Origin of the sequence: Acinetobacter legionensis (assembly GCF_048552295.1) — a bacterium.
GTDB lineage: Bacteria > Pseudomonadota > Gammaproteobacteria > Pseudomonadales > Moraxellaceae > Acinetobacter.
Genome location: NZ_JBIMCW010000010.1, coordinates 57,550 through 115,220, shown reverse-complemented (window position 1 = coordinate 115,220; position 57,671 = coordinate 57,550). Strand labels below are relative to the sequence as shown.

Here is a 57,671-nt window from a genome sequence, read left to right as displayed (position 1 = left end):
GCACTGAACAACTGACTGCGCTCACTCAAGCGGCTGAAGCCTTAAAAACTGAGCTTGAAACGAACGATATCAAATTAATTGAACATGCTGTTGAACAGTTAAAAACTTATAGCGATGCCTTTGCAGCAGAACGTATGAATCAACACATTGATCATGCACTCAAAGGCACCAAACTTGATGATTGGTCTAACTCAAACTAATTTAAGGTAACGACTATGCCACGTATTAAAGTACTACCTCATGCAACGATTTGTCCAAACGGTGCTGAGTTTGAAGTTAAACCAAATGCCAATCTATGTCAAAGCCTGCTTGATAATGGTATTAAAATCGAACATGCCTGTGACATGTCTAAAGCATGTACCACTTGCCATGTAATCGTACGCAAAGGCTTTGATGAGCTTGAAGAAATGGATGATATTGAAGCCGATTTACTCGATCGCGCTTGGGGCTTAGAACCCGATTCGCGTCTGTCTTGCCAAGTTAAAATTACTGATGAAGATATGGAAGTTGAAATTCCAAAGTATACGATTAACCATGCTTCTGAAAACCACTAAGTTGCTTTTCATATAGACATAAAAAACCACTCTTTATGAGTGGTTTTTTATGTCTAAGCAATTTTTAATGGCTTAGGCATTTCATTTAATATTTAATAATTTTACAAATAATTTGAGTTCACTTCATCTTCAATATTAAGCTTTGCAACGCCTTGAGAGTTGGTAAGTTTTTGCTGAACCTTAATCCGTTCTACCATTTTTTCTAATACTTCAACCAGCTCAGGATATTCAAAGTTTTGTACTTCTTCTAAATTCAGCACTAGGTGGAAGCCTTTATACTCATAATCAAACCATTGCTGATTTTCATTCTTGGTTGCAGAGTATTTTTCCATCACTTGCCAAGTACGCACCTTACCTTGAATCCCTTTCAGCTCAATCGGAGTTTTTGGTGCACAAAGATAATCATTTTTAATCAGCTTATAGGTTTCGTCTGAAACCAAAATTTCATCTATATCCGCAGCATATTGCAAACGCGCTGCTAAATTAGCATCTCGACCAACAATGGTATAGGCCATGCGATGTACAGCACCATAGTTTCCGACGTGACAATAACCTGTACTTACCCCCATTCGAATATGTAAAGCTGCATAGCCCATTTTCACCCAACGTTCACGAAGAAATTTCATCTGCTGACGCATTGCAATTGCCATATCAATACAGTTTTTCGCATCCTGCTCTACCCCTTGTGAATCAGGATCGCCAAAGAAAATCAGGATTGCATCCCCCATAAACTTATCAATGGTTGCACCATATTGCTTGGCAATTTCAGTCATATGACTTAAATAATCATTTAATACAAAGGCCAAATCATCTGGAATCAAAGTTTCTGATAGCTCAGTAAATCCTTGAATATCAGAAAAGAAAACTGTAATTTTTTTACGTTTATATTCAATTTTTGCTTCAGTATCGCCGCGCATAATCGCTTGCCAAAGCTGTAATGGCGCATAACGACTGAGTTGATTTGACAACTCAATATAGCGATTCATTTCATTAAAATAGGTGTTTTTCTTTGTTTCTACACTTTTGATACGACGATTTTGATAATAATTTCCAATATTTACAAACAAGATGATACTAATAAAAGAAAGAACGGATAGTTCAGGGCTAGTTTGCTGAAAATAATCATAAAAACCAAAGATAAAAATAATATTGGTATAAAACACAACAAAGGCAATTAAAATTGCCAGAGAGCCCATCATAAAAGAAATTTTATTATTAATCGCAGTATAAATCAGGGCAAATAACAATACAAAAGTCACCACCAGACTTAAATGAACAGCAGCCAATGCTGTAGAAACAACAATGATATCAATTAAAAAATAGACATTTTTTCGAATTTTAGAACCATATGAATATTCCAGCCAGCGTGATAACTTAGGACTGATAATAAAAATAAAGCCAATGAAAAAAGGCACGTAAAATTGATAACTTGCAATTGGGGAAGTGAAATAATAAACCATAACCAACAAAGCAATGATTAAGTACCCCATAAATCGCTGGAATATTTCAAATTGCTTTGGTTCTTTATCTAACATACGTTCAAATGGCAAAATATTTTACCTCGAATGTCATTTTATTAAACACTTCCTTGTGCTGTTTACACTTAATCCATACGCCAATCGAATGGCATATCACCTTGGCCACGTAACGCCAACATTAACGTTTGACGCATATGTGCTAACACTTCATTGCTATAAGGAACTGCTTGCAGACCAAATACAGGCTTAGGCCAAGCTACATCATTCTGATAACGAACTACATGATGAAAATGTAATTGTGGCACCATATTTCCAAGTGCTGCGACATTCATTTTATCTGCACGAAAAACACGAGACAACTGGCTAGATAACCAGCTAGATTCTCGTAAAAACTGCTCTTGGTCAGCTTGACTTAGTTCATATAACTCAGTGATACCAGGAACACGTGGAATAAGAATTAGCCACGGAAATTGCATATCATTCATTAAACGACATGTTGAAAGCGGAAAATCGCCTACAAAAAAAGTATCTTGAGCAAGTTGTGGATGCAAACTAAACATATCTTTATAAATGACGCAAAATTAAAAGGATGGCTAATACTAACACATCGGTTTTCGTGTGAATATTGGTTATCTTGTGTTTTGGTACAAATAAACACAGTTTGTTTTGAACCTGATCACAATTACACTTTAAAGAATCACAGAATTTTTTCAAGTGATTTACCAGAAAAAATTCATAAGCACTTTCAATCTCATACTGAGCATTATTTAAGCTCAAATTCCAGATAAATTAACGCTTTAATTCTGTCAGTAAATTGTTTAACAAATCCTGAATAAACTGAATTCTTTTGTCATTCTCTTCAAGCATCACCATCACTTTTAAGCGTTGCCCACCGTCCATACGAAACCAAGTTGGATGCTTTTGCATGAGTTGAATAATACTGATCGCTTGCACCGGAGTATCAGGTGAAAATTCGATCACTCCACCATTAGCTCCTATATCAATTTTAGTAATTTCCAACGCCTCAGCCTTAATCCGAATTTGATGGACACTAAACAGCTGTTTTACTGGCAATGGCGGTACACCAAACCGGTCAATCAACTCCATACGTATATTGTCAAGTTTATCTTGAGTATCGGTATTACTAATACGTTTATAGAACATAAGACGCTGATGTACATCTCCCAAATATTCATCTGGGATCAAAGCAGGCATATGTAGTGTAATTTCTGAAGTGAGTGAAAGTGGTGTATCAAAATTAGGGGTCTTACCCTGTTGAATTGCTTTGGTCGCTTTGGCCAACATTTCCATATATAAGCTATAACCAATTGCATTCATTGAACCACTTTGTTGTTCACCGAGTAGCTCACCAGCACCACGAATCTCCAAGTCTTCCGTAGCCAGCATAAAGCCAGCGCCAAGATTTGAAGCTCTCTGAATGGCATCTAAACGTTTTTCTGCATCACCTTTAAGGCCTTTAATCGATGGCACCATCAAATATGCATAGGCTTGATGATGTGAACGTCCAACACGACCACGCAATTGATGTAATTGAGCTAGGCCAAGTTTGTCTGCACGTTCAATAATAATCGTATTGGCATTAGGAACATCAATCCCCGTTTCAATAATCGTTGAACAGACCAGCACGTTAAATTCTTTGTGATAGAACTGTTGCATGATTTGCTCAAGTTCACGTTCACGCATTTGACCATGTGCAACAGCGACACGAGCCTCTGGTACAAGTTGACGAATATTTTCCGCAGCACGCTCTATGGTATCCACTTCATTGTGCAATATATAAACCTGCCCACCACGTAACAATTCCCTTAGAATTGCCTCTTTCATGGTTTCATTGGTTTGTTCATTGACAAAAGTTTTAACGGCTAAACGACGTGCTGGTGGTGTAGCAATAATCGAGAGATCACGCATCCCACCAAAAGCCATATTCAATGTACGAGGAATTGGTGTTGCAGTTAACGTTAACATATCAACATCTGCGCGCATGGCTTTAATACGCTCTTTATCACGTACCCCAAAACGATGTTCTTCATCAACAATCATTAAACCTAAGTTTTTAAACTGCACATTTTCCTGAAGAATTTTATGCGTACCGATAACAATATCGACTTTACCATCGATTAAGTCATCAATGATTTTGGTATGACTTTTATTAGTTCCAAAACGAGAAAGTACCTCTATACGAATTGGCCAATCGGCAAAGCGATCTTTAAATGATTCAAAATGTTGTTGCGCCAATAAGGTGGTAGGTACCAAGACAGCCACTTGCCTATTATTTTGAACAGCAACAAATGCCGCCCGCATCGCCACTTCCGTTTTACCAAAGCCAACATCACCACAAACCAGTCGATCCATTGGTTTGGCTTGTTGCATATCATATAAGGTCGCTTCGATGGCATTGGCCTGATCCAGTGTTTCCTCATAAGCAAAACCACTGGAAAATTGCATATATGCACTTTGATCCAACTCGAAACTAATCCCAGGTTTAGACTGACGACGTGCTTGGATATGCAACAATTCAGCTGCCACATCATGAATCTGTTCAAGTGCTTTACGTTTTGCTTTATTCCATGCATCTGTACCCAATTTATGTAAAGGCGCTAAATCAGGATCACCTCCACTAAAACGGCTAATCAGGTGTAAATTGGTCACAGGAACATACACTTTTGCATCATCTGCATAGTTTAATTGCAGAAACTCATAGTCTTGTTCATCAATATTTAAGGTAACTAAACCTGCATAACGCCCAACACCATGATCAATATGCACCACTGGCGCACCAATATTAAGTTCCGTCAGACTTCGAATAAGAAACTCTTCTGAAACCTCTTGTTGACGTTTTCTACGGCGCTGTACTACACGGTGTTCATATAGTTGGTTTTCAGAAATAACCGATAGATCATTGCTGATGACCAACCCACGATCCAAAGGTGCATTGGTGATCGCCACAGAGAAATTAGATTGTTGAAATACAGCAAAACTTTCGACAACTGGAATTTCACCTAAACTTGCACGTAAAGCATCTTTTAATGTTTCACGACGTCCAGCACTTTCAGCCACCAACAACACTGGATGATTGGCCTCATCCACGTACTGTTTAACGGCTTTAAATGGCTGCTCTTGTTTAGGGTCTACAGGCAATCTTGGCGGTAATTCAACCGACAAATTGATACAACCTGCTTTTAATTCAATGGCTTCTGTTGAGGCAATAATTCTTGAAAATTGATTTAAATATTCGAATAGTTGATTCGGTTGTATAAAAATTTCTTCAGGTGGTAATAACGGCTGATCAGCATTATGGCGTCGGTCTTCGTAACGACGAATTACATCTGTCCAAAAACTCAACAATCCTTCATCAATGTGCTTATCTGTAATGACAATAGAATTACTTGGGAAGTACGAAACCAAACAACTTTGTGTTTGCATGGCTTGCTTTGAGAAGAATAATGGGAAGTAGAAATCTAATCCCGGAGAAGCAATACCTTCTAACACATCTTGATAAATTGGATTTTTTTTAGGATTTGCTGTTGGAAAACTTTCGGCATAGCGATCACGAAATGTTGAACGCGCTTCTTTCAACGGAAATTCTTTTGCAGGAAGTACAGTAAAACGTTCTAACTTTGTCGTTGTTCTTTGCGTTTCAGGATCAAAAAATTTTAAACTGTCTATTTCATCATCAAATAAGTCAATACGAATGGGTGCATTCTGCCCAGAGGCATAAATATCCATAATACTACCACGTACCGCAAACTCACCATGGTCATAAACAGTATCAACCAAATGATAACCCGCTTGAACTAATTTTAATTTTTGTTGTTCTAAAGCAAATTTCTGACCAACACGGATATCAAAATGCTCACCCAATACCCATGATGTAGGGGCAACACGTTGTGCCAAAGTGGTTGCTGATACCAATAAAATACCTTTTTGTGGCATATTGGAAAGTATCGACAGTCTTTCAGAGACAATATCTTGGTGTGGAGATAAACGATCGTATGGCAATATCTCCCAATCTGGAAATATTGTTGGTTTTACCCCATAGAATTCTAATTCACTTTCCAACTGCCCTAAGTGCTGATTATTTTTCGCAACCAAAACAAAGAGCTGATCCGATTTCTCTGCAATCTCCTTAAACAATAAGGCAGCAGATGAACCGAGCATTGTGCCGATCCAGCGTTTTTCGCCTGCTTTCAGTTGTTTTAAATTGAGGTCAGAGATTTCTTGTTTAAACATAATCGCATAGGGTCTAAAAGACATGAGCAATAGTTTAACATGATGACTTTATTCAGTTGAGTGATTTTATTTATTCTATTTGTCTAAGTAATGACTCAACTACAGTATTTTTCCCATCAGAACATAATCCACGCTTACTATAAGACAAACTAGCAGGATCACGAACCTGTGGAAGCTCTTGCCAAATGAGTTGCGAATAACCATTTAATAACAATTAAGAATCTAAGCAACATCACATATGATTCTTTGATGAAATATTCTGATTCCATCAAATGTTATCCATGCCTTAAGTTGATTTATTTTTCTCGTTTAAATTGTTTATAATAATCATTGAGTTTTTGTATAATTTTTTTGAATTGTTTTAAATTTTCTTCTGTATTGCCAAGCCTTTGCACATAGTTGTTTGTTGCGATTTCTAAATCAATCTTTTCATTGATCAAAATTGTTTTATAAAACAAGGCCTTTAAATCATCAAAATTATTGAGTTTTCGGTTAGAAAAGTATTCCAGCCTTTCAGATAACTCACGATTTAAAACAATACCATCTACAATAAAACCGTGCTCAGCATCAATTTGAATATTATTTTCTTGTAGAAAAACTTGCTCAGGACCGTTTTTACTACCCTTAAATAAGGTTGCAATTTTATCAAACATCATTAAAACCCAATTAAATCAATGATTCACCATAACAAACATGACTCAAGTTCGCAGTAAAAGGCCACTTTAAAGCGACCATTTACCTAAACATAAACCATCAGCGTTATTCGTCACCCAAATCATCTAAGAAATCGACAGTAGGCACAAAGAATAAAGTTCCTGTCACTGCTGTACTAAAATCTAATAAACGATCTAAATTACCCTCTTCATCACCTTGAAACATGTGCTCTAACATTTGTCGAGTCACACTAAATTTGCGTGCATAACCAATAAAGAAAGTACCATACTCATTTTTAGATGGATTTGAAAACGGCATATTTGCACGCATGATTTTAATTTCATTACCATCCGCATCATGTGCCTTACTTACTACATTGTGTGCTGTTTTAGGTTTTACATCATCACTCAACTCAAGATCATTAAACTTTTTTCGTCCGATGACTTTTTCTTGTTCTTCATCACTTAGCGCGCGCCACTTGTCCATATCATGCATATATTTTTGAATAAATGCATAACTGCCACCTTTAAAGTCTGGATCTTCATCACCCACTAGTGCATATTTAGCCGCAATTTCAGGCTCTGGGTTTTCGGTCCCATCGACAAAGCCAATAATCGCTCTACCGTCAAAATATCGAAAACCATTCACTTCATCTACTGGATAACTTACAGCTTTTAATTCAGTATTGATCATATCTGCCATTTCAAAACACAACGCTTGGCGATCAGCGCGAATATGGAAAAACAAATCACCTTCCGTTGAAACAGCCGTATATTTTGGCCCTTTAATTTCTTTAAACTGTTCTAATTCTTGTGGTTTAGCCTGATCAGGAAATAAACGCTCCCACGCATTTGCCCCAAATCCCATGACCGCACTAAATTGTGCATCTGGATAACGGTTGGTTAAACTACGCGTCAATGCAGAAAAATTTGCCGCAAAATCAATTACTGTATCAATTACTTCAGCCCCAAGCCTTAATCCTAAAACAATAAATAAGGCGTTTTCCCCTGGACGATTCATAACAGGTTGAATTCGAGTTGAAGTCATAATATATCTCAAAATATTCTATTGGTTACAATCTAACATAGGCTGTTTTAAAGCTTAAGTTTTTATCGTTAACAATCCACTAATTCACAATATTTATATCGATATAAATGTTATGGAAAATAATTAAAGCAATAAGTTTTGACTTATTTTGTTTACGCACATCGATTGTAAGTATTTTTAAAACTACTTTAGGTGATAAGCATAAATTTTAAAATAACAGTCTTTCTGATCAAACACGATATTCAAATGCTGCAACAAAGTACGAAATTGATCTGTTTGATCTAAAATCAAATCACTGATCAATCTCCCCCTCGACTTGCTCAGCATAGGCTTTACAATTAAATATTCAATTCCAATAAATACAGGCATAGCATCGTGATAGAAAGGATGCCAATCACCTATATACCACGGAATTTTCTTCACAAATTTATCTTCAGCTTGTTGATCTTTATTTTCAGTCACCAATTTGACAATAAATGCAGGTGGAAAATCCAAGTCTTTCATTGCATGTAGAAGTTTGAGCCATTTTGAATCACTCATACAAGATACCAACTGCCGTTGATGCACGACCTGTTGAATTTTCAAAATATACTTTAAATAGGCTTGTTCAGTCTTTAAAGCATTTATATGATTTCGATATTCAAGATAATTTTCTTGTAAACCCACATTTATCCTTCAATTAAAAGCACCTGTTTAGATGCTTTTAACACATAGAGTTAACCATATTGTTTCTGTAAATAACGTACGATTACTGCTGACTCAAAGAGTTTTTCACCTGTATTTGGATCTTCTAAGTAAGGCACTTGAATATCTTGCTTTGCACGCCCCATAACAGGAATAATTTTTTCACGTTTACCGCCCACCAAAGCAACATATTTACCAGGTTTTAAACGTAAAACTGCTGGTCCTAGATCTTGCCAACACTCTTTAGCCACATTATGAAAGATAAATGGAATTTCTAATTCAGTTAACTCAGCACGCACAACACGTGTATAGGGACTTGCTTCAAACCCCCATAACTCCAATAATTGCGCTGGGCTTATACGATCAACAATTTTTTTATTTACCCAAACCCCTCGCGCACCATTAATAATAGTTCCCACCATGGCGACCGTTGGATATTTAGGATAATGAGAATATTTCTTTGGCGTTTTGCCGGTTTTACCATAGTGCTTAAATAAGTAATCAACAATCTTTTTTGATTCATACATTGCTGTTCCCGTGTTTTCATCAACGAAATACGGAAAACGCAATTTCCCCCCTTTTTCTTTTACAACCTGACGATATTTAGTCCCACCTTTAGGGCATGGATAGACTTCATAATCCAAATTGAGCAAGGTCATTACTTCTCGTACACGGCGGCAAAATGGTGAACCTTCAAACTCATATAACTTTAAGGCCTTTTCTGGCTGGTTTGGAAATGGTGTTCCAGTTACACCACGGCCTCCCTCAGTCAGCGATGAAGCCAAAGCTTGTACAACTTTAATTTGATGATGTACCATTTTATACCCCCTAGATGATTGTTTTCGCTTAAATAAAGCTTTTTATAAATCCACTAATTTTTCTTTTGAAACCACAATTCCATTGTTATCTACATAGATATATTCACCAGAATTGAAAGTGACACTACCAAAATACACAGGAATATCGACCTCACCTATGCCTTTACGATTGCTTTTTTGTGGAATTGTAGCCAATGCATGAACGCCTAGATCAAGTTCAACTAGTGCATCTACATCACGTACACAGCCATAAATCACTACACCATTCCAGTGATGCTTAACCGCTGATTCAGCAATCATGTCACCCATCAAGGCACAACGCATGGATGCTCCACCATCGACAACCAAAACCTTGCCTGTTCCATCTGTAGCAAGTAACTCTTTCACTCGTGAGTTATCTTCAAAACACTTGACTGTCACGATTTGACCACCAAAGGTTTTACGAGCTCCATAACTTTTAAAAAATTTGCCATCGAGAGATGGAATCAGGGTTTGGATGTCTTGGTCTGGGTGATCATCTAATAAATCACAAGTTACAAAAGGTACTTTAGTCACGTTATCACTCCATTATTTGCTATTTTGTATACGTAAATTATCATAAATTTCAATTTTTTGAGTTTGTGTTTGAGCAGCCTCGATCATAGTATGAGCCACTTGTTGTGCTGTCACTGGCTTATATTTAAAAGAATTGGGTACCAAATGCGAAAATTTACCATATAACTTTTGCGCTACATCTTCCAAGAATCGCTTTTCATTCCGATCACCAAGGAGTAATGATGGGCGAATAATAGAAAAACGATATAAGTTCAACTTTTGTATATAGTCCTCAAGTTCACCTTTGACTTGATTATAAAAAATTGGCGAGCTGGCTTTTGCCCCCATCGCACTGACTAAAAGTAAATGAGTTTCAGTCATTTCAAATAAATCTGCAAAATGTGCATTGATCTCAAAATCAATATTATAGAAAGCTTCTTTAGAACCTGCCTTTTTAATGGTCGTTCCCAAACAACTGAATGCATGAGTGTAACCGCTGACATCTTGATCATTGAGTAGAAGTAAGTCATCCAATACAAATTGTTCAACTTTTTTAAATTTTGAAAAGTCTGGATTTTCTCGTCGCACAACAACTGTAATTTTTTCACAATCAGCCAATAAATTGAGCTGCTCAATGAGACGCTGTCCCACTAAACCTGTTGCTCCAATCACAATCGCATTTTTTATCGAATTAGTCATTTTTTAAACAATCTCCTAGATTTATTACTAATCTAACGTTTTATTTCAAATTTTTCTTCAACAAAAATGTTGTCAAAGCATGTCAACACTTGACTTTACTGGCCTCTTTAATCACAATATGGCACTTGTTTACGGGCTGGTGATAATCCTCTGATGTGGTTTTCAGATGTGGTTTCAGCCCGCCCAGACCCATCTAATTCAAGGAGTGCACGAGTGGCAAACTCTGCTCAAGCAAAAAAACGTGCTCGTCAAAACGTTAAAGCACGTAAACACAACGCAAGCTTGCGTTCAATGGTACGTACTTATATCAAACGCACAATCGCTGCTATCGCTACTGGTGAATATGCTGCCGCAACTGAAGCTTATAAAGCTGCAGTTCCAGTTATTGACCGTATGGCGGATAAAGGTATCATCCATAAAAACAAAGCTGCTCGTCACAAGAGCCGCTTGAATGCACAAGTTAAAGCGTTAGCTAACTAATTTTTGCATGTAAAAAGAGCCCTTTAAAGGGCTTTTTTTGTATGTAAAATTTGACTATAACGCTTTAAAATTAGAAAACATCAAAACTTATCTACCACTTCATCATTATTTCTCAGCAGATAGATAAGTAAGAGTTCTAAACTGTAAAAATAATTACTTTGCTAAATGTGAAATTAAGACTGTTGCAGTGGATAAAATCCCTTCCTGACGACCAGTAAAACCCAATTTCTCTGTGGTTGTTGCTTTAACGCTAATTTGAGTCACATCAACATCTAACACATCTGCAATACTTTGACGCATTTCCAAATTGTGTTTGGCTAATTTAGGCCGTTCACATGCCACAGTAATATCGGCATTATTTAATTTATAACCACGGTCTAAAATTAATTGATAAACATGTTTTAAAAGTTTACGGCTATCCGCACCTTTAAATTCAGCATCTGTGTCTGGGAAATGCTGTCCAATATCCCCTAAAGCCAATGCACCCAATAAAGCATCACATAATGCGTGTAACACAACATCACCATCAGAATGTGCTTTTAAACCATGCGTATGTGGAATTTGAACGCCTGCCAAAGTTACAAAATCACCTTCTTCAAAAGCATGTACATCCATTCCCTGCCCAATACGAATCGGTATGATCATTCTTAGCTCCTTTTGCAGTTTTTAAAATTTAAAAATCTTGTATTCGTACTTTCTCTTTCGCTATAGTACGTATGCAAACATTGTGAAAGTATAAGCGATCATGCTGTTGAATACAGAATTTAATCAAATTAAAACACTCTTGTCTGGTCTCATTTTGAGCTGTATCAGTACATCAGCTGTTTATGCCCTGCCTCTTGACTGTAAGCATCAAGATTCATCACTTTTAAAAAAGTTATGTGGTTCACAGTATAGTGAACTACGCGCTCAATTGAATGAGAGCTATCTCACTGCATATCTGGTCACAGACGCACCAATACGCTTAATCAATGATACGCATCGTTTGTGGCTCAACCGTTTAAGCCAATGTAAAAGCAACGATTGTTTTAAACAACAGTTCGATATTCGCCTAGAAGACTTAAATTTTTACACCTCAATGAATCAAAGTTTAACCCAACATTTCATCAAATATGAACATGGTAAAATTTCGAAGCAACCCGCCCATTTACAAATCCATCAACTGACTAAAGATCGGATTAAAGTTGAAGGCATCGCCTATCGAAATCCCAATAACCGTAAAGATAGTCAAATCGTCTCATTGTTGGCTTACACCACGCCTGAAAAAAAGAATCAAATTTTGGACAATGAACATGACTGTAAATATGTGCTTAATTTCCAAAAAGCAATTTTGTCTGTGACAACAACACAAAAAGGCTGTGAGCGCTTTACTGGAATTTACCGTTTATATGATTAAGATTTATAATTAAATTTGGCAAAACCATGAGTACAAAACTAGCGTTAAGTGAAGAAAGATTAAAAATATTATCTGAATGTATGCAGAATTATGATGTGGGTGCTGATACAGATGAATGGCCTAACAATATTATTTCGCGCTTTACTAGCGTTTATAATGATGGTTCTATCTCAAAGCACGATATCCCATTGCAGCATGAAATTGATCCCGATGAATTAAAACTTTGTCAAAAACTAAGCGCTGAAATCGCCAATATCATGACAAATGTTGAAGTTGGTATGGGTTCAAACTCGGGTGATTATTTTCAAGATTTTTATATCATGCATTCACAAAACTCAGCTAGCCAAAAAATTACGCCTCAGCTGATTCAACAATACTTTGCCAATACTATTTTTCCTTTGGCGAACATTACGACTGAACCGCTTACAACAAATACACAGTGGTGGAAAGAAGTTGAACAAGATGGTGAAGAATCTCCAGCAGAATATTTTCAACCTTGGCACAAGATGATAAATTGGTTTGCAGCACAACACGATTTTATCGACTGTGCATTTGTTCGGATTGGAGACTCAGCACTTTTAGAACAAATCGATTCTGATGATTACCCGAAAGGAACAATCATTACAGGTTGTGTCTTGCCTCGACTTGCATTGGGCTTAACCCAAAATAGCAATTTGGTTGGAATCTTTGGATATGTTGTACACAGTTAAGATCTAACTAGCTTAATTAAAATATAAATAAAATAGGGAATAACAATGACTCAACTTTTAATTTTAGACCAAGTCTCACAACACCTTGATCAAACCTCTTTTGGTGGTCTTCCTGTTAAAACAATTGGCTTACAGGTTGAATGGCCTTGCTGCACAAATTGTGATGGTGCAATGCAATACCTTGGCAAAGTAAAAACTGATCTCGGTTTAGAATTGATCTTTATGTGTAGCCAAGATCCGGGGATGTGTGATGACTGGGATGCAGATGGTGGTGGTAATAAAGTGATTGTCATTACAGAGATTCATGCTCTTGAAAAATTCCAACCTTTAGAACCTGAAAATACCTTACGTGAAACGGAATATGGCGCCAAGATTTTCCAAGATTCGCAAGAAGAATATTCACAATCACGTGAACTTTGGCAAGGACCCAAGAGAGAAATTTTAGGTCAGCTTTCTGGCTCAGCTGAGTGGCTGCAAAATGATGAAACACCTGAATGTGATTGCTGCCAAAAGCCTATGCGCTTTGTTGCTCAACTAGAGACCGGACCTGATCATAGAACTGAGATGAATTTTGGTGGAGGAGGTTCCGCCTACCTATTTGATTGCCCTCAGGGTAAAACTGCTAAATTTCTATGGCAATGCTAGCCTCTACCATGGATATATCGAATGGATAAAAAAGTCATTTCCAAACTATTACAAAGCCAGTTTTATCCCATTTTAAAAGCACAGGGCTTTATAAAAAAAGGCGATGTATTTAGACAGGTTGAGGGGGAAGTTATTCGAATCGTCGATATACAACACTCCATTAAAAGACATTGTTTTCAAGTTAATCTCGGTATTCACCTCATCACATTAGGTGAATATGTTATGCGATGTACAGGTAACGCTTTAGATATTGAAAAAATGCGTGATTTCGATTGTGCATGGCGTAGTTCGATCCTGCCTTATTTGATCAATGATCATGACAACGACTGGTCATATACCTCAAATGAACAAGATGCCAACGAAATGGTGCAATTTCTAATATCTGAGTGGAATCGTCAAAGCCAAAATTTCTTTAATCAATTAGCACATTGGCCTGAAGATTTTCTCAAGAAAGCGCATCAGGCCTGTATAAATCCCTTACATCCCGCACACATGTGTACCCTCTGCTATGTGGCTGCTGCAGCTGGTGATTTACAATTGGTCAAGAGGCTCGCTGAGATTGCAATTGATGCTGTTCCTGAACGAGCCACCTCATTAAAAGAACGATTAGCATCATTTATCCAAAATCCAAGTTTAGCGATTCCGCAAATTATCGATTAATGACGAAATGAAGCAGTCAAATGCGCTATTCACCAAATTGAAATATTTGTTATATTTTCTAACAACTTTCACGATCCGATTTAAAGTTTTACGCTTTATTTCCTGACTTAATTAACTTATAAATAACTATATATAAATAGTCTGATGACATATTTGTTGTAAATACCGAACACCAAACAATAGAGGATCAAAGGTGTTGCTATGGATTTGAACATGTATCTCACCAATAAATTTAAGAATTTTAATGAGTTTCTAGAAACGCATTGGCATGACTACCCCAAGAAATACAAAGAAATCCAAACCCTGCTGTTTTTTCAAGCTTATACCACTAAGCCACTTTCTGAGAAATTTGAAATCAATATTGATCAGGCCTTAAAGTATCCAACCTTAAGATATTATTTCCAACAGATTGAAAAATATATCCATATACCGCCCAAGCAACTGTTTCCTAACTCATTTCATCGCCCTTATGAACATATTTTAAATGAGTTTAAATATTTAAGCTTTTACCAAGAAGCTTTTGAATTTCACAAAAATTTAGAAAAAATTAGAAATACTTTTAATAAAATTTCCATTCCAATTGCCAGTCATGCTATTTACACAGAAATTTTACAATATCTCAATTTGAGCTTTGAATACCTTGCTGATCCAAACTTAACAAACGATCTAAAGATTAAATTAATTTACCAATGGCAAGATATTCATAATTTAGAAACTGTTGCCGCATATAAATCATTAGAGAAAATTAAAACCACACTCAATCATTATCGGCAAAATTCCTGTTCAGAGTACTATTTTAATTTAATTCAACTGGGTGAAAATCAACGGATTGAATTTAAAGAACGTACCACAGACCTATTAACCAACCGCAAATCAGATAAATGGGTCAAAGCGTGCTTTGCATTTATGAATACCCGCAATGGCTATGTCTTTATAGGTATTGCTGATGATTTAACCATTGTAGGGATTGAAAATGAACTTGCGGAACACTTTAATAATTCACTCGACTTAATGAAGCGGAGTTTGATTGATAAACTGGCACACGAAAGTAACAAAATTTCAAATATTTATACCACACTAGAAGAAATACAGATTCAAGGAAAAACCATATTGGTCTTTAAATGTAATAAATCGGACCGTCCGTTGTATTACAAAGGCGAATTATTTATGCGTACCAATGGACAAACAACACGCGTTCCACCTGAACTGATTGAAAGTTTTCGTGTAGAATTTTATTGTTAGCATTCAATACTTAAAAATCTTTACCTAGAAGAATCAAAAATATGGATTATCCTCAGTTTAAATATCATCCCAACGCATACACACTTGATCTGTTTAAAAAAGAAGACGGTATTTGTTCGATTTGCAATCAACAACGTGATTTAAAGTACGTAAGTTCTTTTTATAGTGTAGATGAACCCGAGTATATCTGTCCGTGGTGTATTGCCAATGGTGCAGCAGCGCAAAAATACGATGGAGAATACAATGACTATTGTGGCATTGAAGGTATTTCTTCAAACCCAAATGTTCCATCCGAAAAAATCAACCCTGAATTTTTAGATGAAATCTGCTTCAAAACGCCAAGTTATCATAGTTGGCAACAAGAAGTTTGGCTCGTGCATTGCAATGAACCATGTCAGTTTATCGCTTATGCGGATAGTGAAAGGCTTAAACCAATTTGGGATGAGGTTAAAGCCGATATCGAAGAAAATGGTTATCCAGTAGAGCTTATCCAAGATCACCTCAGTATCGACGGTGATTTAACAGGCTATCTGTTTCAATGCATTCATTGCCAACAACATCGCTTACATATAGATTGTAGTTAAATACATAATTAAACCTTATAAGTTAAAGCTTATAGCTTTGGCTAAGTAACTGGCTTAAATGCTGTTTAATGCCCTGCCATTTATCTTTGATTATGCTGTATATAACAGTATCTCGAACAGTTCCATCTTTTCGTAGCTCATCTTGATGTTGCACATCATCATAATGCGCACCTAGACGCTCAATGGCGCCTTGACTTTTAACATTGCGAATATCCGTCCTTAATACAACCGAGTTGGCTGGTAGTTTTTCAAATGCTTACTAAAATAATAATAACTTACAACGGGTATTGATATGACTGCACTGTGCTGATTCTGCATACCATATATAGCCAATCTGACCACGGCGCACCTCCCAAATCAAATCGCGAAAACTGGTGGTTCTTACAATACGACCATTCCGCTGATTTAAAACAACAAAAGGTACGTGTATTCCCAAAGATTTTTGTTCAAGTGCCTTGGCAATATAATCCTTGATCTGAGAATAATGTGGAACTAATGTATATTCTAATTCCCACAATCGGCCATCTTTACATACCTCAATTAAAGCATTTTCATGTTCTATTTGTAGTGGTGAAAGCTGCACTTGATGGGTTTGTAATGATGTATGCGTTGAAAAGATATCTTGATTCATAGCAATTACACCATTGTAAAGAATGCTCCTCCATTGTCCGCTATGTTTGAAAGTTTTATGATCAAAATATGAAATCACCATGACGATCTTTCAAATGATTTCAAGGGCATTTGCATGCCCTTGAATCGAATAAAATTCAATAAAATAGTTATTTTTTATAGTGTGCCAACATGTCTTGTAAATGTGCTTTTACATTGTTCCACTCACCTTGAGCAATACTGTACAACACTGTATCTCGAATCGTGCCATCTTTACGCATTTGATCGCCCCGAATAATGCCATCTTTTTTAGCACCTAAACGTTCAATGGCTTTTTGGCTTTTAAAATTAAATTGGTCAGTCCGCAACGCCACGGTATTGGCTTGAAGTTGTTCAAAAGCGAAACCTAATAGCAATAGTTTACAAGTTGTATTGACATGAGTCCGCTGTACAGATTGTGCATACCATGTATAGCCGATTTCAAAACGTTTTACGTTTAATAAAATATCGTGATAACTAGTCGTTCCCAAGACTTTCCCTGAGCTTTGCTCTATGACAACAAAGGGATAACGACTACCTTGTGCTTTTTGTATTAATGCTTTTTCAATATAATTTTTAACTTCTGTGTAATGTGGTGTTGAGGTAATTCGTAGATTCCACAATTCACCATCACGACACGCTTCAGCAAGCCCTTGCTCATGTTCAAGAGATAATGGTACTAAGCGAATATTATTTAGTTGTAAATCTAAATGAATAAATAATTGTTCAAATGCATCCATCTCATATCCACCAATTTAATCAATAAAGTTACCGTTTAATTTTATTGTAAAGTGATCAACATCAATATATATCACACTTTAATTTTACATCTGATAATGGTTTTATATTCTTAATAAAAGCACTCCCAGATGATGAACTGCTTAAATCATTTCTAGAAACGAAAACATCATCAAGAAAAATCTCTGCCTGAGCTTGATAAAAGCATCCATGTTTTAACGGAACACTGGGTAATTTTAATAATTTAACGTATTTTTTTGACTCATCATCAACTAAAAAACGTGTATGACCTAAATATGTTCCTTGAGTATCTTGATCTAAAAATTGAATTTTTAAATTATTCTCACCATAATCTGCATCATATCCATATAAATACTCAACAACTAAAGGAGATATTGCTTTATAGGTATAAGTCGTCATGGAAGGATTATCGCGATCTCCTTTTTCTTGTTCAGTCTTCACCAATGTTAAATTAGCTGCAAAAACATCTATCATGATAAATGTACCCAGTATTATGAATAGTATTCTTATCATTTTAATCTTTCATTCTCTTAAATCATTATATTGCCAAGGCTAAACATACCACTCCAGCCAAACCTAAAACCAGTCCTAGAGCTGTAATCACTTTAAGCTTTTCTTTAAAAATTAACAGCCCTGCAATTACTCCAAATAACACCACAAGGATATTCATCCCTGCAAAAACAATCGCTGGAGAATCTTTTAATAAAATATGCGCTTTGACATATAAAGCAATATTGGCAAAATTTAAAATCCCCAACGCCAAACCAGCAAAAAAGTTCTGAAGCTTCCACTGAGTTTTTCGAATCAGTAAATAACCTACAGATAATAGGAATGAACAGATAAACATCAAGGTTAATGTAACAGGAAACTGTAAACCAAGGCTGGTTGTATATTTTAATAAAACATCAACCAAAGCATAACCCACCCAAACACTGAGTAAAGAAAGGATACCTTTCTGATTGAGTAATGAATTTGATGGACTCGACTGAGAAAGTACAATACATAAAACTGCCACGATACCCAAACCGATACCAAGCATTTTTAATTGGTTAAATTGTTCTTGGAATAAAAAATATGCAGCCAATAATGATAAAACCACAGATAATCGCTGTGCAATTTCAGTTTTTAAAATTCCTGCACTATGTAATGATTTTGCTAAGCATAAAAAAATACTGGGTAATACAACACCTAAACCAAGAATCAACCACCACGGTGTATTTGAGATTGAAATATGGGCCAAATCAGGCTTAAACCAAATATAGCTCAATACACTGGCGATTGCATAATTCCAAGCAATCATTTGCAATGCATCAAAACCTTTTTGTTTGGTCCATTTTAAAAGCATTGAAACCAGCACACTACAAAGTGCTGCTAAAAATATGAGTTCCATAATTTACTTCTTATCTCACCAATCATTGCAAAATTTATGCGAAACCGAGTTCCTATGATTCAAGAAAAAGCCCACTAGCATGAGTGGGCTTTTAGGTGATCAACAACCATCAAAGATTATTTATAACGATCAACCATTTTTTCTAAAGAAATTGGGCGAATCTTGTCTGCATTACCCGCAGTACCAAATGCTGTATAACGATCTACACAGATTTGTTTCATTGCTTCAACCGTTTCACCGAAGAATTTACGTGGGTCGAATTCACTTGGTTTTTCAGCCATCATACGGCGCATTGCACCTGTAGATGCTAAACGTAAATCTGTATCAATATTGATTTTACGTACACCATGCTTAATTGCTTCAACCAACTGTTCAACTGGAACACCATAAGTCTCTTTGATGTCACCACCATATTGGTTAATGATCGCTAACCATTCTTGTGGTACTGAGCTTGAACCATGCATAACAAGGTGAGTATTTGGAAGCGCCGCATGAATTTCTTTAATACGGTCAATTGCCAAAATATCGCCTGTAGGTGGACGAGTAAACTTGTACGCACCATGAGAAGTACCGACTGCAATTGCTAAAGCATCTACATTGGTATCTGCAACGAATTGACGAGCTTCTTCAACAGAAGTGAGAAGTTGAGAATGATCAAGTACACCTTCTGCACCAACACCATCTTCTTCACCAGCCAAACCTGTTTCAAGACTACCCAAACAGCCAATTTCGCCTTCTACAGAAACACCACATGCATGTGCCATTTCAACAGTACGACGTGTTACATCAACGTTATACTCATAAGACGTTGGTGTTTTACCGTCTGCACCTAAAGAACCATCCATCATTACAGATGAAAATCCAAGCTGGATCGAACGTTGACAAACATCTGGGCTTGTACCGTGGTCTTGATGCATTACCACTGGAATATGTGGCCATTCTTCAATTGCAGCTAAAATTAAATGACGTAAAAATGGAGCACCTGCATATTTTCGTGCACCAGCAGAAGCTTGCACAATTACAGGTGAATTTGTTGCGTCAGCGGCTAACATAATTGCGCGCATTTGTTCTAAGTTGTTCACATTAAACGCTGGAACGCCGTAACTATGTTCACCGGCATGATCCAAGAGTTGGCGCAATGAGATAAGAGCCATAATATCCTCCCAAGTAATGCCCCATATTCTACATGTTGCTTTATTTCAATTCAGCAACAATATTGACTATTTCATAAAAAATCCCCGCGTTTGCGGGGACTTTTAACAAATAACAACATTTAGAAAGATTATTGAGCTTTAGGTGCTTCTTCTTCAGTCGCTGGCGTAGCCGCATCTGCTGGAGCATTTGCTTTTTCAGCAGCTACATCTGTATTTTTTTCATCCAAAACAGGCTGATCAAGCGCATCAATCACAGCTTGTTGTTCTGCAGATGTATTTGCTGATTCTGCTGAAGCAGCTTCAGAAGAAGATGTTTGTTCTGAGGCTGGTGCTTTTTCTTGTTTAGAACATGCAGTAAATGCCAAAGGAGCAATAAGAAGTGCTGCAAGTGTAAATTTAAATTTCATCACATTTCCCAGTGTTGGTGATTGGATTTGATCTAGTTTATTGCAGTTATATTTCATTTTTATTACTTTAAAATGAATCTCTCAGATAAAAAAGGCTGACACGAGGTCAGCCTTTCATATAAACGTCATAATTAAAATAATTTTTCAATTAAGCACGTTCAAGCAATACCGCTACAGCTGGAAGTGTCTTGCCTTCAACAAATTCAAGGAATGCACCACCACCAGTTGAAATATAACCAATTTTGTCTGCAACATGGTATTTATCAATTGCAGCCAAAGTATCACCACCACCAGCAATAGAGAATCCTTCAGATTCAGCAATCGCTAAAGAAAGTGTTTTTGTACCTTCGCCAAATTGATCCACTTCAAACACACCAACTGGACCATTCCAAAGGATCGTTTTAGACGTTTTTAAGATTTCAGCAAAAGCTTTCGCCGTTTCAGGACCGACATCCAAAATCATGTCATTGTCTGCAACATCTTCAACTTTTTTTACTGTTGCTTTAGCATTTGCCAATGAACCTAAGAAATCTGCAAAATCGATTGCAGAAGCATCTGCTACAACAACATCTGTTGGAAGTGGAACAGATACTTTTGCTGCAATCGCTTTAGCTGTATCAATCAAATCATTTTCACACAAGGATTTACCGACATTGAAACCAGCTGCGGCTAAGAATGTATTGGCGATACCACCACCAACGATCAATTGATCACAAATATCAGAAAGTGAAGTTAAAACATCAAGCTTAGTAGAAACTTTAGAACCAGCAACAATTGCGACCATTGGTTTTTCTGGTGTTTGCAGCGCACGACCTAAAGCATCTAATTCAGCTGCAAGCAAAGGGCCCGCTGCTGCGACTTTTGCTAAACGTGCTACGCCTTCAGTTGATGCTTCTGCACGATGCGCTGTACCAAATGCATCCATCACAAAAACATCACAAAGTGCTGCATATTTTGCTGAAAGTTCAGCATTATTTTTCTTTTCACCCACATTGAAACGACAGTTTTCAAGTAATACAACTTGGCCTGCTGCAACTTCAACCCCATCTAAATAATCTGTGAATAATTTAACGTCTTGACCAAGTGCCTCAGTTAAATAAGCAGCAACAGGAGCTAATGATTGTTCCGCTTTTGGTTCACCTTCAACGGGACGACCAAGATGAGAATACACCATGACCGCAGCACCCTTCTCAAGTGCCAATTTAATTGTCGGTAATGCAGCACGTAATCGTGCATCACTTGTAATCACACCATTTTTAACAGGTACGTTTAAGTCTTCACGAATAAGTACACGCTTGCCTGCTAAATCGAGGTCAGTCATACGCTGAAAATTCATGTATAGCTCTCTTATAGATATTAAAAATCGCGTAGATTCTAAATGATTACACAAAAAAAGGTTAGATACTTTTGTAGAAAAGCTGTAGAAAAGTTGAGATTTGATTATTATAGGGCGAACTTTTAAATTCTATACGCTTATGTCTTTTCATCCCGATCCTAAAATCAATGGTTTAAATGTCTTAGGTGAACCTTTAGCAAGTTGTTGTTTTTCTCCAATCACAGGTTATTTTCGTAACGGTTTCTGTCATACAGCAACAACCGACCTTGGTCAGCACACTGTATGCGCTGAAATGACTTCAGAATTTTTAAATTTTTCACAAAAAGTAGGAAATGACTTAATTACACCACTGCCAGAACACGGCTTTCCGGGACTACAACCTGGTGATTTTTGGTGTTTATGTGTGACGCGTTGGGTTGAGGCCTATCAAAATGACATGGCACCTCGTGTAAAACTACAAGCCTGTCATCAAGCAGTTTTGGCGTATGTTCCCTTAGATCTCTTGATGGAATATGCAGTATAACTAGGCATGAATTATTCAAAGATGAATCACCATGAAATTATTTTGGCTTCATCGAGCCAAACCCGTAAAGATTTAATGAATCGTTTACGCTTAGACTATCATTGTATTTCACCTGAAATCGATGAATCACCACGGGGTGAATCTCATGCCGATGATTTGGCTAAACGCTTGGCTTTTGAAAAAGCTCAAGTCATTGTACAAGACCATCCAAATGCCATAGTGATTGGGTCAGATCAGGTGGCTTGGCGTGAACATGCACCACAAGATTTTATTGGTAAACCTTTATCTGTAGAAAAAGCCATTCAACAGCTACAAGCCAATTCAGGAAAAAATGTCTTTTTTAGTACTGCCTTAAGTGTGCAACATTTAGCTTCTGGTTTTGAACAAACCTTGGTCGAGCATTATCATGTTAAATTTCGTGACTTAACTTTGGCTGAAATTGAGCGTTATATCGAAATTGATCAACCTCTGCATTGTGCGGGTAGCTTTAAGTGTGAAAGTCTTGGTATTGGTTTATTTGAGCAAATGATTGGGCAAGACCAAACCACTTTGATGGGTATGCCAATGATTCAGTTATGTGGAATTTTAAGGAAGTTGGGAATCCCGCTACCTTAATTTCCACACTGTATAATAAGCTCGATCTTATTATAAATTTCCATAATTACATGGGATTTGTGTTATTTGCTCATGCATTAAAAAGGATAAAGACTTTTTGAGTTAATCCCATAAATCCTGATAATGCGTTGCAAATAACATCAACCCTTCTTTAATCTTAGCCTTAGATTCTGTTTAGCAGTCCCCAATCAAGACCAACTCAAAAGCAAGAATCATCTTGTTTAAATACTCTAACCCAATTTGATTTAATTGCGCCTCACTAAAATCATTCACTTGCGCTTCATTCACCACCCAAGTTGGAATAGAAATATTTTTGCCCTAGATAATCAATTATCGATACGAACGCAATACTAAAAGTGTTTTGTCTGCAATTTCTTTTTTTGGATCAGAATAATACGAAATAGGAAAAAATCTATATTCCTCAACCCAATTGAAAATGCTTTCTTTTAAATTAGGCAAATCTCGGATATATTATGAGATATTTTATAAAATCATGAATTTACAACTCCTTTAATTTTTCAAAAAGCAGGGCTGTTTTTATATAAATATATTTTGAATAAATTTACAAATACTTGCACCACCTGTCATCTCATAAGACAATAGCCGTATTATAGATTCAAATTTGCTTAGGCTATTTTCATGTCCCTACCTTTAGATGTTCTTGGCGGAATTACTGCTGAACAATTCCTCTCAGAATACTGGCAAAAAAAACCATTATTGGTTCGTAACGCTTTACCTGAAATTGCCAATATCCTTGTTCCAGACGATGTCATGGAGCTTGCTCTGGATGAAAACATCACAGCACGCCTAATTAAGCAAAAAGACAAAGATCCAAATCAATGGTCAGTAAAATCATCACCACTCATCAAAGGTGATTTTCAGAAAATGCCAAAGCTTTGGACTTTATTGATTCAAGCTGTAGATCATTATTCATTTGATTTAGCTGAACTTTGGAAGAAATTTCCTTTTATTCCACAGTGGCGTCGTGATGACATTATGGTCTCTTATGCTGCTAAAGGTGGCTCTGTAGGTCAGCATTTTGACTTTTATGATGTATTTCTTGTACAAGGATATGGACATCGTCGTTGGCAACTTGGACAAATGTGTGATGCTGAATCTGAGCTTGTCGAAGGACAGCCGTTAAAGCTACTTCCAGAAATGGAGATCCATTTTGATGAAGTTTTAGCGCCAGGCGATTTACTTTATGTTCCACCAGGATTGTCGCATTACGGAGTAGCAGAAGACGATTGCCTAACCTACTCTTTTGGTTTCCGTATGCCAAATATTGCCGACATGATGGATCGTGTCAGCGATAAATTTATCGAAGATCAACAACTACGCAATCCGCTTCTCGACATATTGCGAAATAAACAAACCCCGATTGGGCAAGTAACACAAGCTGAACTCGATTATTTAAAAGCTGAATTGTTGGCGAAATTAAATAATTCTAAAGTGTTAGAAGATGCCATTATGAGTTTAATGGCTGAAGCAAAGTACCCTGAAAATATTCCAGATGCTGAAGCGATTGGCACTGGCGATATAGCAGAAGTTCTTGAACAAGGCTATTTACTACAAATTGAGCCAGCCTCTCGCTTAATTTATCTTGAACAGGATCGTGAATTATTATTCTGGGCAAATGGTGAATCGATCTGTATTTCTGAACAATTTGCACTACATTTAAAGCAGATTGCAGATGGACAAAGTGTCAAACTCAATCATGAATTGTCTGATGATGAAATATTAGAAGACATTGCTGGATTGTTGAATGAATCTATCTTGATGCTTGTTCCCACTGACGAATAAAATTCGCAATCTAACAGAATAACACTCAAATAAAGCCTGAAAATTCAGGCTTTATTTCTATCAATTTATTTTCAGCATAATTTTAAGAAATAATTCATTCATCCTTGCTCAAGCTGATATTTGAATGAGCTTGAGGACTTAACCGAAGTATTGAGTTTAAGTCACTTCAGTTCTGCTAAAGTATAAATTTTCATAGGCATTAGAAAAGTAAACACTTCATCCCACTAGAGATGAAGACTTTGCTGTGACTTTATTGTCCTTTTATCAGACTGTTTTATACTCATAGTTTTCGATAAACTCCGAAATCTATTATCAATATTTTTTGTCGTTCAAGTTTTTCAAAAAAGTCTAAAGTACTACTAAAGGGATTAACGAAGTATTTTGTTAAGTGATTGAATTCAACTGTTGTCTTAAGAAAATTATAAAAAAAATATGGATCAAGATTACCAATACTTTCTTTGTTTCCAAGCGAAACTTCAAGAATTTGCCCTGTTATTAAATTCTCAAACATACAATGCTCTCCATGCACAAAAAAAGACCAATCTCCCGATAGCGTTTTTTGTCCATTTAAAAAATCAGCATCTTGTATTTCGTAATAGTGTCCCGCGTTAATTTTTACTTTTTCAGGTTGGTCTGTTTCTGTAATTAATTTATCAATAAGCACTTCAGCAATGGCTTTATAGTTGTCCATTGCTGTTAATAATTCCTGTTCTACATCAGAAGTAAGGTTGATCATATAATTACTGTCAAAATTTCAAAGCTAAATAATTAAAACTTATCCAATAAAGCCTGAAAATTCAGGCTTTATTTGTATCAATTTACTTTCAGCATAATTTTAAGAAATAATTCCTTCACCCTTGCTCAGGCTGATATTTGAGTGAGCTTGAGAACTTAGCTGATGTTTTAGCGTCTCATTTTCCTGCTTTAGATTTTTAATTTTAAAAAACTGGAAGAACAGCCCGATATACGCAATGATAACGATCACAGAAACATAAATGGCTAAAAAACTGATACTAGGGTTTAACAATTTTGTCAGAAACTCTTCAAACATTTTCGATTCCTTTTTGTTTTCATCGCATATTGAATAAATATTTCAGTTAAATTAACTCATATTGTTTAGAAAATAAATATTTCAATTATTAATCTAGAACCATTCTCAAGTCTAACAAATCATTACTTGAGCTTTTTCATCAATTTGGGCAATTTAGCGCTATATAAAGAATGAGATATTCACTTCATGGCAAGTCCTGCTCAAGCAATTCGACATCAACTTCTCAATACTTTTTTCTCCCGTTATTCTGTTTGGTTCCTTTGTATATTTGTATCTTTATATTTGACTTGGATTATTTTCTTTAACGAAGGTCATTATATTTATTACTTTTTTTCAGATACTGTACTGAATTTAGCTTGGATTATTTCATCCATACTGGCCGCAATTGGCTTTGCCGATATCATCCAAACACAACATTCTATTTTAAGAAATTACCCTTTAATGGGACATTTTCGATTTTTCTTTGAAGATATACGTCCTGAAATTCGTCAATATTTCATTGAATCTGATGATGATGCCTTACCTTTTTCACGTGCACAAAGAAGTTTAGTTTACCAACGTGCTAAAAATGAAAATGCAGATAAGCCTTTTGGTTCAATTATTGATGTCTATCAAGATGACTATCGTTTTTTAACCCATTCGATGACACCCAAAACACCTGCTGATTTTAATACATTTAGAATTAGTATTGGTAATGATCAATGCTCACAGCCTTATAGTGCTTCGATTATGAATATCTCAGCGATGAGTTTTGGTAGTTTGAGTGCAAATGCTATTCTTGCTTTAAATACTGGTGCAAAAAAAGGTAACTTTTATCATGATACAGGTGAAGGGAGCTTAAGCCCTTATCATCTGGAACCAGGTGGTGATATTGTTTGGGAAATTGCTAGTGGCTATTTTGGATGCCGTACTCTAGATGGTAAGTTTGATCCTGAAAAATTTAAACAACAAGCAGCTCTGCCACAGATCAAAATGATCGAAATCAAACTGTCACAAGGAGCAAAACCAGGGCACGGTGGTATCCTTCCCAAAGATAAAATCACCAAAGAAATTGCCGAAATACGCGGTGTTTCTATGGACGTGGATTGTATTTCTCCAGCGACACATTCTGCTTTTAGCAATCCTATTGAAATGATGCACTTTATTCAGCAATTACGTGAGCTATCCAACGGCAAACCAGTTGGTTTTAAATTGTGTATTGGGCAGCCTTGGCAATTTATGAGTATTGTAAAAGCTATGCTACTGACTAAAATCATTCCAGATTTTATCGTGGTTGATGGTTCCGAAGGCGGTACAGGTGCTGCCCCTATTGAACTGATAGATCATATGGGTACGCCTTTACGTGAAGGCTTGCTTTTTGTAAACAATACCTTGATTGGCGCAGGTCTACGTTCTCAAATCAAGATTGGTGCAAGTGGTAAGATTATTAGTGCCTTTGATATTGCCAGTACTATGGCTATGGGTGCCGACTGGGTCAATTCCGCACGTGGCTTTATGTTTGCAGTGGGTTGTATCCAAGCACAAAGTTGTCATACCAACCAATGTCCTGTTGGCGTTGCAACGCAGAACAAAGAACGTCAAAAAGCACTTGATGTGCCATCTAAAGCAGACCGAGTGTTTAGTTTCCAAAAAAATACCTTAAAAGCGCTCGCGGAAATGATTGCTGCAGCTGGTTTACAACATCCTGCTGAGATTAAAGCACATCATTTAGCACAACGAGTCAATGACCGTGAAATCAAGAACTATGCTCAATTGCACTTTTGGATGAAAGACGGCGAATTGCTCAGTTGTGAAAATAAAGATGAAGAAAACTTCTATTTTAGAATGTGGAATTTAGCAACTGCTGAACATTTTTAATTATTCGTAAGCGAAGTTTAATTAAGGAGATCAATACGATCTCCATTTGTTATATCTAGTATTTATGGAATTAAAAGAAGCCTAATCATGTGCTTTTTTATTCTTCAGTATTTTATTTAAGTTTGTATTGTCATTTATTTTTACTCAAACACCATTTTAATCTAAACAATATTTAAGCAAGATACATTAAAACATATTAAGAATATTTGCGGATGAAATTTCTACAACATATAATCACCACCACTATCCTTACAACGTCATTACATTGTTATGCAACTGTCGGTGGTGGACAAACAATAGAAGTATTAGGTTATGAAGTAAAACAACAAAAACTTTATCTGTTACGACATTATGAAGATGGGCGTGGACGCTTGCCGCAGTTATATTATTATCAGCTCAACAGCAAAATACCAGATCATCTGATCGAAGTGCGATCCTTATATATCAATCCCAAAACACATAAAATTGACTATGATCAAGATGGTATCCAGTTTGAAAAAGATCTAAACAAAATTAAAAAGCGTTTAATACCTTTACTCGTAGGAAATGCCAATAAAGCAAAAATTCAAATGGTGAAAAATCAAACTCATTACATTCCTGCTTGGCATGATCCATCCCAAAAGGTTCCTCAATATAAAACCATATATAAAGTTACAACAGCTTCTTTAAAAAGTAAAAATGAACAAGCTGTGCAATATGCTAAAACAATAAAAATCACTCAGAATTACGTCGTGCCACATCAGAATAAGATGTTAGTTATTGTCAAATACTTCGGAATCCCTGAGGAAACGGGTTATGATATTGAAGATGCTGTTTTGCTCTTACCAATAAAATAATGAGGATAAATCGTGTTAAAAATAATCACATCGACGCTCTTATTCAGTTTTAGCTCTCTCGCTTTTGCAAAAAGTTATAGCAATATTTCACTTGAAGTCCTCGGCTATGATTCAAATAAAAAAGCGGTTTTAATTCTTGAAAATTCAGCAAGCTATGAGATTCCAAGAGTTTATCGCTATTCACTGAGTGAAAAACGCTATGATCTTCTCAAATACGATGAAAATTTTACAGGTATTACAGATCAACAAGCCTTCCAGCAAAAACTTTTAAACATAAAGACTCAGCTTAAACCACTTAAAAATATCGTGCTTCAAGACGTTAATGTTAATCTACTCGAACAAAGATCTTCTGATACTCAAAGCTCTGCCCCATTTAAAACAATTTATGGCTCGATATTTACAATATCCACTCCGCAATATCAAAGTCTTCAACAGAATTTAACCAGTTACAGTCCAGAGATTAAACTTAAACAGGCTTTTGAACTGCCAAAAAACAAAGGGGTTCTGATTACCTTTGAATCACTCAGCTTACCTTTTGATGAAGGATATAGCCGTGAAGAAGCTGTGGTTTTATTTCCTGCGGGTCAGCCTCCCAAATAAAAAAAGCCTCTTAGGAGGCTTTTTTTACTGCTTTTATCAATCTTGATCAACTTATTACGCCGCAGAACGCTCAGTGATCGGTACAACTTTGCGGAGTTCAGGACCAGTATAATCCGCGCTTGGACGAATAATACGATTGTCAGCACGTTGTTCCATTACATGCGCAGCCCATCCTGTAACACGAGACATCACAAAAATGGGTGTGAATAGTTTAGTTGCAATATCCATGAAATGATATGCAGATGCGTGGAAGAAATCCGCATTACAGAACAACTTCTTCTCACGCCACATCACTTCTTCACAGCGTACTGAAACTGGGTAAAGCACTGTATCACCAACATCATTTGCTAAACGCTCAGCCCAAATTTTAATAATGCCATTACGCGGGTCATTGTCTTTATAAATCGCATGACCAAAGCCCATGATCTTTTCTTTACGCTCAAGTTTACCCAACATTTCACGTTCAGCTTGTTCTGGAGATGTCCAGTTTTCAATCATTTCCATCGCAGCTTCATTTGCACCACCATGCAATGGTCCACGCAATGAACCAATTGCGCCAGTAATACACGAATGCATATCAGACAATGTTGAAGCACAAACACGCGCAGTAAATGTTGAAGCGTTAAACTCATGCTCAGCATAAAGAATTAACGAAACATTCATCACTTGTTCATGTAATTCATTTGGCTTTTCACCACGCAGTAAATGCAAGAATTGTGCACCGATTGAATCGTCATCAGTATTTTCTTCAATACGTACACCATCATGACTAAAACGGTACCAATAACAAATGATCGCTGGCAAAGTTGCAAGAATACGATCTGCCACATCTTGCTGTTGATCAAATGATTTTTCAGTTTCCAGATTACCTAACATTGAAACACCTGTACGCATCACATCCATTGGGTGTGAATCAGCAGGTATACGCTCCAACACTTCTTTTAAAGCTAGTGGTAACTGGCGAAGTGATTTTAATTTGGCTTTATATGTCGCCAACTGTTCTGCTGTAGGCAATTCACCAAAGAAAATAAGATATGCAACTTCTTCAAATTGGCAATTTTCCGCAAGGTCTTGCACATCATAACCACGGTAAGTTAAGCCTGCGCCACTCTTACCTACTGTAGAAAGTGCTGTTTTACCTGCAACTTGACCGCGCAATCCTGCGCCTGTAAGTACTTTTCCTTCAGCCATTTTATTATTTCTCCTGGGTGAACAGTTTATCTAGAGTGTTTTCGAAAGTGTGATAATCAAGGAATTCGTAAAGTTCTTTTCGTTGTTGCATGCTATCCAGTACATTGACTTGTGTACCATTTTCACGAATTGAACGGAAGACTTCTAGGGCAGCCTTTTGCATTGCACGTGTTGCAGACAGTGGATACAACACCATGCTAATGCCCTGTTCAGCTAACTCTTGAGTGGTGTAATAAGGTGTATCACCAAACTCTGTAATATTTGCAAGAACAGGAACACCTACTGCATCACAGACTGTTTTATACATGGTAATGTCCGTCATTGCTTCAGCAAAGATCGCATCTGCGCCAGCCTCGACACATGCACAAGCACGATCAATCACGGCTTGCAACCCTTCTTTTTGCAATGCATCTGTACGTGCCATCACGACAAAGTTGGAATCTGTTTTTGCATCAACTGCTGCTTTAATGCGGTCAACCATTTCTTGTTGAGAAACAATTTCTTTATTTGGACGATGACCACAACGCTTTTGTGCAACTTGGTCCTCAATATGGACAGCTGCCGCACCAGCACTAATCATTTGTTTAATTGTACGTGCAATATTAAATGCACCACCCCAACCTGTATCAATATCAACAAGTAAGGGTGTATCTACACGTTCTGTAATACGACGAACATCTTCCAATACGTTGTCTAAGCTGGTCATACCTAAATCAGGTAAACCATAAGAATAGTTTGCCACACCAGCACCAGAAAGATAGATGGCTTTATAACCCACCTGTTTCGCCATCATCGCTGCATAAGCGTTGACTGTACCAATAATTTGTAATGGTTTTTCCACTTCTAGAGCTTGTCTAAATCTTAAGCCTGCAGACGTCTGTTGTGTCATATTCCCTTCCACAGTGGTCACTTGTTTATTGAGTTTTGAGTATAGTCATAATTTATATTTCGCATATGACCATTTAGGTATATTACTCTAAAACTTTAGTCAAAGAAAAATGAATTTTGATTCATTTTTTCATTTTTATACACTTTTTTTAATCATTTTTTCCAATAGCATGTTTGCTAAGAAATTTATTGACATCTTTGATATAATAGTTACAACCCATTTTTCATCAGTAATTTATGAACGAAGATTTAGCACAAGTTGAAGCTACAGGATGTGATTTTCCACAAACTAAACGTGGGCATGAACGTCGCTTGGCATTACTGATTAGTGCAAACGATCTTTTTTTAGAGAACGGTTATGATGCAGTATCTTTAGATGACATCGTGAATCATGCAGGCGGATCAAAAGCCTCGATTTACAAATATTTTGGCAGTAAAGAAGGTCTATTTACAGCGATCTGTGACTATCGTCGTGATTTATTTTTTAAGGATATCTGTATTCCATTTAACCCCGCGTTGAATGAGCTCAGAGCATATTTGATCAATACCTTAATTAACTTTTATAAGCATATGATCATTCCTGAAAATATTGCTTTCATACGCTTGGTTTTAGAGCGCTCCCAAAAGGATCCACAATTAGCTGTCTATATTCATGAGAAGGGACCAAAGCAAGTACAACTTTCTATTGCATGCGCCTTAGAGCGTTGTGTAGAAAATCAAATACTCACTTGCCCAAACCCCTTATTTTCAGCACAATTTTATTTTGGAATACTCAGAAATTTAGAATGGCGGATTTTAATGGGGATTGAAATCAAAGATTCTGATCAAGAAATACTCAACTGCGTAAGTTATTGTGTAGATCGCTTCTTAGAGGAACATCAAAAGGTCTAATTTTTTTGCGTTTTCATATTCATATAGTATATTAGCTGATTCTCCTTTTTATTTTCATCAACCACCAACAATGAATTGTTGGTCAATTTCCCTATTGGTTTTGACTAAACAATTATTGTGGAGTAACCATGGCTCTACGACATTTTCTTACTTTACGTGATTTATCCACTGCTGAACTTAACCGTATCATTGAACGTGCTCAAGAGTTAAAGCGAAAACAACACAACAACGAAGTATTTCAACCCTTTGTTGGAAAAGTCATGGGGATGATTTTTGAAAAGTCGAGTACCCGTACTCGTGTATCTTTCGAAGCTGGTATGAGCCAATTTGGAGGCAGTGCAATATTCCTTTCATCACGCGACACTCAATTGGGTCGTGGTGAGCCAATTGAAGATTCTGCACGAGTAATATCCAGCATGCTTGATATCGTGATGATTCGTACATTTGGTCATGATATTGTTGAACGTTTTGCTGAATACTCAACAGTCCCTGTTATCAATGCGTTAACTGATGACCACCACCCTTGCCAGCTACTTGCAGATGTACAAACATTTGTTGAGCATCGTGGTTCGATCAATGGCAAAACGGTAGCATGGATTGGTGATGGCAATAACATGTGTAATTCATATATTGAAGCTGCGCACATGTGGGGCTTCAAGTTAAAAATTGCTTCACCGAAAGGCTATGAACCAAAACCTGAATTTCTTTCTGAATTTGCACATTGCGTTGAACTTTTTGAATCGGCAGAAGACGCAGCAGTGAATGCAGATTTGATCGTGACTGATGTTTGGGCAAGTATGGGCCAAGAAGAAGAACAAAAAATTCGTGAAAAAGCCTTTTCCGCTTACCAAGTCAATGAAAAACTAATGGATTTAGCACATCCAGATTGTCTATTTATGCATTGTCTACCTGCCCATCGTGGTGAAGAAGTTTCAGAAAATATGCTGGATCACAAAAATGCGGTGGTTTGGGATGAAGCAGAAAACCGCTTACATGCACAAAAAGCCTTGGTTGAATTTTTAATCAATGAAAATTTAAACAAAGACTAAACTATATTCTTTCAATAAAAATAAGCACCGACTATGGTGCTTATTTTTTGTTTCAGTATAATAAAATCCATACTTTTAATATGTGTATAATTCAAATGAAATTTAAAATAATTCCTTTATTCGCAATGTCAGTATACTTACTCATTTCTCAGAATAGTTATGCAACTGAATTAGATGATTATTTGATTCAAAAGAAGTTGATTGGGCAGCATTATAAAATTATAGATCAACAAAATTTAGATGATGTTTTAACTGCGTTAAGTGAAGAAGACTCTCGCGTACTTCCTGTACAAATTGATCAAAACACGGTGATTGAGAAAATTCATATGTATCATGATCATGTTGATTTGCAAGGCTTAATTACATCAGCAGATTTTAACCAATTTTCAAACAGCGTGGGTAAAGAAAAGACCCTGCAACTTTTAATGGAAGGTATGCTTGAAAATTGTCATTTACTTTTTGAAAATGAGTTCCAACGCCAAAATCCCTATTATGTAAAAATAAAACTGATGTCTGAACAGAAAACATATGAGCTCAAACTCAAAAATGAGCAATGCAAATTTTAATTTGTAATAATATTGTCTTGGTACATCGTATCAATTGGCATTTTGTCTAAACAGATTTTATTTTTTTCTACATGATTAAACGATTAAAAAATTAATATTTTTTAATCGTTTAAGTTTAAGACAATTTTCAACATTTTAGCTATCTGTAACAAATTTGTCATGTAGAATACTTACTATGCCCTTCAAGGTCGTTAAGACAGTTTCAAATGACGCAGATCATGCCCGCTTCAAAAAGTTTAACCACGCCTGAATTTCAACATAGCTCAAGCAGCTATATTAATCGTGAAATTTCCTTACTAGAATTTCATAAACGTGTGTTAGCCCAAGCAAAAGATGAAGCTCATCCTTTGCTTGAACGGTTGAATTTTCTCATTATTTTTTCACGTAATTTAGATGAGTTTTTTGAAATTCGTGTCGCTGGATTAATGAAACAACTGGATTTCAAAACCCTTACCACGGCACCGGATGGTATTCCAAATGAAGTGATACTTGAGCAAATTTCGCATAACGCACATCTTGCGATTCAAGAACAATACGACACTTTAAATCATGTGTTATTGCCTGCATTAGAAAACTATGGCGTCAAATTCATCCAATATAATGACATTTTAGAAAAACATGCGGAATGGATTAAAAATTACTTTTTTAAGCAAGTACAACCTGTTGTAACACCAATTAGCTTAGATCCTGCTCACCCTTTCCCGCGTTTAGTCAATAAAAGTTTAAACTTTATTGTCACCTTAGAAGGAAAAGATGCTTTTGGTCGTCAAATAGAATTGGCCATTGTACCCGCTCCGCGTTCTTTACCGCGTGTAGTGCGCTTACCGAACGAGCTCACAGACGGTGCAGAACATTACATTTTATTGTCAGCCATTATCCAACAACATATCAGTGATTTATTTCCCGGTATGACAGCAACAGGATGCTACCAATTCCGTGTCACCCGTAATGCTGATTTAACCTTAGCAGAAGATGTCGATGATTTGGCAGTGGCATTGAAAGATGAATTATCTTCACGTCGTTTTGGTCGCGCAGTTCGTTTAGAAATCGCAGATAATTGCCCAAACTCAATTAATGATTATTTATTAGAACAATTTGATTTAGATCCACAACATCTTTATCAAGTAAATGGTCCTGTCAATTTAACGCGACTGATTACCGATTTTGATATTCCAGAATTAAGATTTAAGCCTTATCAAGCTGTTATTCCAAAAGCCCTAAGAAATTCAAATAAAATATTTGAAATATTAAGCAAGCAAGATTTACTCTTACACCATCCATTTGATTCTTTCCAGCCCGTTATCAATCTACTCAAAGAAGCGGCAAAAGACCCCAATGTTTTAGCAATTAAACAAACCTTATATCGTAGTGGCCCAGACTCGGAAATTGTACAAGTGCTGGCAGAAGCTGCTCGCAATGGGAAAGAAGTTACAGCGATTATCGAGTTACGTGCGCGTTTTGATGAAGAATCCAATATTATCGTCGCAAATCTTCTGCAAGAAGCTGGCGCAGTTGTGGTGTATGGTATTGTCGGTTATAAAACCCATGCCAAAATGATTTTAATTGTGCGACGAGAAATCGATAAACTTAAACGTTATGTACATCTTGGTACAGGCAACTATCATGCGGGAAATGCACGAATGTATACCGACTATGGTTTACTCACCACAAATGATGAAATTTGTGAAGATGTACATAAGATCTTCCAAGAGCTGACTGGTATGGGTAAATTGTTAAAGTTAAAAAAACTCTTTCATGCTCCCTTCACCTTACACTCTCAGCTGTTACATTTGATTGAGCAAGAAACGGCACATGCAAAAGCAGGTAAAAAAGCCCGTATCATCATTAAAGTCAATGCATTGACTGAACCTAAACTCATTACAGCTTTGTATAAAGCATCTCAAGCTGGGGTTAAAATAGAGCTGATTATCCGTTCAATCTGTTGTTTAAGACCACAAATTGAAGGGCTTTCTGAAAATATTAAAGTTCGTTCGATTGTTGGGCGCTTCCTAGAACATACTCGTGTTTATTATTTTTATAATGATGCGAATGAGGACTTATACTGCGCAAGTGCTGACTGGATGGGTCGCAACTTATTTTCTCGGGTCGAAACTTGCTTCCCGATTGAAGATAAAAAGCTTAAAAAACAGATTATTGAATATGGGCTACTCAGTTATTTAAAGGACAACATTCGTGCTTGGGAACTCAATGCCAATGATCAATGGCATGCAATTCAACCCAAAGATAACGAAAAACCTTATATTGCACAACAGGTGCTGATGCAACAACGGATTATTCCCACTACAGCGTAATTCTTTCATATTGTTATTTTAAATGATTCAGGATAACCCTCCTTAAAAAAGGAGGGTTTGAATGATTAATGCGGCATTGAAGAACTCCAATTAAGACATAACTTTGATTGATCATATGCCTTGATTTCAATATTTCTTAAAATCAGCCGATTATAAGCCAATACCCTCAATAACCCCTTGTTGCTTTAATTGTAATAATTCATCATCTGAACAAAATTCCTCTAAAATCACTTTGGTATGTTCTCCTAAGCGTGGTGGCGCATTGCGATATTCAACAGGTGTTCCTGTCATTTTAATCGGTGAACCAATCACATTAAAATTAGGATTATCTGAATGTGGAATATTGACCACCATTTTACGATATTGAATTTGAGGTTCATCTAAAGCATCAGCAACTGAATTAATCACGCCAACAGGTACTTTTACCGCATGAATTACATCGACCCAATGCTTTGCGGTATTTGATAAAAAATATTCGGACAACAAACCGACCAATTCTTGACGATACTTCACTCGATCTTGATTACGGAGATAATTGGGTTGATCTAACAATTCAGGTTTTCCAATAGCAATACATAAGTCTTTAAATTGTTTATCATTACCACAAGCTAGAATAAATTCCTTATCTTGCGCTTTAAAAGTCTGATAAGGCACAATATTGGGATGATGATTGCCCATTCTTTGGGGAGCGACACCTGAACTTAAATAGTTCATACCTTGGTTGGCGAGTCCAGCAACCTGTACATCCAGCAAAGACATATCAATGTATTGCCCCACACCAGTTTGCTGACGAGAAATCAGTGCTGCCTGAATCGCAATTGTTGCATATAGCCCTGTTTGGATATCGACCACTGCTACACCAACTTTTTGTGCGCTTGCCCCAACCTCACCTTCTTTTTCGCCAGTAATACTCATCAAGCCAGACATACCTTGAATGATAAAGTCATAACCCGGTTCTTCTGCACGCGGTCCATCTTGACCAAAACCAGTGATAGAGCAATAGATCAATTTTGGATTAATGTGCTTGAGGGTTTCATAATCCAATCCATATTTTTTCAAGGATCCTGCTTTAAAGTTTTCAATCAAAATATCTGCGGTTTTCACCATTTGTTGTAATAATCGCTGTCCATCTTGCGTTGCCATATCAATTGCCACTGAGGATTTATTGCGATTCGCAGATTGGTAATACCCAGATTCTCGTGTCGCTTTACCCTGTTGATCACGCATCCAAGGCGGACCCCACATACGGGTATCATCACCCACTTTAGGGCGTTCAATCTTAATCACTTCGGCGCCTAGATCTGCAAGAACTTGTCCACACCACGGACCTGCCAGTACTCGACTCAAATCTAAAACTCGAACTCCTTGTAATGCACCCATATGTTCTACCTCTATGTAAGGAGTAAGTGAATACTCCTCAATTTTGCGATTTATTAAATCTGTTTAAACAAGCGTTGACTAATGTTGTTGTGGGTCATATTGACGATCTTTGATAAATAAGCCAGGCAGTACCCCTGCAACAAAGTAAGCTGCGCCCATCACGATAAATGCCGTCATAAATGTTCCGCCCGAAGCAAGGAAACCAATGGTTGCTGGGGCAATAGCTGCACCCACTCGCCCAATGTTATATGCACCACCAATTGCTGTACCTCGCACATCAGTAGAAAATGATTCCGCCATATAGGTCGCATTTACGCCATAAGGAATGCCATATAAGAAACCAAAAGTGATCAATAAGTACAAAATATTGTCTGGTGTATTAAAGATAATAATCACAGGTAAGAAGACAGCGCTGGCTATAGTACCGAACACAAATACTGCACGACGATTAAATTTATCAGCCAGATATCCCGCTAAGATCTTACCTAAAATCATTGCTGTGTATGAACCCACCATATAACTGGTCATATTCTTAAAGTTCATATGCACTTCTGTTTCTAGATAACTTGGCATCCAATTGTTGATTCCGTAGTAACCAAATTGTAAGAAGAATGCCGTAGTCATCCACAATAAAAACATTTTACGATGCTTAAAGTTGGCAAAAATTTGTTTATAAATACCGCCACTTTTCGGTTTCTCTGGTACTGAGGCTTCAACTGGTTTTTTGCCTTGAAGCTGATTGATTTTGTTGAGCTGCCAAGACTTTGGTTCAGGTACAAAGCGTTGCAAGAAAATATTGATAAAAGCTGGAATAACCGTGATAAAAAACAAGACTCGCCAACCATGCTCAGGAATAATTGCACCAGCTAATAATGTGGCAACAATATATCCAACGGTTTGCCCTGTTTGTAATGTACCCAATACCGTAGTTCGATACGTTGTAGGAACGTATTCAGCCATAAGGGTATTGCATGCCATATAAAGGGCCCCAATCCCTAATGCGCCAATAAATCGTAATGCCATAAATTGTTCAAAACTTTGGGTAAAGCCTAACAAACATGTTGCAACTGAAAAAAACGATACAGAATTGGCAATGGTACGTACTCGGCCAAACTTATCACATGCCCATCCACCTAAAATCCCACCAATCCCCATGCCTGCTAGAGATGCACTGCCTAAAGCCCCTGCCTGAAAAGTAGATAATGCAAACTCACCTTTTAAACTGGTTAAGCTATAGGATAACAACATGATATCTACGCCATCGACGACCATAGCGAAATAAGCGAATAAAAGTGCCCATTTCCAAGTATTTGGGCCTATTTTTTCAAAATTTCCAATATTGGATGGCATGGATAATTTTGTTGAAGTTGTAACTGATCGAACATCATTGTTCATTTTCCTCTACCTCATTTTCCCAAATGAGTCATCGGTCACTTTTTATCTTTCTCTCTACTTATTTCTTTGTTATTTTTATTGCATGAATCTAGAGTTAAGTATGAGAGTTAAAAGAATAATCAGATATTTTTCACGATGAATCCTTTTATCATTGATTTATTTTTACCTTAGTTTTTATAAAATTTAAGGCAAAAAATCCTATAAGGGATGCTAACTTTAAGCATCCCTGTTTTAAAACAGTTGATTTTTAGTTACTAAAGGCAGCAATACCTGTTTGTGCACGCCCGAGAATTAAGGCATGTACATCATGTGTACCTTCATAAGTGTTGACGACTTCAAGATTGACCAGATGGCGAGCAACACCAAATTCATCACTGATGCCATTGCCACCCATCATGTCACGAGCAACACGTGCGATATCTAAGGCTTTACCACAATTGTTTCGCTTAATCAGTGAAGTTCCTTCTACAGAAGCGATGCCTTCATCTTTCATACGTCCAAAGCGTAATGCGATCTGCAGTCCTAAAGCAATTTCAGTTTGCATATCTGCAAGTTTCTTTTGCACCAATTGATTTGCGGCCAGTGGACGTCCAAATTGTTTACGATCCATCGTATATTGATGTGCTGTATGCCAGCAAAACTCTGCCGCCCCCATCGCGCCCCATGCAATACCGTAACGTGCACTATTTAAACAAGTAAATGGTCCACGCAAACCACGAATTTCGGGAAATGCATTTTCTTCAGGAACAAAAACATTGTCCATTACAATTTCACCGGTAATCGATGCACGCAAACCGACCTTGCCGTGAATCGCAGGTGCAGAAAGTCCTTCCCAACCTTTTTCTAGAATAAAACCACGAATCTCACCAACATTGCCTTCAGCAGAAACTTCTTTAGCCCAGACCACAAATACATCAGCGATTGGACTATTGGTGATCCACATTTTTGCACCAGTCAAACGGTAACCACCTTCGACCTTTTTGGCACGGGTAATCATACTGCCTGGATCTGAACCATGATCAGGTTCTGTTAAACCGAAACATCCAATAAACTCGCCAGAAGCTAATTTTGGTAAGTACTTTTGTTTTTGCTCTTCAGTACCAAATTCATTGATAGGCACCATCACTAATGAGCTTTGTACACTTGCCATTGAACGATAACCCGAATCTACACGTTCAATTTCACGGGCAATGAGACCGTAGCTGACATAGTTTAAACCTGCTCCCCCATATTCTTCAGGGATTGTCGGTCCCAACAAACCCAATTCACCCATTTCACGAAAAATAGAAGCATCTGTTTTTTCATGGCGGAATTGTTCCAAAACTCTTGGCATCAGTTTGTCTTGAGAATAGGCATAAGCAGCATCACGAATCATGCGTTCTTCAGAAGTAAGTTGCTGTTCCAATAAAAATGGATCTTGCCAGTTAAATTGAACGCGTGCCGTTTTTGTAGAATTAACCATTTGATTCATAGCATCCTTTGCTGAACATATCTTGTTGTCTTAGTACTGATGTTAGGTGTGAAAATTCATACTTTCAAACGATTAATACTCACTCAGATATTCCATTTACGCATATCTTGTGTTTTTATAACATGACTCGCTCAATGACTACTGTTCAATTATGTTGGTATTAAACGAGGCTTTTTAGCGAACTTTTATCACCTTTACGTCCTCTTATAAATTTTTATTTTAGATAAAACCAAGTGGTTTGATGAAAGTTTCATTGCAGACATCTACTTTGGTTTAAGCTCTTTTTGCTAGATATAAATATATTAAATTTAGCCATTATTTAACTTTGATATTCAAGGAATGAATATGCGTAGAATGATTCCTTCATTACAATCACTGATATGTTTTGAAGCGGCTGCCAAGCACCTAAGTTATACCTTTGCAGCTCAGGAGTTGCATCTTACTCAAAGTGCCATATCTCGCCAAGTACAACAACTCGAAGATTTTTTAGGACTCAATTTATTTAACAGAACACGGCATGGCGTTGAATTAACCCAAGCAGGTGAGCATTATTATAAAAACATCAAAACTCATTTATTGGGTATTGAGCAAAGCACACTCGATTTAATGAGTCATAAGGGTTTAGGTGGTACTCTAAAATTGGGGGTTGTACCGACATTTGCAACACGCTGGCTCTTACCCCGACTGTATAAATTCAATGAAATATACCCTGAAATTACCATTCATTTAGAAACCAGTACCAAACCTTTTTTGTTCAGTGAGCATATTTTTGACGCTGCAATATATACAGGTACGCCTGCACAAATTGAAAATTGGCCAGGTGCAAAAGTCCACTATCTAATGAATGAAGATGTTGTTCCTGTATGTTCTGCTGAGTTAATTTTTAAGCATTTTCCAGAGCTAAGAGAACCTTCTGGAGATTTACGTCGCAGCTTATCGGCGGAAGAGATTGCCACGCTGCCCTTACTTCAACAAACCACACGCCCCTATATTTGGAAAGAGTGGTTTGAAGTTTCTGGTTATGAGCATCCTTTTACATTAGAAGGACAACGTCATGAATTATTTTCGATGCTTGCGGTGGCAGCAATTCATCATATGGGGGTTGCACTTATTCCACAAAAACTCCTGGAAAAAGAACTGCGCTCAGGTGATTTAATTATCGCATCAGAAATAAAACTAAAAGGTTCACGTGCCTATTATTTTGTCTATGCAGAACAACAGCAAACGCCTCTCATTGCTAAATTTGTTGAATGGTTATTGACTGAAGTTGAGCGTTCAAAAAGTGCTTTTTTAAAATAACGCGATTTCGAGTTAAACAATAGCTTATTCAAGATTTATAGAATGTAGCTTAATTTCTATATTGTAATGATAAAACTCAAGTTGTAGGAGGTGAAATCAACAGCGCCTACAACAGAAAATATAAGCCTACTCCGCTATTTTTAATTACTATTTGGAATTTTAATAAGAGTAGTCTATAAGAAACACGATATTCAATTGCGCAGTATTTAAACCGAATAACTACCAATCTTAAAATTTAAGCGCCAAATCCAATATAACGATAAAAACCTTGATCCCCTACAACACCTAAGCTTATTTTATAAATCAGATAATGAGGATAACTACTCTCAGATAATTCATTGAAAATATTCAATCCCTGATCATCATGAGCATGGATTTCATCGACGCTACGCTGCATGGTCGCTTCAAATGCATCTGAAATATATTCAAAGCCCAAATCCATCGCAATAAACAAGGTATGCATACATGGTTGTAGATATTGTTCTTCATTCCAATCAATGACCGCATGTCGGCAATGCGGGCATGTAACATTTTCTTGAGAATTTTCTAAAGTGATCAGTTGAAATGGCATACGCTTTGGAACAGAATAAAATTGTATTTTAAACGAGTTAGAGAAATTTAACACTCGTTTTAGATAAATCTAAAACTGCTTTTAATATTTAATAAATACACGAAACAAAGCTAAGGATATTATGTCAACGATTGAAAAAGCGATTGCTTTAGCAGCTCGTAAACACGCAGGCCAAAAAGATAAAGCACAACAGCCTTATATTTTTCACCCTCTGAGGTTGATGTTCAAAGTTAAAACACCCAATCAACAGATTGTTGCTGTATTACACGACATCTTGGAAGATACCGATACCACTGTGGTCGATTTAATCTCACTTGGCTTTAGTCAAGAAATTGTCGATGCCGTTGTTGCCTTAACCAAAAAAGAAGGCGAATCTAGAATCGAAGCTGCCTACCGTGCAGTAAAGAATCCAATTGCACGTGTGGTAAAACTGGCAGATGTTGCTGATAACATGGATATCACCCGTATTCCACACCCGACGACTAAAGACCTTTTGAGATTAGAAGAATATAAGCAAGTTCAGAATATTCTCATGACAGGCAATGCCTAATCTTAGAAAATTTTCACAATTAATAAGTTGACTTGATGCAACAGTTAAGTTTAATAGTGCATCATTGTTGCAATTATGGAATGTATTTATGCTCACTGATTTGGATGACTTTTACTGCTTTGGTTTGGTTGTAGAGCATGGGGGATTTAGTGCGGCTGAACGTGCAACGGATATCCCTAAATCCAAGCTCAGTCGCCGTGTATATAATTTAGAAGAAAAATTAGGAGTTCGTTTAATTCAGCGGAGTTCTCGTCATTTTGCTGTTACTGACATTGGTATGAATATTTACCGCCATGCCCAAGTGATGATGAATGCTGCACAATCAGCGCATGATTTGGTCGATCATCTTAGCGAACAACCTCGTGGTGTTATTAAAGTAAGTGTCCCTGTAACTGTTGCACAAAGTGAATTATCCAAAATTCTTCCCGATTTTTTAAAAGCTTACCCTGAAATCAGAGTACAACTTCTAGTGAGTAATCGCCGAGTAGATATTATCAATGAAGGTTTTGATGTTGCCTTGCGTGTTCGCGCAAATCTAGATGATGACCCTAGCTTAGTGCTGAGAAAATTTGGACAAATTGAACAGCATCTCCTTGCAAGTCAAGCATATTTAAATGAATTTGGCATGCTGAAAAAACCTGAAGACTTGTCTGAACACCGCATTTTAAGTATGGTTGATGAACATTTAGACCAACAAATGGTGTTACATGACAGTGAAAACCAGCAGAAAAAAATTAAAGTTAACCCTATACTCATGGGTTCCGATTTAATGATGTTGGCAAAATTAGCCAGTCAAAATTGTGGTATTGCCTTACTTCCAGACACCATTGCCAATGATTTTGTCGCAACAGGCGAATTGGTCCGTGTCTTACCTAACTGGAAAGCACCGCATGGGATCTTTCATGCTGTTTATCCTTCGCGTCGTGGCTTACTTCCTGCAGTAAGAGTTTTTATTGATTATTTGGTTAAGCACTTAAGCAAGTGTTAAACAGTTGCTCCACATTATCGTTTTGCTAAAGAAAACTTAGTATTATTAAATACACAAGCCATTCTCAATAAATTGACAAAGATGGACTGCAATATTGTGTCCATCTGTTCCTATTTTTGATACCATCGCTACTGCTTAATTCCAATGTTTTTCTGATTTATATGACTTCATCTTATCAACAACAGCTTGATGCCAAAATTGAACGAATCCAAACTCAATTCGCAGAATTTAATCCACCATCATTAGAAGTATTTGCTTCACCTGAACAAAACTTTCGTATGCGTGCAGAATTCAGAATTTGGCATACCGAAGATGATATGTTCTATGCCATGTTTGAACGAGATGAAAATCAACAAAAAACCGTTGCTCGCATTGATGAATTTCCGATTGCAGATCGAAGTATAAATCAGCTCATGCCAGTTTTATTGGCTGAGCTAAAAGCCGATTTAGTCTTATCAAAACGTCTTTTTGAAGTGCATTTTTTAGCAACGCTCAAGGGCGAAATGCTGGTTTCATTGATTTATCGTGCACCACTCAGTGAAGAATGGGAAGTTTTAGCAAAACAATTAGCTGATAAGTTGAATGTTAAAATCATTGGCCGCAGTCGCGGACAAAAAGTTATCTTAACCGATGAATTTGTTGTTGAAGAATTAAAAGTCTTTGAGCGTAAATTTCAATATAAGCAAATTGAAAGTAGCTTTACTCAACCCAATGCACAAGTTTGCCAAAAAATGTTGCAATGGGCTTGTCAGTCAGTAGAGGGCAAAAATAAAGACTTACTCGAGTTATACTGTGGTAATGGTAACTTTACCCTACCCTTATCCTTGAGCTTTAACCGTGTTTTGGCAACTGAATTAGCAAAATCTTCGGTCTACGCGGCACAGTGGAATATTCAACAAAATCAGATCGACAATATTCAAGTTGCACGTCTTTCAGCAGAAGAGTTTACTCAGGCCTATAACGGAGAACGTGAATTCCGTCGTTTACAAGAAGCAGAAATAGACATTCAGGGTTATGAGTTTGATACAGTTTTTGTCGATCCACCGCGTGCAGGGATTGATGACGATACGTTAATGCTTTTGCAAGGTTTTCAACGTATTCTTTATATTTCATGCAATCCAGATACATTACACGACAATTTAAAAACCTTGCTTAAAACCCATAAGATTGTGAAATTTGCGATGTTTGATCAATTCCCTTACACCCATCATGTAGAATCTGGAGTTCTTCTCGAAAAAATTTAAACAATTTATTACAAGATTTGGCTGCCATGTAAATTGACATGGCAGCTATTTGTTTAAATTATTTATTGATATATCATTAAGTTATAATTCATTTAAATCATGGTCTTTTAACAAACCGTTTAAAACATCTCAAATCATCGAAAAAATCAGCCTATAACTCGATCATCTATTTCTCTCAGATCTTGTATTTTATTAAAAAACGGCTATATTTCGAACTATGTTAGGTTGTGTATGAAGGCTCTATGAGTTTTTGGCAAAAGCTGTTTACGGCTGAAGATACATTGCAAAATGAACATAAAAATCAAATTGCATGTGTTGAAAATGATTGCTCTTGTAAATCCAATGATCAACTTTTATCAGCTTTGATGAAAGCGACAGATCAGGATGTGATTACTGGGATTAAGAAGGTACTTGTCTCTAGAGGTTTCAGTAAAAAAGAGTTAAACCAATTACAGCATCCACCTATTCAATAGTCATGGATGACCGCTAAGAAAAAAAGCATTCAGTTTACTGGATGCTTTTTTAATTCCAATAGAACAATTTTTGATGTTTCTTCTTGGCTTGTATACAATTATTTCAAAGAATAGATAAACGCAGAATCAACAATGAAAATTAAAATTCTTATTTTTTTATTATCACTCAACGCTTCAATTAGCTATGCAGATATTAACGATGATGAAATTCAAGCCATAGAAGATTTAAGCGATCAAGTATTAGCAACCAAAAATCTGGCCAAAATTGAACCACAGATTAAGGCTCAAATCCAGAAGGCCCAACCCAATGTGCAAAAACTGTTAAAAGCCAAAGACATTGAATACAACGATTCTGTCTATTTACACAACTATGCAATTCTGACTTCTGGATATGCTGAATATTTGCTTGAACAACATTGCACCACGCTCTCTCAGCCTTTTCAAGAACTTACTGAACAGGCTTATTTTGCACTAAAAAAACGTGATCCCAAAGATACAGTCGCAATCAATAACTTAGGTTTATTCTATGCGCAAATGTCGGTGTATTATCGGAAAAACATAGACCCAACCCCACGTCTAGACTATTTACTAAAGGCTGAACAACTATTTAAGACCTTAATGAAGTTGCAACCAGACAATGAGGAGTATGAGAAAAATTACTATGCGGTACTCAGTGACAAACTGATGCTGTTACAGAAATATCATCGTGATGAGAATGAGCAAAAACACCTCATTAATATACTTAAAAAGCCTTTATTTCACTATTTATCTGATCCCAATCAAGCTTTCGATGCAGGAAATTTTATTATTTTAGCGCAACAGTATTTTAAATATCTCAATCATGAAGACCCGAAGCTTGCTGAAAAATGGTTGCGTGATAATCAGATTAAAATTGAAGCTGTGGTGAATAAGAACCGTAAGCAAACTCAACGAGAAAAGGAATTCCTCGCTGAATTCTATGCGCTGCTTAGTCAAACGGATAGAGCACTCTCCTACTTAAAACAATTGGAATTTTCTGATGAGAACAATACAGAACCATCCTCTTTTGAAAATGAACCGAATCTTGCCAATTTAAGGCTGAATCCTGAATATCAGAAATGGTTTAAACAATATAAACAGGATTATGCTGCATATCGTAAAGCAATTCCCAAAGTATGTAAGATCAATCAACTTGAAGCAACACAAGATACTGTAAAATGATGCTGTTGAAGACTTAACGAATCAAACCTTGCGGTTGCAGAATAATCACCAAAGCCCCAATGATTACAATACAACCACCAAACAAATCCCAGCGAGTTAAACTGACTTGATCGACAAATTTCAGCCACATCAGTGCACTAAAGATATAGATACCGCCATATGCGGCATAAATACGCCCTGAAGCAGCAGGATGCAAGGTCAATAGCCAGACAAATACCGCCAAACTTAAAACGGTAGGTATCCATAACCAATGACTTTTATTTTGATTCAGAATCAAATAAGGAAAATAACAACCTAAAATTTCTGCAACAGCTGTGACAAGAAATAATAAAATCGTAGTTAAAATTTTAGTAAATGCAATGTCCATTGATACTCAAAGAATAATCATGAAGTTAGAGTATATGTGATTTTCACGCGAGCTAAGCAATAAAATTTTGAGCATACTAAAACGGCTAAGCTTTTATCTATAAATTGTACTTATTGTTTGCCTCATCCACAAAAGCATACATTTTTAAAATATATTGATGAGTTTGCCCTGTTTAAAACAGGATAAAATATCAGCATCTACAATTTTTGGCTTTTTATGGATGAAAATAAATCATTTCGTGTTTAATTTCTTCATTTTCCTATGGCTTAGCCAAAATGTAGATGCAGCAACACTGAGTCTTCCGCTATGGCCCAATAGCGCGACACTGGCACCATCCAATGAACAATTTACGATAAATAAGCATGGTGCTATTGAGCATATCAACTCTCCTCAACTGTGGGTATATTGCCCCAAACAGAGCAATCACATCGCTATTTTAGTCATTAGTGGTGGGGGTTATGCCAGAGAGGAATTGGCCAAAGAAAGCACGCCAACTGCACAGTTTTTACAAAAACAGGGATTTACCGTATTTGAATTAATTTACCGCTTACCTAATCAGGATGGTAATAATCTGCTTGTGCCCTTTGAAGATGGCCAAAGAGCCCTGCGTATCATTCGTTATCATGCAAATCAATTCAACATTGATCCAGACAAAATTGGTGTACTGGGTTTCTCCGCAGGTGGGCATTTAGCTGGCATCATTGCGACACAATGGCAACAACAATTTTCGAGTTTAAATGATCCGATTGATCAAATTTCCGCTCAGCCTAATTTTGTGGCGCTACTCTATCCAATCATTAGTATGCAAGCGCCGCTAGATCATACCCATGCTTATAAAAGCTTATTTGGATCAAAACATGATTTAGCCAAACAAATCTTGTTTTCAGTAGATTTACAAGTCAAACAGAATACACCTCCAACCTTTTTAGCACACGCCATCGATGATCCGATTTCACCTGTTCAGAATAGCCTCAATATGCAAACCGCTTTGCAGCAACACAAGATCGCTTATGAATTACATCTTTTCAAAAATGGTGGACATGGCTGGGGCTTAGGCAAAGCCAATACTGAAACAACACAATGGCCGACATTATTCTTAACTTGGTTAAAGAAAATTGATATTTTATAAGCGCATAATTCAAAAAATAACCCGCAATCAATGCGGGTTATTTTAAAGCTCATTCACAACTATGCTGGTTCAGCAGTCTGATCTTCAAAGACTTCTAATGTCAGCCCTACAGCCTTACCATTTTCTTTCTTCACAGAGACAGCAACGTTACCACCATGATCTGCAAGCTCACCAAATAGAATCATCTCAGCAAGTGGTTTCTTCAAATGTTCTTGAATCAAACGTTGCATTGGGCGAGCACCCATTAAACGATCATAGCCATTCTCAGCCATCCAATCTCGAGCAGATTGATCGACTTCAAGTACCACTTTTTTATCATCTAACTGGGCTTGAAGTTCAGTTAAGAACTTATCAACAACAGACTCAATCACTGTGGTAGGCAATGCTTTAAACTGAATTACGCCATCTAAACGATTACGGAATTCTGGTGCAAATGCACGTTTCATCGCTTCCTGATTGTCATGACTGTTGTCTTGTTCAGTAAAGCCGATACTGTTACGAGAAATACTTTCAGCACCAATATTGGTAGTCAATACAATAATCACATTACGGAAATCAGACTTACGTCCATTATTGTCAGTTAAAGCTCCATGATCCATGACTTGCAATAGCAAGTTAAAAACATCTGGATGTGCTTTTTCAATTTCATCTAATAACAGGACACAGTGTGGATTCTTATGAATGGCGTCAGTCAGTAAACCACCTTGATCATAACCAACATAACCTGGAGGCGCACCAATCAAACGAGAAACCGCATGACGTTCCATATATTCAGACATATCGAAACGAACAAGCTCTACACCCAACTGTTTTGCCAACTGCTTGGTCACTTCTGTTTTACCAACACCTGTAGGACCAGCAAAAACAAAACTACCTACGGGTTTATCTGGTGCTTTCAAACCTGCACGTGACAGTTTAATCGCAGAAGCCAAAGCTGTAATCGCTTCATCTTGACCAAATACCACACGTTTAAGATCACGCTCTAGATATTCAAGTACCGATTTATCATCTTTAGATACTGTTTTTGGCGGGATACGTGCAATCTTCGAAATAATATCTTCGATATTTTCAACTGTAATCAAGGTATCATCTTGTTCAGCTTTTAAACGACGCTGTGCACCAGCTTCATCAATCACATCAATCGCCTTGTCTGGCAAGAAACGATCATTAATAAATTTAGCAGACAACTCAACCGCTGAAACTAGCGCAGTATCTTCATATTTAACATGATGGAAATCTTCAAACTTGCTTTTCAAACCACGCAAAATATCAATTGTCTCCGAAATAGAAGGCTCATTCACATCGATCTTTTGGAAACGGCGTGATAGTGCATGATCTTTTTCAAATACTTGGCGATATTCTTGGAATGTGGTTGAACCAATACAACGTAAACTACCATTTGCCAACGCAGGTTTGATTAAATTCGATGCGTCCATGGTACTGCCCATACTTGAGCCAGCACCAATGATCATATGAATTTCATCAATAAATAAAATTGCTTCTGGTTTCTTTTTCAAAGCATTGAGAAGCTGTTTCAAGCGTTTTTCAAAGTCACCACGGTATTTTGTACCCGCAACCAATGCACCGATGTCTAAACTAAACACTTCAGCAGTCGCAAGTGGCTTAGGCGCTTTACCATTCACAATCAACCATGCCAGACCTTCAGCAATCGATGTTTTACCCACACCAGGATCACCCACAAGCAATGGGTTGTTTTTACGGCGACGGCAAAGAATTTGAGCAGTTCGTTCAATTTCTTTTTCACGCCCAATTAAAGGATCAGTTTTGCCTTTTTGCGCTTCAATATTTAAATTCAAGGTATAAAGTTCAAGAGGTCCAGCATTTGCTGAAGCACTTGATTCACCTTCTAAATCATCAGATTCTTCTTCAACTTGAATTTCTTCTTTACGCGCACCGTGTGACAAATATTGGGTTAAAGTCAAACGATTGATTTGATGTCGTTTTAGTAAATAAACGGCAAAAGAATCTCGCTCAGAGTACATCGCAACCAGTACATCTGCACCCTCTACTGTGCGGTCACCACCACTTGACTGAACGTGGAAAATTGCACGTTGTAAGATACGGTCAAAACTTTCAGTTGGATGAGGGGCTTGGTCGTTGTTTTCTCCTAGTTTAGGCGTATGTTGTTCTACATACTCCTCTAACTCTTTGCGCAAACTGATAATCTCAGCACCACATGCTTTTAATGCATTTACCGCTGAATCGTTATCAAGTAAAGCCAATAATAAATGTTCAACCGTAAGAAACTCATGTCTCTTTTGACGAGCCATGCTAACAGCCAAACGGAGTGAAACTTCTAATTGACGACTGAGCATGAAACCCCCTTATTCTTTTGGCTCAATCTGACAAAGCAATGGATGACCTTGAGATCGAGCGTAGTTATTAACTTGGTTGGCTTTAGTCTCCGCAATGTCTCTTGGATAAACACCAGCTTCACCTTTTCCTTCATAATGTACTGTTAACATTACTTGAGTGGCTTGGTCAAGATTCAAAGCAAAGTATTGTTGTAAAATTTCAATTACAAAGTCCATCGGAGTGTAATCATCGTTCAATAAAACGACAGAATACATCGGTGGTCGTTTCACTTCAGGTGGTGCAGTTTGTACTGCAACATCCGCTTGATCATGGTCTGGATGGTTTGGATCTTCTGAATTACTTATACGAATACTCAAGTGCCAATCTATAAATCCTGAATCACGGAATGATGATTTCACTTCATTTAAACTCATTTGACGTTTATTAGTTCGCATATTTTTCAAAATACTTATGATTTATTGAGAATTAGCCGCAGCTTGAGGAACCTCTGCAGCGAACGCTGCTGCACTGTCTACAGCTTGCCCACGTGACCAACTAAAACGTTTAACCACTGGTGTGGCACCATTTAGACGGATTTCGATAAATTGTGGATTAAAACCCTTAGGCATAGTCCAACGTCCCGTTAAACGCTCATAATCAGTAAAGTTATAATTCGCATCTGCCATTAGCACTGTTAACACCTCAGTACCACTAATCAAACGAATTTCAACGGAACCGGTCGCACGTCTTGGACTGACTTGAATAAGATCAAGCTGATATTCATAAGCGTTTTCAGGTAATGGCTTAACGGCCAAATTTTGAATTGTTAAACTCAAACCACCACGTTGTTTTAACACTTCACGATAAATTGCACTCATCACATCTACTTGTGATTTTTCAGCATTGGCTTTGTTCAATGATTCTAACAAATCGTTAGAATTCGAAACAGCCACGTCTCGTTCCTGCACAGCAGCATTTAAGCTTTTGTTTAAATTAGCCAGCGTTGTTTTTTGTTGCTTCACAACTTCTACCAACTGTTCTGCATCTGCATCAAAACCGACTACCGTTAGCCCTTGGCGATGTCCAACTGTATAACCTAAAATCACACTGCCAGCACATAATACAACCCCACCGATCACCAAAGGCATATTCCCTTTTAAAAAAGGCTTTTTCGGTGCTTGAGCTGGTTGTGACGCGGTATTTGTTTCTGTGTTCTGCATCATCATCTCTAAGTATTATTGATAGAATCAAAACACACATTTAACCGCAAAGTTATATGTGTGTGAAGCAATAAAGCGTTTTTTATGGTAATAATCCGATACTTTGTAGACCAGCATCTTCAGTAAAACCAAACATTAAGTTCATATTTTGTACAGCCTGTCCTGCCGCACCTTTGACTAAATTGTCTTGAACAGACAAAACAATTAACTTGTTCGGATGCGGTTTATACAGTGCAATTCTCAGTTGGTTTGCACCACGTACAGAACGTGTTTCTGGTGAACTATTTGCAGGCATTACATCTACAAACATTTCATTTGCATAAAATTTTTCATAAAGACTTTGTAAATCTGCTGCTGCGCCTTGCTCTGTCAAATCAACATAGATTGTACTGAACATACCACGAATCATCGGAACCAAATGTGGTACAAAAAGAATCTGATCAAATACATTTTTTTGACCCGAAATATTTTCTAATGCTTCTACAATCTCAGGATGATGACGATGTCCAGCAACGCCATAGGCTTTAAAATTATCTGCATTTTCAGAATAAATCATGCCTAGACTAGCTTTACGCCCTGCACCTGATACACCAGATTTCGCATCAATGATAATACTTTCTGGTTTAACCAATGTTTCAGCTTGCTTAAAAAGTGGCGCTAATCCCAACTGAACAGTGGTTGGGTAACAACCCGGGTTACCGACAACATTGGCATTTTTAATTTGTTCACGATTAAGTTCCGATAAACCATAAACAGAGTCTTTCAGTATCTCTGGGCAGGCATGCTGCATCCCATACCATTTTTCAAACTGTGCTAAATTCTGCAAGCGAAAATCAGCGGCTAAATCGATAACTTTGGTATTTGCTGCCAAAAGTTGTTGTGCATGCTGCATTGCCACACCATGCGGGGTCGCAAAAAACACAACATCACATTTTTTTAATTCATCAATGTTTAAATCTGAATACTTAAGCTCTGTGTGCCCACGTAAGCTTGGAAATATATCATCCACACGGCGACCATCTTCGGTACGTGATGTCAGTACATTCACTTGAACATTTGGATGTCGTAGTAAAAGACGCAACAATTCAACGCCTGTATAACCTGTTCCACCGACAATACCCACTGAAATCACGTTTTTTACCTCGATTTAAAAGTATCCATTTTGTAGTGCTGTAGTATGACAGGAAGTTGATGCTTTCTAAACTATTTTACTGGGTTTTTATAATGTTTTAGCATTATGACAAAGTTAAATTCCCATAAATTTAATTCATGCATCTTGGGCAATACAGTTTCGTCCTCTACGTTTGGCCACATACAAAAGTTTGTCAGCAGCTTCTATACCACTCGCTAAATTACGATGTCTCACTTGTGTTAAGCCAAAGCTGGCTGTCAATAAGATGGATTGAGTTAAAAATTGCTCAGTTTCAATAGCAATCCGCATACGCTCAGCAATTTTATAAGCCTCACTGAGATCTTCAACTTGTAATAAAACAATAAACTCTTCACCACCAAAACGTCCAACTAAGCCCTTTTCACCGACATGCTGACTGACAAGACGACCTACACTTTGCAAAATCTGATCACCGACCAGATGTCCATAGGTATCATTAATTTTTTTAAAATGATCAACATCACACATTAACAAAAAATATTGTCTATCTGATAAATCAATTAAATTTATTTTAGCTGCATCATAAAATCCACGGCGATTGAGTAGATGCGTTAATGGATCTCTACAACGTTCATCATTTAATTTCAAAATAATGTCTCGAACTAATGTTCCTATAAGTACGATCGCAAACCACATGCTCAGGATAATACTGGCAGCAAGCATCATTAACCACCATACTGAATTTACAAGCATATTGGCTTGAATATTTTTCAAAAAAAAGAAAATAATAATGACGCGAAAAAAAGTATATAAAACAATAAAAAGGTAAGAATAATCGACCAGCTTATTTAACCAATCACTTTGCTTATCATTTTTAAAAATTGAAGCCAAAACCAAGGATTCAACTACGGCAATGCTAAGGTTTAAAATCAGCATCCGCATCCATAGCTGTTCATCAACAAAAGAATAATAGACCAACAAGCATATTGTGATGAAGATCAAGATAAAAGCGGCTAAAGTATGTGAACTGGCGTTCTTTCTTAATGCCATAGTATATGCACTGGCCCACGCGCCAAATAGGTATAAACCACCTAAAAGTGGAGCAGAAAATGTTAATTGTTGGTTAGACATAAAGCTTTGTGCAGCTAAAGAAAATGATGGCACGATATATCCGAGACCCAACCAAAATAAATATGTAGGTGCCTTAAAAAAATAATGGCAGATCAAAAGTAAACTGCCCATTAATATCAGGCAGAACGGTACAATCAAAATAAAGTAATGAGTATCTGCAAAATTCACGTCTGATATCTTTATGATAAGAAATAGGAAATATTGGCAATTCGCCAAGTTTAGAGTATTTTTTTATTCACTCCCAACTTATGCTTAAAATAATCAGACTATTTTGTAATTTAACAGTTTTTATTAAGAAATACTTTTAAGGCATTATACTCTTACTTAAAATTTATGATGATCAATATACACACGCAGACTATTCAATGACATTGTCTATAAATCTATCAATCCAAAAATAGTCAACCTACCTAATTATTAATTCGTTTTTGTGTTTTTAAATCATGGATGGTTATTCTACCACGGGGCGACATGGATGTCGCCGTTGGACGGGGGTACAGGACGTACCCTTCGCCCATGAGCAAAAACAAAGCACTGCTTTGTTTGCAGCGCAAGGTTTGGCATCACCTACGCAAAGGTAATTAAACCTTAAATGTAAGATGTGGCATTGCAAGTATTTTTATAACCATCTCGTTTATTTTCCTATATAATTGATTTAAATAAAAATATTAATTGGGAAAAATTATATTCTTATGTCTGAGTTTTTTGACAGATTGGCTATTTCAAAGAAAATAGAAAAAGGACAAACAATTTTAATTCTCATTTTTGGCATAAAAGACTATTCAAAAAAATTCAAAGAAAACGGTCTTGTCTTGCTAAATGATTTATGCATAATAATTTAGAGTAATTACTCTAAATTCAACAAAAGGACCCATTGATCATGATTGGATCACGAGCGTGGATGAATACAAGCAATGGAAAACTTAGCTTTAAAGAAAAAACTCAGTTAATAAAACAAGTTCTAATCCCTGTCACATTGAGCTATGGCAAGACATTTCTCAAAGCACCTCATGATTCAACTTTATTTACACTGGATAATTTTCATATTCCTGACACAGCAATTGCCAAAGAAGCGATGAACGAATTAGAACAAACGGCTTCACAAGCGATCATCAATCATTCTTGGCGGAGCTATTTTTGGGCTGTTGCTATTGCCCACACCAAACAATGGCAATTTGATCAAGAGAGCCTTTTTGTCTCATGTTTGATGCATGATTTAGGTCTAGTTGATCATTTGGATCAATATGCATGTCAATGTTTTAGCTTTGAAAGCGCCTTAAGAGCTGAAGCACTCTGTACCAAACACCATTATCCCAAAGTCAAAATAGATAATATTTCAGATGCGATTTGTTTACATATGAATGGGAATTTAGATGAGAATGATCCAAGCCTTACTAAAGAAGTTCTATTATTACAAAAAGCCACTTCATGTGATGTGATTGGGACTGATCTCAGCTTATTTTCAAACAGTTTTAAAAACAAAATTTTAACCCAATATCCGCGGGTACATTTTAATTCAGAAATGCGTAAACTTATCTCAATTGAAGCAAAAAGAAACCCTCAATCACGGACTGCTTTAATGCACAAACTCGGACTTTCAAGCATGATTCAAATGAATATTTTTAAGGACTAAATCATGAAAAACACCTCTTTTACCCAAAAGAAGATTGATTTTGGGCCATATCCAATTGTAGTCGATATTTATTCAAACACTGAAAATAGCCAAAGTGTTATTTTGCTGGCTGCGCTAGGTATAGCAATCAGTAAATACGAGGTACTCATTACAGCTTTAAGCCAAAGTGGCTTGAATGTTATTGTGGCTGATTATCCTCATTGCGGGCGTAATACTCCACCTGTTTCAGCAAAGGTTGATTATGGTTATGCTGATTTACTCAATGAATTTATTCCTCAACTGGAAAAGCTGGCCTTAGAATTGAACCAGCAAGCCCCAATCTTATTTGGACATAGCTTAGGCGGACATTTAGCAACACTTTATGCACAAAATCATGCAAATAAAGTCATTGGTGTTGCCACTGGCAATATCGGTTTAAAAAATTGGGACTTAAAAGGTAAAATCAATATTTTAAAAGCAGTTACAGCGATCAACGCCATGATTTTAAAAGATGGTTATTTTGCAGGCTATAAAATTGCTTTTGGGAATAAAGAGACAAAATCCTTAATGCGTGATTGGTCTAAAGTTATCTTTACAGGAAATTATGCACATATTATTGGGCAAGAAAACGTGGTGAATAACGCTGCCTTATTTGTCTATTTAAATGGCGATGATTTTGCACCAATGTCTTCAATGCTTGGCCTAAGTGGTTATTTTAAAAACCCACAAATAAACACGTTGGATTTAACCCATAAAACCAAAGGCAATCAACATAGTGCATGGATTAAACAGCCTGATGAAGTCGTCGAAATAATTATAGAATGGGTCAATAGTTTTACTGAATAAGTTTTGCTTTTGACATCAATATATATCCACCTTCTTCACTTTCTCCAGTGCTGATTGCTTCCCAGCCATGACCTAAATAAAAAGACAAAGCTTTTTTATTTTCAGATAAACATTTGAGGTAGCCTGTACCCGTAAACAGTTGTTCTGCTGCGTGTAGCAATGCTGTCCCTACACCCTGATTTTGAGCATTTGGGGCAATAAATAGATGATGTAAAAAGTTCTCTTGCAGAAAAATAGATGCAAATCCCAAATATTCTTGGTCTTTTTCAGCTACTAAAATCATTTCATTTTGGGTGTATTTTTCAAAATCACTCAGCTCCCATTTTGAAGAATTCAACCACGGCCAACTTAATTGTCTGGTATTTAAAAAAAGTTCACTCAATGGTGCTCGGTCATAATACTGAAAAGATCTGATGTGCATCGCTGTACCTCAATTAAAGTCCCTATAACCTGACCTTATTTAAGCCAGCCTTAATTTAATCTAACGTTATCGCCCTTTCTCCAATCACCTCAACAATTCGTAATAAATAACCATCTGGATCTTGAACTAAAAATTGCTTTTGTCCATGCTCTATAGTTTCTGCACGGTACCAACGTTCTTCTAATGCTTCAAACAGCGGCCATTGTGCGACATCCAAACGATTTAAAATACTGTCGAGTTGGTCTACTTCGAACTGAAAGTTAATCCCTCTTCCCAATGGGTAGGCCAATACTCCTGTTAACCATTGCCCTTGTTGTTGTTGCTCCAACATAAACTGAACACCATCAAGTTCCACATAGATAAATTTTTCTTCAGTCCGTTGATACATTACAGAAAAACCCAATATTTCCACCCAAAAATGATAACTTTTATCCAAATCGGTGACGATCAGTTCTGGAACCAATTTATTCCACTGCATTTAAAAATCCTACTTAATTCATTAATTTTTTAATATTCAATATGTTGTAAAATATTTACAACCTTTCCAAATGGATCTTTGACATAGAATCGCCTAACGCCCCAATCCTCGTTAGTTAAGGGATAGAGGATGTCTAAATCTAATTTTTTGGCTTTTT

63 protein-coding genes (2 of these 63 only partly in view) are annotated in these 57,671 nt (G+C 36.9%); 29 read left to right on the top strand and 34 right to left on the bottom strand.

Annotation, left to right across the window (positions count from 1 at the left end; all coding sequences use genetic code 11):
• Positions 1–200, top strand: the final stretch of a protein-coding gene (gene hscA / locus ACG916_RS10115) for a Fe-S protein assembly chaperone HscA (RefSeq protein WP_419327508.1). 1,660 nt of this gene lie to the left of the window's left edge; the window shows 200 of its 1,860 coding nt (coding positions 1,661–1,860); its start codon lies beyond the left edge, outside the window; the stop codon is at positions 198–200.
• Between the two features lie 15 nt (positions 201–215).
• Positions 216–554 (top strand): ISC system 2Fe-2S type ferredoxin, encoded by a 339-nt coding sequence (fdx, locus tag ACG916_RS10110; protein ID WP_336951326.1) that lies wholly within the window; start codon positions 216–218, stop codon positions 552–554.
• Between the two features lie 101 nt (positions 555–655).
• On the opposite strand, the gene ACG916_RS10105 is transcribed toward fdx, so the two are convergent.
• From ACG916_RS10105 to ACG916_RS10065, 9 genes are all read right to left on the bottom strand, one after another.
• Entirely contained in the window at positions 656–2,104 is a 1,449-nt protein-coding gene (locus tag ACG916_RS10105) for an adenylate/guanylate cyclase domain-containing protein (protein ID WP_336951328.1), read from the bottom strand.
• 53 nt (positions 2,105–2,157) lie between these two features.
• The gene (locus ACG916_RS10100) at positions 2,158–2,592 is read right to left on the bottom strand and encodes an HIT domain-containing protein (protein ID WP_336951330.1); all 435 of its coding nucleotides are present in this window, start codon (positions 2,590–2,592) and stop codon (positions 2,158–2,160) included.
• 229 nt (positions 2,593–2,821) lie between these two features.
• Positions 2,822–6,283, bottom strand: coding sequence for a transcription-repair coupling factor (gene mfd / locus ACG916_RS10095; RefSeq protein WP_336951475.1), 3,462 nt, complete (start codon positions 6,281–6,283; stop codon positions 2,822–2,824).
• 296 nt (positions 6,284–6,579) lie between these two features.
• Positions 6,580–6,936, bottom strand: a complete 357-nt coding sequence (locus tag ACG916_RS10090; RefSeq protein WP_336951332.1) for a hypothetical protein — start codon at positions 6,934–6,936, stop codon at positions 6,580–6,582.
• 106 nt (positions 6,937–7,042) lie between these two features.
• The gene (locus ACG916_RS10085; protein ID WP_419327506.1) at positions 7,043–7,984 is read right to left on the bottom strand and encodes a Dyp-type peroxidase; all 942 of its coding nucleotides are present in this window, start codon (positions 7,982–7,984) and stop codon (positions 7,043–7,045) included.
• Between the two features lie 183 nt (positions 7,985–8,167).
• Positions 8,168–8,650 (bottom strand): DUF6678 family protein, encoded by a 483-nt coding sequence (locus ACG916_RS10080; RefSeq protein WP_419327504.1) that lies wholly within the window; start codon positions 8,648–8,650, stop codon positions 8,168–8,170.
• A gap of 50 nt (positions 8,651–8,700) precedes the next feature.
• Positions 8,701–9,486 (bottom strand): glutathione S-transferase N-terminal domain-containing protein, encoded by a 786-nt coding sequence (locus ACG916_RS10075; RefSeq protein ID WP_419327502.1) that lies wholly within the window; start codon positions 9,484–9,486, stop codon positions 8,701–8,703.
• A gap of 42 nt (positions 9,487–9,528) precedes the next feature.
• A complete protein-coding gene (gene rraA / locus ACG916_RS10070) occupies positions 9,529–10,041 on the bottom strand; it encodes a ribonuclease E activity regulator RraA (RefSeq protein ID WP_336951337.1) in 513 nt (170 codons plus the stop codon).
• A 12-nt stretch (positions 10,042–10,053) separates the two neighbouring features.
• Positions 10,054–10,719, bottom strand: coding sequence for a Rossmann-fold NAD(P)-binding domain-containing protein (locus ACG916_RS10065; protein WP_419327500.1), 666 nt, complete (start codon positions 10,717–10,719; stop codon positions 10,054–10,056).
• Between the two features lie 213 nt (positions 10,720–10,932).
• On the opposite strand from ACG916_RS10065, the gene rpsT reads away from it, so the two are divergent.
• A complete protein-coding gene (gene rpsT / locus ACG916_RS10060; RefSeq protein ID WP_004720657.1) occupies positions 10,933–11,199 on the top strand; it encodes a 30S ribosomal protein S20 in 267 nt (88 codons plus the stop codon).
• A gap of 153 nt (positions 11,200–11,352) precedes the next feature.
• Here rpsT and ispF read toward each other — a convergent pair whose 3' ends face one another.
• On the bottom strand, positions 11,353–11,844 hold the full coding sequence (ispF, locus tag ACG916_RS10055; protein ID WP_004720660.1) for a 2-C-methyl-D-erythritol 2,4-cyclodiphosphate synthase: 492 nt from the start codon (positions 11,842–11,844) through the stop codon (positions 11,353–11,355).
• Positions 11,845–11,944: 100 nt separating this feature from the next.
• Between ispF and ACG916_RS10050 the strand changes: the two genes are divergently transcribed.
• The 6 genes from ACG916_RS10050 to ACG916_RS10025 all read left to right on the top strand — a co-directional run bounded on the left by ACG916_RS10050 (position 11,945) and on the right by ACG916_RS10025 (position 16,436).
• Entirely contained in the window at positions 11,945–12,595 is a 651-nt protein-coding gene (locus tag ACG916_RS10050; protein ID WP_004720662.1) for an A1S_1983 family putative colistin resistance protein, read from the top strand.
• Between the two features lie 26 nt (positions 12,596–12,621).
• On the top strand, positions 12,622–13,305 hold the full coding sequence (locus tag ACG916_RS10045; RefSeq protein ID WP_419327498.1) for a hypothetical protein: 684 nt from the start codon (positions 12,622–12,624) through the stop codon (positions 13,303–13,305).
• Positions 13,306–13,350: 45 nt separating this feature from the next.
• Positions 13,351–13,950, top strand: a complete 600-nt coding sequence (locus ACG916_RS10040; RefSeq protein WP_224965442.1) for a hypothetical protein — start codon at positions 13,351–13,353, stop codon at positions 13,948–13,950.
• A 21-nt stretch (positions 13,951–13,971) separates the two neighbouring features.
• The gene (locus ACG916_RS10035) at positions 13,972–14,610 is read left to right on the top strand and encodes a DUF4304 domain-containing protein (protein ID WP_419327496.1); all 639 of its coding nucleotides are present in this window, start codon (positions 13,972–13,974) and stop codon (positions 14,608–14,610) included.
• Between the two features lie 201 nt (positions 14,611–14,811).
• Positions 14,812–15,852, top strand: a complete 1,041-nt coding sequence (locus ACG916_RS10030; RefSeq protein ID WP_419327494.1) for an AlbA family DNA-binding domain-containing protein — start codon at positions 14,812–14,814, stop codon at positions 15,850–15,852.
• A 41-nt stretch (positions 15,853–15,893) separates the two neighbouring features.
• Entirely contained in the window at positions 15,894–16,436 is a 543-nt protein-coding gene (locus tag ACG916_RS10025) for a CbrC family protein (protein WP_336951351.1), read from the top strand.
• 259 nt (positions 16,437–16,695) lie between these two features.
• Here the strand turns inward: ACG916_RS10025 and ACG916_RS10020 are convergent, their stop codons facing one another.
• The 7 genes from ACG916_RS10020 to ACG916_RS09990 all read right to left on the bottom strand — a co-directional run bounded on the left by ACG916_RS10020 (position 16,696) and on the right by ACG916_RS09990 (position 22,130).
• A complete protein-coding gene (locus ACG916_RS10020; protein ID WP_419327492.1) occupies positions 16,696–17,067 on the bottom strand; it encodes a GNAT family N-acetyltransferase in 372 nt (123 codons plus the stop codon).
• Positions 17,068–17,215: 148 nt separating this feature from the next.
• Positions 17,216–17,824 carry a GNAT family N-acetyltransferase gene (locus tag ACG916_RS10015; protein WP_336951353.1) on the bottom strand — a complete coding sequence of 203 codons (609 nt, stop codon included), beginning with the start codon at positions 17,822–17,824 and terminating at the stop codon, positions 17,216–17,218.
• A 61-nt stretch (positions 17,825–17,885) separates the two neighbouring features.
• Positions 17,886–18,317 carry a hypothetical protein gene (locus ACG916_RS10010; protein WP_336951355.1) on the bottom strand — a complete coding sequence of 144 codons (432 nt, stop codon included), beginning with the start codon at positions 18,315–18,317 and terminating at the stop codon, positions 17,886–17,888.
• Between the two features lie 64 nt (positions 18,318–18,381).
• Positions 18,382–19,233: an EamA family transporter gene (locus ACG916_RS10005; protein WP_419327490.1), complete on the bottom strand. Its 852-nt coding sequence runs from the start codon at positions 19,231–19,233 to the stop codon at positions 18,382–18,384.
• 116 nt (positions 19,234–19,349) lie between these two features.
• Positions 19,350–20,387, bottom strand: coding sequence for a class II fructose-bisphosphate aldolase (gene fba, locus ACG916_RS10000; RefSeq protein WP_004720677.1), 1,038 nt, complete (start codon positions 20,385–20,387; stop codon positions 19,350–19,352).
• Between the two features lie 128 nt (positions 20,388–20,515).
• Positions 20,516–20,794 (bottom strand): hypothetical protein, encoded by a 279-nt coding sequence (locus tag ACG916_RS09995; RefSeq protein ID WP_004821354.1) that lies wholly within the window; start codon positions 20,792–20,794, stop codon positions 20,516–20,518.
• A 148-nt stretch (positions 20,795–20,942) separates the two neighbouring features.
• The gene (locus ACG916_RS09990) at positions 20,943–22,130 is read right to left on the bottom strand and encodes a phosphoglycerate kinase (protein WP_336951360.1); all 1,188 of its coding nucleotides are present in this window, start codon (positions 22,128–22,130) and stop codon (positions 20,943–20,945) included.
• Between the two features lie 139 nt (positions 22,131–22,269).
• Between ACG916_RS09990 and ACG916_RS09985 the strand changes: the two genes are divergently transcribed.
• The 3 genes from ACG916_RS09985 to ACG916_RS09975 all read left to right on the top strand — a co-directional run bounded on the left by ACG916_RS09985 (position 22,270) and on the right by ACG916_RS09975 (position 25,071).
• Entirely contained in the window at positions 22,270–22,653 is a 384-nt protein-coding gene (locus ACG916_RS09985; protein WP_004720680.1) for a DUF2237 family protein, read from the top strand.
• Positions 22,654–22,674: 21 nt separating this feature from the next.
• On the top strand, positions 22,675–23,268 hold the full coding sequence (locus ACG916_RS09980) for a Maf family protein (RefSeq protein ID WP_419327545.1): 594 nt from the start codon (positions 22,675–22,677) through the stop codon (positions 23,266–23,268).
• Positions 23,269–23,907: 639 nt separating this feature from the next.
• Positions 23,908–25,071: a ribosomal protein uL16 3-hydroxylase gene (locus ACG916_RS09975; protein WP_336951362.1), complete on the top strand. Its 1,164-nt coding sequence runs from the start codon at positions 23,908–23,910 to the stop codon at positions 25,069–25,071.
• A gap of 280 nt (positions 25,072–25,351) precedes the next feature.
• Here ACG916_RS09975 and ACG916_RS09970 read toward each other — a convergent pair whose 3' ends face one another.
• Together ACG916_RS09970 and ACG916_RS09965 are read right to left on the bottom strand one after the other, a co-directional pair.
• On the bottom strand, positions 25,352–25,807 hold the full coding sequence (locus ACG916_RS09970) for a DUF6896 domain-containing protein (RefSeq protein ID WP_419327488.1): 456 nt from the start codon (positions 25,805–25,807) through the stop codon (positions 25,352–25,354).
• A 99-nt stretch (positions 25,808–25,906) separates the two neighbouring features.
• Positions 25,907–26,122, bottom strand: coding sequence for a hypothetical protein (locus tag ACG916_RS09965; protein WP_336951366.1), 216 nt, complete (start codon positions 26,120–26,122; stop codon positions 25,907–25,909).
• Between the two features lie 186 nt (positions 26,123–26,308).
• On the opposite strand from ACG916_RS09965, the gene ACG916_RS09960 reads away from it, so the two are divergent.
• From ACG916_RS09960 to ACG916_RS09950, 3 genes are all read left to right on the top strand, one after another.
• Positions 26,309–27,979 carry an FMN-binding glutamate synthase family protein gene (locus ACG916_RS09960; RefSeq protein WP_336951367.1) on the top strand — a complete coding sequence of 557 codons (1,671 nt, stop codon included), beginning with the start codon at positions 26,309–26,311 and terminating at the stop codon, positions 27,977–27,979.
• A 212-nt stretch (positions 27,980–28,191) separates the two neighbouring features.
• A complete protein-coding gene (locus tag ACG916_RS09955; protein ID WP_336951369.1) occupies positions 28,192–28,815 on the top strand; it encodes a hypothetical protein in 624 nt (207 codons plus the stop codon).
• A gap of 12 nt (positions 28,816–28,827) precedes the next feature.
• Positions 28,828–29,415: a hypothetical protein gene (locus ACG916_RS09950; RefSeq protein ID WP_336951371.1), complete on the top strand. Its 588-nt coding sequence runs from the start codon at positions 28,828–28,830 to the stop codon at positions 29,413–29,415.
• 54 nt (positions 29,416–29,469) lie between these two features.
• Here ACG916_RS09950 and prpC read toward each other — a convergent pair whose 3' ends face one another.
• A complete protein-coding gene (gene prpC, locus ACG916_RS09945) occupies positions 29,470–30,606 on the bottom strand; it encodes a bifunctional 2-methylcitrate synthase/citrate synthase (protein ID WP_336951373.1) in 1,137 nt (378 codons plus the stop codon).
• Between the two features lie 4 nt (positions 30,607–30,610).
• Positions 30,611–31,495: a methylisocitrate lyase gene (gene prpB, locus ACG916_RS09940; protein ID WP_004720700.1), complete on the bottom strand. Its 885-nt coding sequence runs from the start codon at positions 31,493–31,495 to the stop codon at positions 30,611–30,613.
• A 236-nt stretch (positions 31,496–31,731) separates the two neighbouring features.
• Here prpB and ACG916_RS09935 point away from each other — a divergent pair, with 236 nt between their 5' ends.
• The 4 genes from ACG916_RS09935 (at position 31,732) to ppk1 (ending at position 36,312) form a co-directional block, all read left to right on the top strand.
• Positions 31,732–32,385 (top strand): TetR/AcrR family transcriptional regulator, encoded by a 654-nt coding sequence (locus ACG916_RS09935; protein WP_419330066.1) that lies wholly within the window; start codon positions 31,732–31,734, stop codon positions 32,383–32,385.
• Positions 32,386–32,513: 128 nt separating this feature from the next.
• Positions 32,514–33,434: an ornithine carbamoyltransferase gene (gene argF / locus ACG916_RS09930; RefSeq protein ID WP_336951376.1), complete on the top strand. Its 921-nt coding sequence runs from the start codon at positions 32,514–32,516 to the stop codon at positions 33,432–33,434.
• A gap of 95 nt (positions 33,435–33,529) precedes the next feature.
• Positions 33,530–34,000, top strand: coding sequence for a hypothetical protein (locus tag ACG916_RS09925; protein WP_336951377.1), 471 nt, complete (start codon positions 33,530–33,532; stop codon positions 33,998–34,000).
• A 206-nt stretch (positions 34,001–34,206) separates the two neighbouring features.
• Entirely contained in the window at positions 34,207–36,312 is a 2,106-nt protein-coding gene (gene ppk1 / locus ACG916_RS09920) for a polyphosphate kinase 1 (protein ID WP_336951378.1), read from the top strand.
• 150 nt (positions 36,313–36,462) lie between these two features.
• Here ppk1 and ACG916_RS09915 read toward each other — a convergent pair whose 3' ends face one another.
• The 3 genes from ACG916_RS09915 to ACG916_RS09905 form a co-directional block, all read right to left on the bottom strand.
• The gene (locus ACG916_RS09915; protein WP_336951379.1) at positions 36,463–37,692 is read right to left on the bottom strand and encodes a CaiB/BaiF CoA transferase family protein; all 1,230 of its coding nucleotides are present in this window, start codon (positions 37,690–37,692) and stop codon (positions 36,463–36,465) included.
• A 78-nt stretch (positions 37,693–37,770) separates the two neighbouring features.
• Positions 37,771–39,087 carry an MFS transporter gene (locus ACG916_RS09910; protein WP_419330064.1) on the bottom strand — a complete coding sequence of 439 codons (1,317 nt, stop codon included), beginning with the start codon at positions 39,085–39,087 and terminating at the stop codon, positions 37,771–37,773.
• Positions 39,088–39,334: 247 nt separating this feature from the next.
• On the bottom strand, positions 39,335–40,558 hold the full coding sequence (locus ACG916_RS09905; protein WP_419327485.1) for an acyl-CoA dehydrogenase: 1,224 nt from the start codon (positions 40,556–40,558) through the stop codon (positions 39,335–39,337).
• Between the two features lie 345 nt (positions 40,559–40,903).
• Between ACG916_RS09905 and ACG916_RS09900 the strand changes: the two genes are divergently transcribed.
• On the top strand, positions 40,904–41,857 hold the full coding sequence (locus tag ACG916_RS09900) for a LysR substrate-binding domain-containing protein (RefSeq protein ID WP_336951383.1): 954 nt from the start codon (positions 40,904–40,906) through the stop codon (positions 41,855–41,857).
• Positions 41,858–42,092: 235 nt separating this feature from the next.
• Here the strand turns inward: ACG916_RS09900 and ACG916_RS09895 are convergent, their stop codons facing one another.
• Positions 42,093–42,428, bottom strand: coding sequence for a hypothetical protein (locus ACG916_RS09895; protein WP_419327483.1), 336 nt, complete (start codon positions 42,426–42,428; stop codon positions 42,093–42,095).
• Positions 42,429–42,549: 121 nt separating this feature from the next.
• Here ACG916_RS09895 and ACG916_RS09890 point away from each other — a divergent pair, with 121 nt between their 5' ends.
• The 5 genes from ACG916_RS09890 (at position 42,550) to ACG916_RS09870 (ending at position 46,883) form a co-directional block, all read left to right on the top strand.
• On the top strand, positions 42,550–42,978 hold the full coding sequence (locus tag ACG916_RS09890; RefSeq protein ID WP_004720720.1) for an HD domain-containing protein: 429 nt from the start codon (positions 42,550–42,552) through the stop codon (positions 42,976–42,978).
• An 88-nt stretch (positions 42,979–43,066) separates the two neighbouring features.
• On the top strand, positions 43,067–43,966 hold the full coding sequence (locus ACG916_RS09885) for a LysR family transcriptional regulator (protein WP_336951387.1): 900 nt from the start codon (positions 43,067–43,069) through the stop codon (positions 43,964–43,966).
• Positions 43,967–44,127: 161 nt separating this feature from the next.
• Complete coding sequence (gene trmA, locus ACG916_RS09880) at positions 44,128–45,210, top strand: tRNA (uridine(54)-C5)-methyltransferase TrmA (protein WP_419327482.1); 1,083 nt, start codon at positions 44,128–44,130, stop codon at positions 45,208–45,210.
• A 242-nt stretch (positions 45,211–45,452) separates the two neighbouring features.
• Positions 45,453–45,683 (top strand): hypothetical protein, encoded by a 231-nt coding sequence (locus tag ACG916_RS09875; protein ID WP_336951389.1) that lies wholly within the window; start codon positions 45,453–45,455, stop codon positions 45,681–45,683.
• 132 nt (positions 45,684–45,815) lie between these two features.
• On the top strand, positions 45,816–46,883 hold the full coding sequence (locus ACG916_RS09870) for a hypothetical protein (protein WP_419327480.1): 1,068 nt from the start codon (positions 45,816–45,818) through the stop codon (positions 46,881–46,883).
• Positions 46,884–46,896: 13 nt separating this feature from the next.
• On the opposite strand, the gene ACG916_RS09865 is transcribed toward ACG916_RS09870, so the two are convergent.
• Positions 46,897–47,250 (bottom strand): YnfA family protein, encoded by a 354-nt coding sequence (locus ACG916_RS09865; protein WP_004720731.1) that lies wholly within the window; start codon positions 47,248–47,250, stop codon positions 46,897–46,899.
• A 220-nt stretch (positions 47,251–47,470) separates the two neighbouring features.
• Here ACG916_RS09865 and ACG916_RS09860 point away from each other — a divergent pair, with 220 nt between their 5' ends.
• A complete protein-coding gene (locus ACG916_RS09860) occupies positions 47,471–48,379 on the top strand; it encodes an alpha/beta hydrolase (RefSeq protein ID WP_419327478.1) in 909 nt (302 codons plus the stop codon).
• A 59-nt stretch (positions 48,380–48,438) separates the two neighbouring features.
• Here ACG916_RS09860 and clpA read toward each other — a convergent pair whose 3' ends face one another.
• The 5 genes from clpA to ACG916_RS09835 all read right to left on the bottom strand — a co-directional run bounded on the left by clpA (position 48,439) and on the right by ACG916_RS09835 (position 54,268).
• Positions 48,439–50,715 carry an ATP-dependent Clp protease ATP-binding subunit ClpA gene (clpA, locus tag ACG916_RS09855; protein WP_336951392.1) on the bottom strand — a complete coding sequence of 759 codons (2,277 nt, stop codon included), beginning with the start codon at positions 50,713–50,715 and terminating at the stop codon, positions 48,439–48,441.
• Between the two features lie 9 nt (positions 50,716–50,724).
• The gene (clpS, locus tag ACG916_RS09850; protein WP_004720737.1) at positions 50,725–51,150 is read right to left on the bottom strand and encodes an ATP-dependent Clp protease adapter ClpS; all 426 of its coding nucleotides are present in this window, start codon (positions 51,148–51,150) and stop codon (positions 50,725–50,727) included.
• Positions 51,151–51,171: 21 nt separating this feature from the next.
• The gene (locus tag ACG916_RS09845) at positions 51,172–51,915 is read right to left on the bottom strand and encodes a DUF6776 family protein (protein ID WP_419327476.1); all 744 of its coding nucleotides are present in this window, start codon (positions 51,913–51,915) and stop codon (positions 51,172–51,174) included.
• Between the two features lie 82 nt (positions 51,916–51,997).
• Positions 51,998–53,047: an N-acetyl-gamma-glutamyl-phosphate reductase gene (gene argC / locus ACG916_RS09840; RefSeq protein ID WP_419327475.1), complete on the bottom strand. Its 1,050-nt coding sequence runs from the start codon at positions 53,045–53,047 to the stop codon at positions 51,998–52,000.
• A gap of 135 nt (positions 53,048–53,182) precedes the next feature.
• Positions 53,183–54,268: a GGDEF domain-containing protein gene (locus tag ACG916_RS09835; protein ID WP_336951478.1), complete on the bottom strand. Its 1,086-nt coding sequence runs from the start codon at positions 54,266–54,268 to the stop codon at positions 53,183–53,185.
• Positions 54,269–54,600: 332 nt separating this feature from the next.
• On the opposite strand from ACG916_RS09835, the gene ACG916_RS09830 reads away from it, so the two are divergent.
• The 3 genes from ACG916_RS09830 to ACG916_RS09820 all read left to right on the top strand — a co-directional run bounded on the left by ACG916_RS09830 (position 54,601) and on the right by ACG916_RS09820 (position 56,615).
• The gene (locus tag ACG916_RS09830) at positions 54,601–54,738 is read left to right on the top strand and encodes a hypothetical protein (protein WP_336951395.1); all 138 of its coding nucleotides are present in this window, start codon (positions 54,601–54,603) and stop codon (positions 54,736–54,738) included.
• A gap of 299 nt (positions 54,739–55,037) precedes the next feature.
• Entirely contained in the window at positions 55,038–55,790 is a 753-nt protein-coding gene (locus ACG916_RS09825) for an HD domain-containing protein (protein WP_336951396.1), read from the top strand.
• 3 nt (positions 55,791–55,793) lie between these two features.
• The gene (locus tag ACG916_RS09820) at positions 55,794–56,615 is read left to right on the top strand and encodes an alpha/beta fold hydrolase (RefSeq protein WP_419327474.1); all 822 of its coding nucleotides are present in this window, start codon (positions 55,794–55,796) and stop codon (positions 56,613–56,615) included.
• Here ACG916_RS09820 and ACG916_RS09815 read toward each other — a convergent pair.
• The 3 genes in view from ACG916_RS09815 to ACG916_RS09805 are tightly spaced (at most 55 nt apart) and all read right to left on the bottom strand, a layout consistent with a single transcriptional unit that may run on beyond the window.
• Positions 56,605–57,036, bottom strand: a complete 432-nt coding sequence (locus ACG916_RS09815; protein WP_419327472.1) for a GNAT family N-acetyltransferase — start codon at positions 57,034–57,036, stop codon at positions 56,605–56,607. The genes ACG916_RS09820 and ACG916_RS09815 overlap by 11 nt on opposite strands.
• 55 nt (positions 57,037–57,091) lie before the next feature.
• Complete coding sequence (locus ACG916_RS09810) at positions 57,092–57,514, bottom strand: bleomycin resistance protein (RefSeq protein ID WP_336951401.1); 423 nt, start codon at positions 57,512–57,514, stop codon at positions 57,092–57,094.
• Positions 57,515–57,543: 29 nt separating this feature from the next.
• Positions 57,544–57,671, bottom strand: partial view of a VOC family protein gene (locus ACG916_RS09805; RefSeq protein ID WP_336951402.1) — the 3' portion only. Its footprint extends 229 nt past the window's final position; only the last 128 of its 357 coding nucleotides appear in the window; its start codon lies beyond the right edge, outside the window — the gene reads right to left on this strand; the stop codon is at positions 57,544–57,546.

Bases quoted from the DNA above. Each gene is read 5' to 3' on its own strand.
- ACG916_RS09905 (WP_419327485.1), bottom strand. From the start codon at position 40,558: ATGAATCAAATGGTTAATTCTACAAAAACGGCACGCGTTCAATTTAAC.
- ACG916_RS10085 (WP_419327506.1), bottom strand. From the start codon at position 7,984: ATGACTTCAACTCGAATTCAACCTGTTATGAATCGTCCAGGGGAAAAC.
- ACG916_RS09915 (WP_336951379.1), bottom strand. From the start codon at position 37,692: ATGGGTGCATTACAAGGAGTTCGAGTTTTAGATTTGAGTCGAGTACTG.
- clpS (WP_004720737.1), bottom strand. From the start codon at position 51,150: ATGCGAACTAATAAACGTCAAATGAGTTTAAATGAAGTGAAATCATCA.
- ACG916_RS09810 (WP_336951401.1), bottom strand. From the start codon at position 57,514: ATGCAGTGGAATAAATTGGTTCCAGAACTGATCGTCACCGATTTGGAT.
- ACG916_RS09990 (WP_336951360.1), bottom strand. From the start codon at position 22,130: ATGAATTTTCAGCGTATGACTGACCTCGATTTAGCAGGCAAGCGTGTA.
- ACG916_RS09830 (WP_336951395.1), top strand. From the start codon at position 54,601: ATGGATGGTTATTCTACCACGGGGCGACATGGATGTCGCCGTTGGACG.
- ACG916_RS09825 (WP_336951396.1), top strand. From the start codon at position 55,038: ATGATTGGATCACGAGCGTGGATGAATACAAGCAATGGAAAACTTAGC.
- ACG916_RS09895 (WP_419327483.1), bottom strand. From the start codon at position 42,428: ATGCCATTTCAACTGATCACTTTAGAAAATTCTCAAGAAAATGTTACA.
- trmA (WP_419327482.1), top strand. From the start codon at position 44,128: ATGACTTCATCTTATCAACAACAGCTTGATGCCAAAATTGAACGAATC.
- ACG916_RS09965 (WP_336951366.1), bottom strand. From the start codon at position 26,122: ATGTTTGAAGAGTTTCTGACAAAATTGTTAAACCCTAGTATCAGTTTT.
- ACG916_RS09960 (WP_336951367.1), top strand. From the start codon at position 26,309: ATGGCAAGTCCTGCTCAAGCAATTCGACATCAACTTCTCAATACTTTT.
- ACG916_RS09845 (WP_419327476.1), bottom strand. From the start codon at position 51,915: ATGCAGAACACAGAAACAAATACCGCGTCACAACCAGCTCAAGCACCG.
- ACG916_RS10015 (WP_336951353.1), bottom strand. From the start codon at position 17,824: ATGGATGCATTTGAACAATTATTTATTCATTTAGATTTACAACTAAAT.
- ACG916_RS09890 (WP_004720720.1), top strand. From the start codon at position 42,550: ATGTCAACGATTGAAAAAGCGATTGCTTTAGCAGCTCGTAAACACGCA.
- ACG916_RS09970 (WP_419327488.1), bottom strand. From the start codon at position 25,807: ATGATCAACCTTACTTCTGATGTAGAACAGGAATTATTAACAGCAATG.
- ACG916_RS10030 (WP_419327494.1), top strand. From the start codon at position 14,812: ATGGATTTGAACATGTATCTCACCAATAAATTTAAGAATTTTAATGAG.
- ACG916_RS09860 (WP_419327478.1), top strand. From the start codon at position 47,471: ATGAAAATAAATCATTTCGTGTTTAATTTCTTCATTTTCCTATGGCTT.
- ACG916_RS10035 (WP_419327496.1), top strand. From the start codon at position 13,972: ATGGATAAAAAAGTCATTTCCAAACTATTACAAAGCCAGTTTTATCCC.
- ACG916_RS09955 (WP_336951369.1), top strand. From the start codon at position 28,192: ATGAAATTTCTACAACATATAATCACCACCACTATCCTTACAACGTCA.
- clpA (WP_336951392.1), bottom strand. From the start codon at position 50,715: ATGCTCAGTCGTCAATTAGAAGTTTCACTCCGTTTGGCTGTTAGCATG.
- ACG916_RS09865 (WP_004720731.1), bottom strand. From the start codon at position 47,250: ATGGACATTGCATTTACTAAAATTTTAACTACGATTTTATTATTTCTT.
- ACG916_RS09985 (WP_004720680.1), top strand. From the start codon at position 22,270: ATGTCTTTTCATCCCGATCCTAAAATCAATGGTTTAAATGTCTTAGGT.
- ACG916_RS09885 (WP_336951387.1), top strand. From the start codon at position 43,067: ATGCTCACTGATTTGGATGACTTTTACTGCTTTGGTTTGGTTGTAGAG.
- ACG916_RS09815 (WP_419327472.1), bottom strand. From the start codon at position 57,036: ATGCACATCAGATCTTTTCAGTATTATGACCGAGCACCATTGAGTGAA.
- ACG916_RS09900 (WP_336951383.1), top strand. From the start codon at position 40,904: ATGCGTAGAATGATTCCTTCATTACAATCACTGATATGTTTTGAAGCG.
- ACG916_RS10050 (WP_004720662.1), top strand. From the start codon at position 11,945: ATGCTGTTGAATACAGAATTTAATCAAATTAAAACACTCTTGTCTGGT.
- ispF (WP_004720660.1), bottom strand. From the start codon at position 11,844: ATGATCATACCGATTCGTATTGGGCAGGGAATGGATGTACATGCTTTT.
- argF (WP_336951376.1), top strand. From the start codon at position 32,514: ATGGCTCTACGACATTTTCTTACTTTACGTGATTTATCCACTGCTGAA.
- ACG916_RS10045 (WP_419327498.1), top strand. From the start codon at position 12,622: ATGAGTACAAAACTAGCGTTAAGTGAAGAAAGATTAAAAATATTATCT.
- ACG916_RS09925 (WP_336951377.1), top strand. From the start codon at position 33,530: ATGAAATTTAAAATAATTCCTTTATTCGCAATGTCAGTATACTTACTC.
- ppk1 (WP_336951378.1), top strand. From the start codon at position 34,207: ATGACGCAGATCATGCCCGCTTCAAAAAGTTTAACCACGCCTGAATTT.
- ACG916_RS09935 (WP_419330066.1), top strand. From the start codon at position 31,732: ATGAACGAAGATTTAGCACAAGTTGAAGCTACAGGATGTGATTTTCCA.
- ACG916_RS10075 (WP_419327502.1), bottom strand. From the start codon at position 9,486: ATGGTACATCATCAAATTAAAGTTGTACAAGCTTTGGCTTCATCGCTG.
- ACG916_RS10010 (WP_336951355.1), bottom strand. From the start codon at position 18,317: ATGATAGATGTTTTTGCAGCTAATTTAACATTGGTGAAGACTGAACAA.
- mfd (WP_336951475.1), bottom strand. From the start codon at position 6,283: ATGTTTAAACAAGAAATCTCTGACCTCAATTTAAAACAACTGAAAGCA.
- ACG916_RS10090 (WP_336951332.1), bottom strand. From the start codon at position 6,936: ATGTTTGATAAAATTGCAACCTTATTTAAGGGTAGTAAAAACGGTCCT.
- prpC (WP_336951373.1), bottom strand. From the start codon at position 30,606: ATGGCTGAAGGAAAAGTACTTACAGGCGCAGGATTGCGCGGTCAAGTT.
- ACG916_RS10040 (WP_224965442.1), top strand. From the start codon at position 13,351: ATGACTCAACTTTTAATTTTAGACCAAGTCTCACAACACCTTGATCAA.
- ACG916_RS10065 (WP_419327500.1), bottom strand. From the start codon at position 10,719: ATGACTAATTCGATAAAAAATGCGATTGTGATTGGAGCAACAGGTTTA.
- ACG916_RS09875 (WP_336951389.1), top strand. From the start codon at position 45,453: ATGAGTTTTTGGCAAAAGCTGTTTACGGCTGAAGATACATTGCAAAAT.
- ACG916_RS09870 (WP_419327480.1), top strand. From the start codon at position 45,816: ATGAAAATTAAAATTCTTATTTTTTTATTATCACTCAACGCTTCAATT.
- ACG916_RS09975 (WP_336951362.1), top strand. From the start codon at position 23,908: ATGTCCCTACCTTTAGATGTTCTTGGCGGAATTACTGCTGAACAATTC.
- ACG916_RS09995 (WP_004821354.1), bottom strand. From the start codon at position 20,794: ATGAAATTTAAATTTACACTTGCAGCACTTCTTATTGCTCCTTTGGCA.
- ACG916_RS09820 (WP_419327474.1), top strand. From the start codon at position 55,794: ATGAAAAACACCTCTTTTACCCAAAAGAAGATTGATTTTGGGCCATAT.
- ACG916_RS10005 (WP_419327490.1), bottom strand. From the start codon at position 19,233: ATGGAACTCATATTTTTAGCAGCACTTTGTAGTGTGCTGGTTTCAATG.
- ACG916_RS10020 (WP_419327492.1), bottom strand. From the start codon at position 17,067: ATGAATCAAGATATCTTTTCAACGCATACATCATTACAAACCCATCAA.
- ACG916_RS09980 (WP_419327545.1), top strand. From the start codon at position 22,675: ATGAATCACCATGAAATTATTTTGGCTTCATCGAGCCAAACCCGTAAA.
- ACG916_RS09835 (WP_336951478.1), bottom strand. From the start codon at position 54,268: ATGGGCAGTTTACTTTTGATCTGCCATTATTTTTTTAAGGCACCTACA.
- fdx (WP_336951326.1), top strand. From the start codon at position 216: ATGCCACGTATTAAAGTACTACCTCATGCAACGATTTGTCCAAACGGT.
- ACG916_RS10100 (WP_336951330.1), bottom strand. From the start codon at position 2,592: ATGTTTAGTTTGCATCCACAACTTGCTCAAGATACTTTTTTTGTAGGC.
- fba (WP_004720677.1), bottom strand. From the start codon at position 20,387: ATGGCTCTTATCTCATTGCGCCAACTCTTGGATCATGCCGGTGAACAT.
- ACG916_RS10025 (WP_336951351.1), top strand. From the start codon at position 15,894: ATGGATTATCCTCAGTTTAAATATCATCCCAACGCATACACACTTGAT.
- ACG916_RS09910 (WP_419330064.1), bottom strand. From the start codon at position 39,087: ATGAACAATGATGTTCGATCAGTTACAACTTCAACAAAATTATCCATG.
- prpB (WP_004720700.1), bottom strand. From the start codon at position 31,495: ATGACACAACAGACGTCTGCAGGCTTAAGATTTAGACAAGCTCTAGAA.